This window comes from Micromonospora sp. KC721 (genome assembly GCF_004348355.1).
GTDB lineage: Bacteria > Actinomycetota > Actinomycetes > Mycobacteriales > Micromonosporaceae > Micromonospora.
Genome location: NZ_SMJY01000005.1, coordinates 1 through 56,637, shown reverse-complemented (window position 1 = coordinate 56,637; position 56,637 = coordinate 1). Strand labels below are relative to the sequence as shown.

The following is a 56,637-nucleotide window of genomic DNA, read 5'->3' as shown; positions in this document are numbered from 1 at the left end:
CCGGCGCGGAGACCAGCGCCGCCGGGGTCGGTCGGATCGAGTACGCCGAGGCCATCGTGTGGTCGCGGGCCATCTGGTTGTAGTCGACGAAGACCGGCCGGTCACGCTGCTCCCGCGACCACGTGGTGGTCACCAGGTCGGGACGACGGCGCTGCACCCGGCGGCCCAGCGCCAGCACCGCCCGCCGGCACTCGGTGAAGCTCCAGCGCGGTTCGATCGACAGGTAGACGTGCAGCCCACGCCCGCCGGTGGTCTTCGGATAGCCGACCAGCCCCACCTCGTCGAGCACCGCGCGGACCTCGTGCGCCACCGGCAGCACCTGGTCGAAGCCGACGCCCGGCAGCGGATCCAGGTCGATGCGGAGCTGGTCGGGGCGCGCCACGTCTGCAGCGGTGACCGGCCACGGGTGGAACCGCAGGGTGCCGAGGTTCACCGCCCAGATCACCACGGCCAACTCGCTCGGCGCGACCTCGTCCGCCGTCCGGCCGCTGGGAAAGGTGAGGTGCGCGGTGCGTACCCAGTCGGGCGCGCCGGCCGGCAGCCGCTTCTGGTAGAACGCGTCGCCCCGGTTGTCCTGCCGGGTGGCGATCTTCGCGCCCTCGAACACCCCGCGCGGCCAGCGTTCCAGCATGGTCGGCCGGTCCCGCAGGGCACGCAGGATGCCGTCGCCGACGGCGAGGAAGTAGTGGACCACGTCCAGCTTGGTCAGCCCGCGCCGCGGGAAGTAGGGCTTGTCCGGGCTGGAGACCCGGACCAGCCGCTCTCCGACCTGGATCTCCTCCGCCGCCGTCGCCACGTCCACACCGTAACCCCGCGGGCGACGGTTGGTGGCCGCTGACGGGGCAGGTGGTCGCCACTCGTAGGCTGCCGTCATGGCGACGTACTTCGACGTACACCCGGTGGACCCGCAACCGCGGACGATCAACCGGGTGGCCGATCTGGTCCGTCGGGACGGGCTGATCGCCTACCCGACGGACTCGTGCTTCGCCCTCGGCTGCCGGCTGGGCAACCAGGACGGCATCGACCGGATCCGCGCCATCCGCCACCTCGACGACCGGCACCACTTCACCCTGGTGTGCCGGGACTTCGCGCAGCTCGGCCAGTTCGTGAAGATCGACAACGCGGTGTTCCGGTCGTTGAAGGCGGCGACCCCGGGTAGTTACACCTTCATCCTGCCGGCGACGAAGGAGGTGCCCCGGCGGCTGCTGCACCCCAGGAAGAAGACCGTCGGGGTGCGCATTCCCGACCATGCGGTGGCCCAGGCGCTCCTGGCCGAGTTGGGTGAGCCGCTGGTGTCGAGCACCCTGCTGCTACCCGACGAGGCCGAGCCGATGACGCAGGGCTGGGAGATCAAGGAGCGGCTGGACCACGCGGTCGACGCGGTGCTGGACTCCGGTGAGTGCGGCACCCAGCCCACCACGGTGATCGACTTCTCGCAGGGCGAGCCGGAGATCGTCCGGCGTGGCGCGGGCGACCCGTCCCGCTTCGAGTAAGCCACCTCAGGGCGTCTCGGCGTCCGCCGTGGGCAGGGGCAGCGGCAGCGCGGCGCCGCCGGCCGGCGCCGCGGAGTGCGGGGGTGGCGGCCGGTGACCGCCCGGAGCCCGGTGGTGCAGCCGGCCTGCCCCGGCCGGCCCCGGCCGGCGGTCCACCTGACAGGTGACCAGATGGATGGGCGGCGGCGGGGCACCGAACCGGCCCGGCCCCCAGCGCACCCAGATCGCGATCCGCCCGGCCCCGGCCTCCGCCGCCAGCTTGTCCCAGGTACGGCGCCGGTCGGTGTGGTCGACCTCGATGACGACGGGCGGCCCGTCCGCCCGGGCACAGCCGACATCGAGCACGGACCGCCGATCCGACAGCGGCGGCGGCAACGGCAGCACGCTCGGTGCCCGGCGGTAGACGCGCCAGCCCTGCTCGTGCCCCCAGGCGACCACGGCGTCGATGATCCGGGCCGTCACCGCGTCGGTGGTCAGGTCGGCGAAGGTGAGCCGGGCCAGGCTGCGCCCGAGGGACGCGGCGAGCCGTTCGCCGTCCTGCCCGCCGTCCATGCCCGCAGGGTAACGCCCGGCGCCGGCACCGGGCGCGACCGGGCGGACCCTCCGGTCCGCCCGGTCGCCACGACGACGCTCAACCGTTCTCCCGCAGCCGCTCCGCGAGCATCCGCTTGCCCTGCTCACCGGCCTTGCGGTTGTTCTCCTGGAGCTTGCGGAACCAGGTGGCGAGCTCGTTGTCACCCCGGGCGTCCGCGTCGGCAATGTACGTCTCCAGCTGCCAGATGTGCTGCAAGGACATCTGCAGGGCGTGGATCAGGTCGTAGTTCTTGTCCTTCACCGGGCTGGCCGGTTCCCTGACCATGGTCGCCACGGCGTACCTCCCCTGTGTCGGTTCCGGTGGAGCCAGCGGTTACCCGCCCCCGGTGGGTTCACGCGCCCCCACCGCGAGCGGATCGACGCGGCCGGCGGCGGGCAGTCCGCACGGTTACCCGGCGCGGCCCCCGGGTAGGCATGCCGCCATGGCGGAACTGCGAGCCCTCTGGATCGTGCGGCACGGGGAGAGCACGGCGAACGTCGCCGCCGTCGCGGCTGAGGCGTCCGGCGCGGAACTGATCGACCTCACCCACCGCGACGCCGACGTGCCGCTCTCGACCACCGGCGAGGAGCAGGCCCGGGCGACGGCCCGCTGGCTCGCCGGCCTGCCCGGGCAGCGGCGGCCGGACGTGGCGGTGATGTCGCCGTACCTGCGGGCGGTGCGGACCGCCGAGCTGGCCCTGGCCGGCACCGGGATCCCGGTGAGCCGGGACGAACGGCTACGCGACCGGGAACTGGGCGTCCTCGACGGGCTGACCGGGTACGGGGTAACCCGGCGGTTCCCCGAGGAGGCCGCCCGCCGGCGGCGGCTCGGCAAGTTCTACTACCGGCCGCCCGGGGGCGAGTCCTGGGCGGACGTGGCCCTGCGGCTGCGCGCGCTGCTGGGCGACCTGCGCCGCGACCACGGGGGCCGGCGGGTGCTGCTCTTCGGCCACGACGCCCTGGTCTTCCTGCTCCGTTACCTGGTGGAGGGCCTGACCGAGGCGGAGCTGATGGACCTGACCAGACAACACGTGATCGCCAACTGTTCGGTGACCGGCTGGTTCGCCGACACCGGGGGCCGGCTCGTCCCGGACACCTTCAACGACGTACGACACCTGCGCCAGCACGGTGCCCGGCCCACCGAGGAGGACGAGGTCCATGCCGAACCGGTCTGACGTGCGAACCATCACCCCGGCGCTGCTGCGGGACTGGGCGCTGCCCGTGCCCACCGGCGGCAAGGAGCAACGGGGCACGGTGCTGGTGGTCGGCGGCTCCCGCTCCACCCCCGGGGCGGTGCTGCTGGCCGGGGTCGCGGCGCTGCGCGCGGGGGCCGGGGTCCTTCAGCTCGCCGCCGCCGAGTCCACCGCCACGGCGCTCAGTATCCAGGTGCCGGAGGCCCTGGTCGTCGGGTTGCCGGAGACCAGGGACGGTTCGGTGGCCGGCGACCCCGGGGACCGGCTCGCCGAGTTGGTCGGGCAGGCCGACGTGGTCGCCGTCGGCCCGGGTCTGCACGACATCGACGAGACCCGGGCGGTGCTGCACCTGGTCCTCGATGCGGCCGGGCGGGAGACCGCGCTGGTGCTCGACGCGTACGCCCTCGGCGCGCTCAGCCACGAACCGGACCTGTTGGTCGGCTCCGGCCGGCCGGTGGTGCTCACCCCCAACCTGACCGAGGCGCGGCACCTGCTCGGCCGGGAGCCCGGTGACGACCTGGTCGCCGAGGCCCGCGAGCTGGCCCGCCGGTACGACGGGGTGGTCTCCCTGTACGGACACATCGCCACCCCGGACGCGACGGCGTGGCGGGAGGAGAGCGGCGACGCCGGGCTGGGCACCTCCGGCAGCGGCGACGTCCGGGCCGGCCTGCTGGCGGGGCTGCTCTCCCGGGGAGCCGAGCCGGCCCAGGCCGCCTGCTGGGCGGCCTGGGCACACGCGGTGAGTGGCCAGCGGCTGGTCCCCCGGTTCGGGCGGATCGGCTTCCTCGCCCGCGAGCTGCTCGACGAGATTCCGCACACCCTCGCCACGGTGTGACACGCCCCGGGCGCGTCGCACCGACGTGCGTAACGCCACACCGGGCTGCGGCGCTGATGGTCCGGAAGTGGGCGTCCCGCCCTCTTCCCGCCGGCCGCTCCCCACCCGGGGGCGTGCCCGGCTGGAGACAGCCCCTGGGAGTCTGTGTGAAGAACCTGCGCAGCAAGACACTGGCTGCCGCGTCCGCCGTGTCCCTCGGTGTCGGCCTCGCCGTCACCGGCGGGCTGGCCCCGGCGGCGTCGGCCGCCGGTCCGGACACCACGTTCCTGGTCCTGGCCCCGCAGGGTGCCACGACCGGCAAGGCGGCGGCCCGGGTGACCGCGGCCGAGGGCACCGTGGTGGCCACGTACGAGCAGATCGGCGTGCTCGTCGTCCGCTCGGCCAACCCCGACTTCGCCACGGACGTGGCGGGCGCGGGCGTCGAGTCGGTGGCGTCCACCGCCGGCCTGGGCACCGCCCTGCAGGAGGGCGAGACCCTGGAGGTCTCCGCGGCGCAGGTGGCGAACGCCGCCGCCGACCCGACCGCCGAGCCCCTCTTCGGCCAGCAGTGGGACATGTCAATGATCGACGTGCCCCGGGCGCACGCCGTCAACGCCGGCCGCGCCGACGTGGTGGTGGGCGTGCTGGACAGCGGCATCTCCAGCAGCCACCCGGACCTGGCCAGCCAGATCGCCAAGGACAAGAGCGCCTCCTGCCTCGGTGGCGTCACCGACACCGCCGAGGCCGCCTGGAACCCCACCACCTCCGACCACGGCACGCACGTGGCCGGCACCATCGCCGCCGCCGTCAACGGCGTCGGGGTGACCGGTGTCGCGCCGGGCGTCAAGGTCGCGGCGGTGAAGGTGGTCAACGACGACGGCTACATCTTCCCGGAGGCCGCGGTCTGCGGGTTCCTGTGGGCCGCCGAGCACGGGATGCAGCTGACCAACAACAGCTACTACATCGACCCGTGGGAGCTCAACTGCCGCAACGACGCGCGCCAGCGTCCGGTGTGGCAGGCCGTCCAGCGGGCCATCCGCTACTCGCAGAGCAAGGGCGTGCTCCACGTGGCGTCCGCGGGCAACTCCAACTACGACCTGGCCCACAAGATCACCGACGACGGCAGCCCGAACAACGGGACACCCGAGACCCGTGAGAACCTCACCAACGCCTGCCTCGACCTGCCGGCCGAGGTGCCGGGCGTGGTGACCGTCGCGGCGGTCGGCCCGACCGGGGCGAAGAGCTACTACTCCTCGTACGGCCAGGGCGTCATCGACGTGACGGCACCGGGTGGCGACACCCGCTTCCGTACCCAGGGCGTCCGCTCCACCCTCACCGACGGCATCCTGTCGACCACCTTCAACCCGGCGACGAAGACCAACGGCTGGGGTTACAAGCAGGGCACCTCGATGTCCGGCCCGCACGCCACCGGCGTGGCGGCGCTGGCGTTGTCGGCGCACCCCGGCATGAAGCCGGGCCAGCTGGCGTCCTTCCTGGAGCGCACGTCGGTGGCGCAGTCCTGCCCGGAGGGCGTGTACAACCCGGTGCCGCTGATCCCGACCGGCCCGCACGCCTACGACGCGACCTGCTCCGGCGGCGCGCGCAACGGCTTCTACGGCGCCGGCCTGGTCAACGCGTACCACGCGGTGCGGTAGCCGCACCGCAACCCGGGGCCCGGCGGATCTCCGCCGGGCCCCGTCCGTTTTCGCAGCTCACCACCGGGGTACCGGGAAACCGTCAGCCGAATCAAGGAGGTCCGCCGGTGTCCACCGATGCCATCGTCCTACTCAAAGAGGACCACAAGGAGATACGTCGCCTGTTCCGCCAGTTCGCCCAGGCCGAGGACGGGCCGGCCGCCGAGCGCGGGAAGCTGGTCCGGCAGATCCTGGAGGCCCTGACGGTGCACACGTACCTCGAGAACGAGGTCATGTACCCGGAGATCCGCAAGCTCCTGCCCGACCTGGAGGACGACATCCTCGAGTCGTACGAGGAGCACCACGTGGCCGACCTGCTCTGCGCCGAGCTGGCCACCATGGACCCCTCCGACGAGCGATTCGTGGCCAAGACGACGGTGCTGATCGAGAACGTCGAGCACCACGTCGAGGAGGAGGAGCAGGAGTGGTTCCCGAAGGTGCGGGAGGCGCTCGGCCGCAACCAGCTCCAGGAGATCGGCCAGCGCATGCTCGACATGCGGGCGACCGCACCGCGTTCCCCCGCCGAGCCGAAGGCGATCAAGAAGGCCCTCGACGCGCTCACCGCCTGACCGTGCGCACCCCGGGGAGGCCGGCAGTTGGCCGGCCCTCCCGAGATGTCACCAGGCTGTCGGTGGCACCCCGTCGGGTGCCGGCAGGATGCGGCGCGGCTGCCCCGGCGGCATCTTACGGTTGCGCCACTCCCGCGGGTAGCCGAGCGACACCTCCTCGAAGCGCACCCCGTCGTACCAGGTGGTGCGGGGGATGTGCAGGTGCCCGTAGACGACGGCGACGGCGGCGAAACGCCGGTGCCAGTCGGCGCTGGCCTCGGTGCCGCACCACTGAGCGAAGATCGGGTAGCGCAGCACCCGCGTCGGATCGCGCACCAGCGGCCAGTGATTGACCAGCACGGTCGGCATGCCTGGCTCGCGGGCGTCGAGCCGCCGGGCCGTCTCGACCACCCGGGCCTCGGACCACGCCTGTCGGCTCGGGTACGGGTCGGGGTGCAGCAGCATCTCGTCGGTGCAGACGATGCCCGTCCGGTACGCCTCGGCGAGGGCTGCCGCCCGGTCCAGCCCCTCCGGCCGCCAACTGTAGTCATAGAGCAGGAACAGCGGGGCCACCAGCGCCGGGCCGCCGGGCCCCCGCCACACCGGGTACTCGTCCTCCGGGGTGAGCACCCCCAGTGCCCGGCAGCGTCGCACCAGATGCGCGTAGCGGGCCTCGCCCCGCAGCGTGACCGGGTCGCCGCGTGGAGTCCACAGCTCGTGGTTGCCGGGTGCCCACAGCACCTTCGCGAACCGCCCCGCCAACAACCCGAGCGCCCACTCGACGTCGGCGACGCTGTCGGCCACGTCGCCGGCGACGATCAGCCAGTCCTGCGGTGAGGACGGGCGCAGCGCCTCCACCAGGGCACGGTTCTGCGCGTACCCGACGTGCAGGTCGCTGATGGCGAGCAGGCTGCCGCCGCTCTCCTCCCCCACCATCCACCGATGGTACGCAGACCGAGACGGGTCGTGGGGCCTCGCCCCGTGCGGGGTGGGTCGGCCGGGACGCACCCAGGTGGCGCACAGGAAATCGATCATGGGCACGCCGTACGGCGAGGTGGACCCCGGGGGTCGACGGCGACCCGGTAGGATCGGCTGCGGGCCGTGACTGGCGCGTGGGGATGGAGCACCATCGGGAAGCGGCCCCGTCATGAGGACGCACGCCGAGCGCCTGGGCCTTCCGCACGTCAGTAGGAGGTCGCATGTCGCCGAACGCCGAATCCACCGCCTTCCGCAGCGCGCTCGAGGTGATCCGCGCCGTCGAGCCCCGGGTGGCCGACGCCATCGGCGCCGAGCTGACCGACCAGCGTGAGTCGCTCAAGCTCATCGCCAGCGAGAACTACGCCTCCCCGGCCACCCTGCTGGCCATGGGCAACTGGTTCAGTGACAAGTACGCCGAGGGCACCGTGGGCCGCCGCTTCTACGCCGGCTGCCAGAACGTCGACACGGTCGAGGCGCTCGCCGCCGAACACGCCCGGGAGCTGTTCGGCGCTTCGCACGCGTACGTGCAGCCGCACTCCGGCATCGACGCCAACCTGGTGGCGTTCTGGGCGATCCTCGCCGACCGGGTGGAGTCCCCCGCGCTGCGCAGGGCCCAGGTACGCCAGGTCAACGAGCTCACCGAGGCGGACTGGTTCGCGCTGCGCCGGGAACTGGGCGACCAGCGGATGCTCGGCATGTCGCTGGACGCCGGCGGCCACCTCACCCACGGCTTCCGGCCGAACATCTCCGGCAAGATGTTCGACCAGCGCAGCTACGGCACCGACCCGACCACCGGGTTGATCGACTACGACCGGGTCGCCGAGGCGGCCCGGGAGTTCCGGCCGCTGATCCTGGTCGCCGGTTACTCGGCGTACCCCCGGAAGGTGAACTTCCGGATCATGCGGGAGATCGCCGACTCCGTCGGCGCCACCTTCATGGTCGACATGGCGCACTTCGCGGGCCTGGTCGCCGGCAAGGTCTTCACCGGCGATTTCGACCCGGTGCCGCACGCGCACATCGTCACCACCACCACCCACAAGTCGCTGCGCGGTCCGCGCGGCGGCATGGTGCTCTGCGGGCCGGAGCTGGCCGACCAGGTGGACCGGGGTTGCCCGATGGTGCTCGGCGGCCCGCTGCCGCACGTGATGGCCGCCAAGGCCGTCGCCCTGGCCGAGGCCCGTCGCCCCGACTTCGCCGACTACGCGTCCCGGATCGTGGCCAACGCGCAGGCGCTGGCCGACGGGCTGCTGCGCCGGGGCGCGAAGCTGGTCACCGGCGGCACCGACAACCACCTGGTGCTGATCGACGTCTCCGGGTACGGCCTGACCGGCCGCCAGGCGGAGCAGGCGCTGCTCGACTCGGGGATCGTCACCAACCGCAACGCCGTCCCGCAGGACCCGAACGGCGCCTGGTACACCTCCGGCATCCGCATCGGCACCCCGGCGCTGACCACCCGGGGCCTGGGCACCGCGGAGATGGACGCCACCGCCGAGCTGATCCACACCGTGCTCAGCCAGACCACGCCGGGCGCCAACGCCGACGGCAGCGCCTCGAAGGCGAAGTACGTCCTCGACCCGGCACTGGCGGACAAGGTGAGCCGGCAGGCCGGCGAGCTGCTGGCCGGTTTCCCGCTCTACCCCGCCGTCGACCTGGGCTGACTGGACGCCTTCCGGGGTGGCGCCGCCGCGCCGCCCCGGGCGGTCAGCCGATCGGGCGCTTGAGGTGGTAGCGGTGCACCTCGGTGCTGCCCTGCACGTTGTTGACGTCCTCGGCGGCGGAGACCAGCTCCCAGCCCTCCCGGCCGACCCGGTTGAGGTGCGCGATGGCGGTGTCGCCGTACGCCGTGACGTCGGTGCGCGACCCCTCGGGCCCATACCAGACGAACGAGACGTGGAAATTGCGTCCCTGCCCCTGGTAGCGGCGGACCAGCAGGGCGTACTCCCAAGCGACCATGCGGCCCATTATGACCGTCCGATTGGGACACGTGGAAGCACGAGCGGCGGCGGGTCGGCCTCGGTGCGTCGTCACCGGGTCCGGCGGTCGTCGGGCGCTGCGGTGCGCCGGGACTCGTCGGCGACGAGCGCGGCGAGCCGGTCCAGGCCGAGGTCGATCTGTTCCGGGGTGACCGCGCTGACCGACAGGCGCAGTGCGCGCACCGGCGTACCGTCGTCGTAGAAGTGCGCCATCGGCGTCCACAGCACCCCGTGACGCTCGGCGGAACGGCGCAGCAGCGCGTCGTCCACCGGGAACGGCACGCTCACCACGACGAAGAAACCACCCGCGGGGACGGTCCAGGTCACCGGCGAGGGTGCCGGGAACCGACGGGCCAGGCCGGCGAGCAGGTGCCGCAGGTTGCGGGTGTACGCGGCGCGCTGCCGGACGGTGGCGGTCACCAGCGAACAGTCGTGTTCCAGCAGCGCCCCGCCGATCACCGCCTGGGCCAGCGGCGCGGTGTTCACCGTGACCATGCTCTTGATCCGGGCGAGCTGGTCGGCGAGGAGCCCGACGCTGCCGTCGGTCTCGGCGACCCGCTGGTCGGCCACCACGTACCCGACCCGGGCCCCGGGCAGCACCGTCTTGGCGAACGAACCGAGGTAGACCACCCGACGTCGGGTGTCCAGCGCCTTGAGCGTCGGAAGCCGGCCCTGCTCACCGGCGGGAAACAGCCCGTACGGGTTGTCCTCGACCAGCAGCAGCTCCTCCTCGGCGGCCAGGTCGAGCAGCCGGCGGCGGTCGGCCAGGCTGATGCTGACGCCGGACGGGTTGGCGAAGTCCGGCATCACGTAGCAGGCCCGTGGGCGCAACCCCGCCGCCCGGGCGTGGCGGGTCTGGGCGCGCAGGTCGGCCAGGTCCACCCCGGCCGGGCCACCGGCCACCGGCCGGACCGGCAGGTCGACCAGGCGGGCCGCGCCGGTCAGCCCGACGTACGTGGGGGCGACCGCGAGCAGCACGTCACGTGGCCCGGCGCGCAACGCCCGCAGCACCAGGAACATCGCCTCCTGGCAGCCGACGGTCACCACGACGGCCTCCGGGTCGACGTGCGTCTCCTCGTCAACGGCGAGGTTACGGGCGATCAGGTGGTGCACGATGCCCTTGGTCCGGCCGTACTGGAACAGGGTGCGGTTCGCCTGCGCCGGGTGCTGACCGAGGTCCTCGACGAGGTGTCGACGGAACCGCTGCAGCCAGCGGCGCGGCGCGTCGTCGTCGAAGAACTCCTCGTACGGGCGGCCGGCGGCGAGCGACACCGCGTCCGGCCAACGCCCGGCGACCTCGTTGAGGAAGTTCATCGAGTTCAGTACGGGGTCGTCGACGGCCGGGTGCAGGTCGGCGACGGTCAGCTCCACCGGGGCGTTCACGCTCACCCGCCGATCAGGGTGCGCAGCTGCCGGGCCTGCGCGGGGTCGGCGCAGCCGCACAGGGTCAGGGCGTCGCGCAGTTCGGCGCCGAGCAGCGCCAGAGCCGCCTCGGCGGCCGGCTGGCCGCCGGCGGCGAGGGCCCAGAACGCGGGCCGGCCGAGCAGCACCCCGGCGGCGCCGAGGGCGAGGGCGCGCAGCACGTCCGTGCCGCCACGCACGCCGCTGTCCAGCAGCACCTCGACCCGACCGTCGACCGCGGCGACCACCTCCGGCAGCACGGTGGCAGTGGCCGGGGCGGCGTCGAACTGGCGGCCACCATGGTTGGACACCACCACCGCATCCACGCCGCTGTCTGCCGCCCGCACCGCGTCACCGGGGTCGAGGATGCCCTTGACCAGCAGGGGCAGTCGGGTACGGGCACGCAGCCAGGACAGGTCCGCCCAGCGCAGGGCCGGGGCGAAGACCGCGTCGGTATGCCGGGCGATCGCGGACACGCCGGGGGTGCCGGCGTGCGCCAGGTCATCCCGCCCCCGGGGCAGGTTGGCCGCGGTGACCTGCGGGGGCAGCGCGAAGGCGTTGCGGACGTCGCGCAGCCGACGGCCGAGCACCGGCACGTCCACGGTCACCATGAGCGCCGCGCAGCCGGCGGCGTGCGCGCGGTCGAGCAGGTCGGTGACCAGGCCCCGGTCGCGCAGCCAGTAGAGCTGGAACCAAACCGGCCCGCCGGCCGCGGCGGTCACCTCCTCGATCGGGCTGCTGCTCAGCGTGCTGAGCACGTACGGCACGCCGGCCGTCCCGGCCGCCGCGGCGAGCGCCCGCTCGCCGTCGGGGTGCAGCAGCCGCTGGTACGCCATCGGCGCGACCGCCACCGGCATCGCCTGCTCCCGGCCCAGCAGCGTCGCGTCGGTCCGCGGGTTCTCCACCCCGGTGAGCATCCGGGGCAGCACGGCGACCCGGTCCAGCGCGGCCCGGTTGGCCGCCAGGGTGGTCTCGGCGCCGCTGCCGCCGTCGACGAAGTCCCAGACGTGGGTGGGCAGCACCGCCCGGGCGAGCGCGGCGAACTCGGCCACGCTGGCCGGCGGCACGAATCTGGACGAGGTCGTCACCGGCCCTCCTGTCGCCGTCGGCGGCACGTCGAAGCCCGGCGCCGACCCGGAGCGGGGCACGTGCAGCACCGTGTCGGTCATCGAGGGCCGCCCGGCGTCGAGGTGACGGTCGGGCCGGTTCCGGCGAAGCGGTCGCGCAGGAAGGCCGCCGCCTCGTCCTGCGCCCGCCGGCCGGCGTCGAAGACCCCCGGCATGGCGAAGAAGCCGTGGATCATCCCGGCGTAGCGGGTGAGCCGTACCGGCACGCCGGCCGCGCGTAGGCGCTCGGCGTACCGCTCCCCCTGCTCGCGCAGCGGGTCGTGTTCGGCGGTGACGACCAGGGCCGGCGGCAGGCCCGACAGGTCGTCGGCGAGCAGCGGCGAGGCCAGCGGGTGCGTCGCGTCCGCCGGGTCGGCCAGGTAGTGGTTCCGGTACCAGTCGACGGAGTGCCGGTTGAACAGCAGCGGATCCTCGTCACCGGCCGGGGCACCGTCGGCCCGTTGGTCGGTGTTCGGGTAGACCAGCAGCTGGCCGGCGAGGCGGGGGCCGTGGGACCGGGCCAGCAGGGTCACCGCGGCGGCCAGGTTGCCGCCGGCGCTGTCCCCGCCGACGGCCAGCCGGTCCGGGTCGACGCGGAACTCGGCGGCGTGCACGGCGAGCCACGCGGTGGCGGCGTGGCAGTCCTGCACCGCCGCCGGGAAGGGATGCTCGGGGGCGAGCCGGTAGCCGACGGTCACCACCTGACAGGGCGTGGCGTTGGCCAGCCGTCGGCAGATCCCGTCGGCGGTGTCGACGCTGCCGAGGGTCCACCCGCCGCCGAAGAAGTAGACCAGGGTGGGCAGCGGACCGTCCCCGGCCGGCCGGTGGATGCGCGCCGGCAGGTCGCCGGCGGGGCCGGGAAGGTGCGTGTCGCGTACCTCGTGCACCGGTTCGACGTCGCCGCCGCCGGCGCGGATCGCGGCGAGGTCGGCGGCGCGGGCCTCGGCGAGGGTCCGGGTGTACAGCGGCGGGGTGCCGGCCGCCGCCCGCGCGGCCCGGTACGCCACCACCTGGGGGTCGAGAGACATGTCGGCTCCTATCCGCCGGTCGAGACGACGAGCTTGTCGATCCCGCGCAGGAAGAGACTCCCGCTGTACGTCGGGGTACGGGTGAGCGTCAGGTTCGGAAAACGGGCGAAGAGCCGGGGCAGGGCGAGCCGTCCCTCCAGCCGGGACACGGCCGCGCCGAGGCAGAAGTGCGGGCCGACGCCGAAGGCGAGCGACGGTGGGCCGTCCCGACGCGGGTCGAAGCGGTCCGGATCGCAGAACCGGGCCGGGTCCCGGTTGGCCGCCGCGATGATCAGCAGCACGTTCTCGCCCCCGCGCACCGCCACGCCACCCAGGTCGGTGTCGGCCGGTGCGACGCGGGCCAGGAAGTGCACCGGGCACTGCATTCGCAGCACCTCCTCGACGCAGCCACGGGCCAGCGCGTCGTCGCCGGGCAGCGCCGCGACGGTGTCCGGGTGGGCCAGCAACAGCGGTAGCCCGTTGCTGAGCAGGTAGACGGTGGTCACGAAGCTGGCGTTGAACAGCACGATCAGGTTACTGATCAGCTCGTCCTCGGTCAGCTCCACCTCGTGCGCGTCGAGCGCCCCGACCAGTGCGCTGATCAGGTCCTCGCCGGGCCGGCGGCGGCGGTGCGCGATCAGGTCCCGGTAGTACGCCCGCAGCTGCGCCGCCGCCTGGTTGGCCCGGGCCAGCCGCTGCGGCGTCTTGCCGGCCACGTCCAGGAACTCGTCGATCCAGTCGACCCGCTGCCGGTACCAGGGCAGGTCCGCCTCGGGCAGGCCGACGAACTCCGCCATCACCAACGCCGGTACGGGGTACGCGAAGTCGGCCACGAAGTCGATCTCCGCGCCGCCGGCACCGGTCTCGGCCATCCGGTCGAGCAGCCGGTCCACCACCCGGACGATCACCGGTTCCAGCGCGCCCAGCCGACGCGGAGTGAACGCCTTCGTGAACACCGCCCGCATCCGGGTGTGGTCGGGTGGATCGGTGAACATCATCGAGGACATGAAGGTGCGCAGCACCTCCTGCTCCGACCAGCCCGGCGGGGTGCCCTTGCGCCACGCGGCGTCGCGCAGCACCCGGTCGACCAGGTCGTACCCGACCGCGACCGCGCTGACCGTGCGGTGCTCGGGCCGGGCCGGGGCCGCGCTGACCGGTCCGAGCGCGTGCAGGGCCGCGTACCACGGGTAGGGGTCCTGCCGGCCCGCCTCCTGGTAGAGGCCGGACAGGATCTCGTCGACGTCCACGTTTCCTCCCCGGGAACGGAGGGTGGGGCGGCGGGCCACCCGCCGCCCCACCCGGAGGTCACAGGCCGAGCAGGCGCAGTGGGACGGCGTCGGCCATCGCCTTGTTGCCGGCGTCGTTCGGGTGGATGTGGTCGCCCGAGTCGTACGCCGGCAGCAGCCGGCTCGGCTGTGCCGGGTCACGCAGGACGGCGTCGAAGTCGAGCAGGCCGTCGAACTCCCGCGCGCCCGCTCCCCGCAGCCACGCGTTGACCGCCTGCCGGGTGGCGTCCTTCTCTGGCGTCCACACCCCCGGGTTGCCGTGCCCTTCGTAGGGGGTGAGGGTGGCGGCGAGGCTGCGCAGGCCGCGCGCCCGGGCCTGTTGGTTGATCTGCCGCAGGGTGGCGATGATCCGCTCGGCGGAGTCGCCCGACATCCAGATGTCGTTGATGCCGAGGTGGGTGACCAGCGTCTTCACCCCGGTCTGCGGGAAGACGTCCTCGTTGAGCCGGGCGAGGGCGTTCGGTCCCAACTCGGGGTAGCCGGGGAAGCCACCGGCGCCGGGCTCGGGGCCCTCGTGGTTGAGCCGGTTGCCGGCCAGGCTGAGGTTGAGCACCCCGGGGGTACGCGCCTCGGGCCGGGCGGCGCTCAGCCGGTCGGCGAGCAGGTCCGGCCAGCGCTTGTGGGCGTTGACGGTGCTGCCGTTGCCGTCGCCGATCGAGTCGCCGAGCACGACGATGGCGCCGGGGGTGTGCCGGCGCTGCACGTCCAGCCCGGACAGGAACATCCAGCAGCAGTTCGGCCGGATGGTGAAGCCGGCGCCGCCGGTGGCGGTGGTCAGGTCGGTGGCACCGATGAAGGTGGTGACCTTGGACTGGCCGTGGAAGGTGACCGGCCCGGTGAGTACCGGGAAGTGCAGCGTGACGACCAGTTCCTCGCGCTCGGCGACCACGAGGTCGAGCGGGTCGCTGAGCAGCTCGGCGCCCCGGTTCATGGTCGCCGAGGTGGCCCCGCCGAAGGTCAGCTCGCGCAGGCTGGCCGGGTCGATGTCGGCGCGGTCGTCGACGGTGGTGTGGTTGGGCCGGGCGACGGTGGCGTGGCCGACCTCGACGGCCTGCTCGCCGTAGAGGTTGCTCAACCGGACCCGCAGCCGGTCGCCGCCGACGCTGGTGCGCACGGTCATCCTGATGCTCTGGTTGTTCAGGCCGGTGTTGGTCAGGCCGACGGTGTTGCCGCGGGTGACGGCGGCGGCCCAGGTGCCCGCCCACTCGCCCCGGGTGTGCCGGGCGGTGTCGGCGTCCGACGGACCGGCGCTGGCGACCATGGCCGGGGCGGCCACCACCAGCAGGGTGGCCGCGGAAACTATGACCTGCCATCGTTTCGGGGTCAGCAAGGGAACCTCCATCTGTGGCAGCCCAGGCCGGCTTCATGATCGCCAGGGCCGGGCGTTGGACGGAAACTATCCGCCGGTTCTGACGAGCGTCAATCAACCCGATCGACATGATCAAATGTCCACTGTGTGGACTCGGCCGCCGTTCGGCCCTGTTCGGTGCCGGCCCCACCCGCCTAGGCTCGGGTGGCGGCGGTGACCCGGTCTCCCGCCGGCTCCACCCGCCGTGACCTGCCCGGACACCGCTGCCGGCCAATCGCCCCGACGTGAGCCGCGGGCCGCCACGGTGACCGCCACGCATCGACTGGGGGCTGCGCGATGACCGATCGACCGACCAGCTACGTCCACCAGGCGCTGGACCTCCTCGCCACCTTCGGCACCCGGGAGGCGCTGGTTGGCGACGGACGCCGGCTGACCTACCCCGAGGTCGCCGACGAGGTACGCGGCCTCGCCGGCGCGCTGACCGCCCACGGCGTACGGCCCGGCTCGGCGGTGCTGGTGCTGCTCGGCAACACGGTGCAGGGGCCGCTGCTGCAACTCGCGTTGCACCTGCTGGGCTGCCGGACGATGTGGGTCGCCCCGGTCACCTCGCCCCGGGAGGTCGACGAGTTCGTCCGGTTGGCCCGCCCTGACGTCCTGGTGCACCACGCCGACGCCACCGACGGGCTCGGCGCCCGGATCGCCGCCGCGCTGCCGGGCGTGCCGGTGCTGCGTCTGGGCGCGGAACTGACCCCGGTCACCGGTGTCGCGCTGCCCGACCGGGTGCCGGAACCGGAGTCGTTTTTGCAGACCAGCGGCACCACCGGCACCCCCAAGCTGGTGCACCACCGGGAGAGCTTCTACCGGCAGGTCCTCGCCCTGGCCGCCGGCTTCCGGGCCGCCGGGTTCCCGCTGCTGCGCCACCTGTCCCACTCGCCCATGTGGCTGGCCAGCGGCCAGATCACCTCGCTGTTCAACCTCTTCACCGGCGGGGTGCTCTTCCTGCGCCAGCAGTGGGATCCGGAGGCGTTCATCCGCACCGTGCACGCCGAACGGATCACCTCCACCTTCGTCACCCCGCCGATGCTCTACGAGGTGCTCGACCATCCGGCCCTGCCCGGCGCGGATTTCTCCGCCATGTTCATGTTCAACGTGGGTGCCGGGCCGGCCGCGCCCGCCCGGCTGCGCCAGGCCATCGCCCGCTTCGGCCCCTGCCTGCGGATCGTCTACGGACTCAGCGAGGCCGTGGTGATCAGCGCGCTGCCCGGCCTCACCGACGACCCGGCGCACCCGCAGCGGCTGCGCTCCTGCGGCAAACCGTACGGGGACGTGACCGTCGAGATCCGCGACGACGCCGGCCGCGCACTGCCGCCGGGCGTCGACGGCGAGGTCTGGGTCCGCACCAACCTCAGCTTCCACGGCTACCACGGCCAACCGGAGCTGACCGCCGAGACACTGGTCGACGGCTGGGTACGCACCCGCGACATCGGCTACCTCGACGCCGACGGCTACCTCTACCTGGTCGACCGGTCCCAGGACCGGATCCTCACCCGCCAGCGCAGCTGGCCGATCTACTCCCGCCCCATCGAGGACGTCCTCGCCGGGCACCCCGGGGTCCGCGCCGCCGCGGTGATCGGCGTACCCGACCCGGTGGCCGGCGAACTGCCGTACGCGTACGTGGTCCGCACTCCCGGCGCCACGGTGACCGGTGGCGAGCTGATCGACCTGGTCACCACCGAGCTGAGCGAGACCTGGGCCCCGGGCGGGGTGGAGTTCGTCGACGCACTGCCGCTGAACCGGTCGGCCAAGGTGGACAAGCGGGCACTGCGCGACCGGTACGCCTCGGGTCACCGCACCGACCCGGTCGGCGAGCCGGCGTGACGGCCGACGCCGGGCCGGAGCCCCGGGCCCGCCCGGAGGCCGGCACCCGTCCCGACCGGTCCGCCGCGCGCCGGGAGCTGGTCACCCTGGTCGCCGCGGACCTCATCTCCAACCTGGGCAGCCGCGTCTCCGTCGTGGCGATCCCGTGGCTGGTGCTCACCACCACCGGCAGCCCGGCGAAGATGGGCCTGGTCGCGGCGGCGGAGTTCCTGCCGTACATGCTCTCCAGCTCGCTGGCCACCCCGTGGGCCGACCGGTTCGGGGTGCGGCGCACCTCGGTGGTGGTGGACGCGGCCAGCGCGGTGGCCATGGCGGTGGTCGCCCTGACCCCGTGGCTCGGCTTCGGGGCGCTGCTCGCCCTGGTCGCCGTGGCGGGTGCGCTGCGCGGCATCGGCGACCGGGTCAAGCATGTGCTGTTCCGGCCGGCGGCGCAGCGCGCCGGCGTGCAGCTGATCCGGCTGACCTCCGCCTACGACGGGTTGTCCCGGGGGGTCGCGTTGTTCGGCGCGGTGCTCGGTGGCCTGCTCATCGACTGGGTCGGCGTGACCCGGGCGATCTGGATCGACGCGGGCAGCTTCGCGCTCTGCGCGCTGCTGGTCGGGGTGCTGGTGCGCCCACCCGCCGCCGACGCGCCGGCCGCGCCGAGCCAGCCCTATCTGCGGGCGCTGCGCGCCGGGTTCGGCTACCTGCGTACCGACCGGGTGTTGCTGACCATGCTGGTGGTGATCTCGGCGCTGAACATGTTCGCCGCCGCGCACACCGCCGTCTGGGTGCCGCTGTGGGTCCGCGACGTGCTCGGTGACCCGGCCGGCTTCGGTCTCGTGCTCGGGGTGTTCGCCGCCGGCGCGCTGCTGGGCAACGTCGTGTTCACCGTGGTCGGTCCCCGACTGCCGCGCACGCTCGTCTTCGCCGTCGGCGCGGCGGTCAGCGGCGCGCCCCGGCTGCTCGCCCTGGCCCTCACCGACCATCTGGTGACGGTGCTGGTGGTGACGTTCCTGTCCGGGATCGGGATCGCCACGGTCAACCCGCTGCTCGGAGCGGCGCTGTACGAGCGGGTACCGGCCGAGTTGCAAACCCGGGTGCTGGGAATGGCCGGATCGCTGGCGTTCGTGGGGCTGCCGGTGGGGGCGCTGCTGGGTGGCTGGTCGGTGGCCGCGCTCACGCTCCGGCCGGCGCTGCTGGTGATGGCGGTGCTGTGCGCGGTGCTGACCGTGCTGCCGCTGCTGGTCGGGCCGCTGCGGGCCGGGCGCTCGGCCGGCCCGACGTGATGCACCCGATCGCTCGCAACGCGGTGACGAGCTGGCGTCCGGCCGATCGCGTGATCGTGCCGAAAGTAGTATCGGATCTTGCGAGGTATCAAGCACCTCCTGGCCGTGTACGCGGCCTCCGGAACACACCCAAGGCTCGCCGCTTGGGCGAGATGAGTCCCTCCAGGCGCCGCGCCCGATACGCCCGGAGGGACACCGGCGCGGTCGCTGCCCTGCGATGCTCTTGTGTCGTGCACTCTTTCCGACACTTGGTGACCTCGGGCTCACCGCTGGAACCGGAGATCGGCTTCTCACGCGCCGTGCGTATCGGGCCGTACGTATCCGTGGCCGGCACCGCGCCGATCGCGGACGACGGTGCCACGGCTGGGCTGGGAGATGTGTACGCGCAGTCCGTGCGTTTCCTGGACATCGCCGAGCAGGCGCTGCGCGAGGCCGGTGCGACGCTGGCTGACGTCATCAGGACCAGGGTCATGCTGGTTGACATCACCCGTTGGCGGGAGGCGGCGCGTGCCCATGGCGAACGGTTCTATCAGGTACGACCGGCGTGCACGTTCGTGGAAGTATCACGTTTCCTCGATCCGGAGTGGCTGGTCGAGTTCGAGGTTGACGCCGTCGTCGCGACGGTCGACCGTGCGCCGTCGGCATCCCAAACTGCCGCACATAGAGCACTACCGGGGTGATGAGCTCCGTCGGGTGTCGGAGACCGTCGCGGTCTCCGGGGTACAGCTGACGAGCGGAGCCTCCGTCCTGTCGCGCACGCCGAGGACCTCGTTGACGAAGTCGTCCTTGCGGGGCCTGTGTCGCCCTGGTAGGAGGCCGCCATCCGTCCACTCGTCCCACGGCAACATTCCGACCTTGTTCAGCGCGGCGAGATCCCTGATCGCGTTTCCCCGGATCTCGGCCGGCCCCCAGTTCTCGGTGCCGTCTCGGGTTCACTGCCCTACCGGCGATGATCCTGACGACGGTGCCCCCGGTGCTGCTCGGCAGCGTGCTGGCGTTCGCGTACGCCAGCATCTATCTGACCATGCTTTCCGCGGCGGACCTGCTGCGCCTCGGCGCGAGGGCCGGTAGCCACCGGTGTTACTTCTCGACCGCCAGCGGGTCGACGAAGCGCTGGGCAAGTGCACCGACATCCGGGACCCGAGGTGGTACGTCCAATTATCCCAGCCCTGGCATTGCAGGGGTCGGATCGGCAGGTCAGCCCAGTGTGGAAACTGCGTGGCGATCAGTCGCCGGACGAGGCTGGCGTCAATGCGCCGACGGTCCGTCACGGGCCCACCGTCACCGCCGTAAACTCTGCCGGCAAGCGACAATCGCTACCCGACGGCGTCCGCCGCGCCGCCCGAGCGCGGTCGCGCAATTGGCTCCTGGCGGCGCGCGCCGGTCAATGCCGGGCCTTGGGCGTACCGCCTGGCAGCCTCCGGCTGATGCGGCGGCAGGGCATCGGCGCACCCGCGAAAGGCAGCGCCGGACGGCCGGCGACGTGCCCGCGCCGCCGGTCGCTTCTGGGCCGGACCAGGTGAGGTCGCTCACAACCGGCCGGCGGGAGGCGGCGGGGCCGCCGCCGGCGCTCGACCAGAATCGATTGATGGGCGGGCCGCGCTCCGCTCGCCGTCTTTATCGGTACGGGAATGACCGAATTGCGTACCGGCGCCGGCGACGCCTCCCCGAGGAGGCGGGGACCTCGGCATGGTTCCGGTGACTGAGATGTGGTGGAGTGTGCTCCTATGCTGGGCTGGGAGACGAGTGTTCCAGTTGATCCGCGGACCACGCTGCGGTTGCAAACTCGGAAAGACCCTGGAAAGGGTGAGGGGGAAAGCACGCCGATGACCGGTTTAGCCACACGACTCTGGGATGGCATGATCATTCCAGCAGCCGGGACATATCTCCTCGATCCGGCACACAAGCGGATCGGTTTCCTCGCCCGGCACATGATGGTGAGTCCGGTGCGCGGTGAGTTCGGCGAGGCCACCGCCCAAATCGCCGTGGCGGAGGACCCGTTGGCCTCGTCGGTCGTCGCAACGATCCAGACGGCGAGCATCAGCACCGGAAATACCGACCGGGACACACACCTGAGCAGCGCCGACTTTCTCGACGTGGAAAATTACCCCACGTTGGAGTATCGCAGCACGGGAATTAAATGGCAGCCGGTCGACGACCCCATCTTCTATTGGGCGCGGTTACGCAATAACGGGCTCAGCCGGAGATCGGTGCCGGGCAACATTCCCAACCCACAGAATCGCACGAGCGGCAGATTCGTGCTCACCGGCGATTTGACCGTCAAGGGGATCACCCGACCGGTCGACCTTCAGGTGGAATTCGGTGGCGCTCGGCGGGATCCGTACGGGCAGGACATCTTCGGCTTCAGTGCGACGGCGGAGATCGATCGTGAGGACTACGGCCTGCTCTGGAACGTCGTTCTGGAGAGCGGTGGTGTCCTGGTCGGAAAGAAGGTCCAGATTGAAATCGCCGGCGAGGCCGTTCGTCAGCCCTGAGCAGCAGGAGGTGCCGGAAGACCGCCCCCGCGCAGTCAACGAGCGGATCGCCGCCGACCTGACCGAGGGCGTGCCGCCCGTGGTGCCGGCCCCACCGCCGTCGATCAGGTGGTGTTCGGTCGTGGTCACGTCAGTCAGCTGTCGCCCGCAACGCCTGCTCGTACTGGCTGCGGTCGAAGGCAATGTCACGCAGCTCGCGGTAGTCCCAGTCGCGATACCCGGTGCGGTACCCGGACCAGGCGACCCTGTCCGCGGTCACCGTGACGATCGCGGTGAACGGCCAGCAGCCCCATTCACCGCACACGCACCCGAGCAGGACGGTGTCGCCGGTGCCGAAATGGCTGAGGACCGGGTCGCCGAGGTAGTGGCGGCTCGGCCAGCACACCTCGTCCTTCAGCAGACCTGCGTATCCGCCCGCGAGGTCCGGGTTTCCCTCCCGGCGCGCAGAGGGCAACTCGACCCGACGCACCAGATCAGGCAAAGCCACGCCGTTGAGGTAGGGGACGAGCGTCGGAAGCAGCCCTCCGACGCCAAGCTCCCGCTCGATGGTACGGAACTCGATACGCTCCATGGCCCCACGCTAACCGCCGCCCAGCGCGGGACCCGGTGACCTCCGACGCCCCGGTGACGACCAGGCGAGAAGCCGGCCGAGGGGTGCCGGTGGCGATTGTGCTGCTTGCGCCCCTTCTCTTCTTCGCCGTATCGATGCCCTGGCTCGACTCGCCGACGTTGCCGGGGGTCTTCCACGCTCTGCGAGTCCAGGGCCACCGCTGACCGGCTCACGTGGCGTCCCCGGCCCGGCGGGCCTGCTCCCGCAGCACGTCGCGGATCCGCTGCGTGATCCCATCGGTTTCTCACTCGGCGTAGTAGTCACACCGTTAAGAGGTTTCTCACCGGCGGCTTATCAATGACTCACGCCCGACCGGCACCGTCGACGGCATGACCGTTACCGACGAGCCACCCGCCGCGGTGGACACCGACCTCGACCTGCTGACCGGGCCGGACGCGGCCGGCCCGCTCGCCGCCGCCCTCGCACCGGCCGGCGGTCGGATGCTGTCGTGGCGCGCCACACAGGTGGATCACCAGCCGGGCCGCGGCTGCACCGTCGGGTACCACGTCCGGGTGGCCTGGCGGGACGGGCGGATCAGCTTTGAGCGGCTCGCGGCCACCACCGCCCCCACGCCGGGCGGCACCCTGCTGCTCGACGACGGCGTCGATCGCGTCGCGGTCTGGCGGTTCCCACACGACCCGCACCTGCCGGCCCTGCCCGCGGCCACCGACCCGGTCGCGGTCGGGCGGTTGCTCACCGAGTTGGGGTACAGCGCTGAGCGGCCCCGGCTGCGGGTGCGCGCCTACCGGCCCGGTCGGCGCGCGGTCGTCGAGGCCGTCGCCGGCCGGGACCGCCTGTTCCTCAAGGTGGTCCGCCCGCGCCGGATAACCGCGCTGCACGAACGACACCGGCTGCTCACCGGTGCCGGCGTACCCGCCCCGTGCAGCCTCGGCTACACGTCGGACGGGCTACTGGCTCTCCAGTCCCTGCCCGGCCGTACGCTGCGTCACGCTCTGGCACGCGGTGCCCCGACGCCGTCCGCGCGGCAGGTGCTGTCGCTGCTGGAACGGCTGCCGGACACCCTCGCGGTCGGCCCGTCCCGGGCCTCGTGGCCGGACAAGGCCGCCCACTATGCGTCCGTCGTCGCCGCCGCCCTTCCCGACCGGGCCGCCCAGGCCGGTGATCTCGCCGCCGAGATCGTGGCCGGCGTGGCGCCGGAGCCGGTCACGGCGGTGCACGGGGATCTCTACGAGAGCCAGTTGCTGGTCAGTGGCCGGCACATCACCGGACTGCTTGACATCGACACCGCCGGCGCCGGGAACCGCGCCGACGACCTGGCCTGCCTGCTCGGCCACCTGAGCGTACTGGCCCAGATAGATCCGGGCCGCGCACCCACGATCAACCGGCTCGGTGCCGAGTGGCTGGCCGCCTTCGACACCCACGTCGACCCGGCCAGCCTGCGCCGTCGCGTTGCCGCGGTGGTGCTGTCCCTGGCCACGGGCCCGCATCGGGTGCAGGAGCCCGGTTGGCCCGCCGCAACCCGGGCCCGCCTCGACCTTGCCGCCGCCTGGCTCGCCAGCGCCGGATGAGGCAGCTCTCACCGGCAGCTCAGAACCATCTCATGCCCGTCCAGGACCGTCGTACATAACCGCACATCCAAGGGAGGACCCCATCATGCGAATCACCCGACCGTGGCGGATCGCCGCAGCAGGTACCGGCGCCGCCGCGATCCTCGCCGGGCTGGGCGGCGCGGCCGTCGCCAGCGACCGGATCGACCTTCAGGACCAGGACAAGGTCAAGCCCATCGCCGTCCAGTACGACGATGTGGCCGGCTCGGACGACTCCGCGGGCTCGGTAGAGTCCGCCGACAGCCCGCACGCGTCCCCGTTCGATTCCGCCGACTCGCCCGCGGGCGCCGTGGACACGTCACCGGAGTCGGCGGACAGCCCGACCGCCTCCACCGCCGACTCGCCGAACCCGCCGGCCAAGCGGGCGGTCAGCGACAACTCGGCGGACTCGCCGAATCCGCGGCCGAAGAAGGCGCCGGCTGGTGCCGACTCGGCTGGTTCGCCAGCTTCGGCCGGTTCGCCAGCTTCGGCGGACTCCGCTGACTGACCATTCCGCATCTCTATCCCGCGGCCCGACCTCCCCGAGGTCGGGCCGCGCCCTGTGCGGGCGTTCGCCAGCGTTCGATGAGAGTGTTCTCATCCGCCGCTCATGCTTGCCTTATCCGGAACGGGCAGCGTCACGGTCATGAGCGCGCAGCGGGTGGCCACCGGGCTCGGGCTTGCAGGCCTCATTGGGCTGCTGGTCTGGGTGGGCTTGCCGGCGCTGGCTCCGCCACCAGCGGTTCCGGTGATCAACATTGTCGAACCGACCGGGGCACGGCCCGAGGACGCGGACGACAATGAGCAGGACCCGACCGGGCCAGCCACCGATGGAGGCGATGATGACGACGCCGGAGACGCCGACGACGGCGACGACGACGCCGACGGCAGCGGTTCCGACGACGACGATGGCAGCGGTTCCGACGACGACGATGGCGGCTCCGACGACGACGGAGACGACGACTGAGCCGCCGGCCAGCGCGCCATGGCGGGTCCGGCTGCGTCCCATGGTGGGGCTGCGGCTGCGTCTGCTCGGGTGGGCATTGGCCTTGCTGGCCGTCGCCTCGATGTCGACGGTGGTGGTGATCCGGCAGGTGCTGCTCAACCAATTGGAGAACCGGATCACCACGGACATGCAGCAGGAGGTGACCGAGTTCCGCCGCCTCGTCGGCGGGCAGGACCCGGCCACCGGCCAGCCGTTCGGCACCAACCTGCGCGCGATCGCCGACACCTACCTGCTGCGCAACGAGCCGCAGGACGGGGAGGCCGTGCTGATCTTCGTGGATGGCCGGTTCTACCAGGGCACTGCGGACGCGCCGCATGATCTGGTCACCGACCCGACGCTGGTGGCCCGGTGGACCGCTCTCACCGACAGCCTCTACGGGCAGGTCGCGGATACGCCGGCCGGCTCCGCGCGATGGCTCGCGGTGCCGGTGACGATCGACGGCGCGGTTCGTGGCCACGTCGTCGTGGCCGAGTTCGGCGCCGAGCGGCGGGCCGAGATTGATCGGGCGGTCCACCTGATCGTCCTGGTGTGCCTGCTCGTCCTGGTCATGGTGGCTGCGGGCGGCTACCTGGCCATGGGCCGGGCGATACGGCCGCTACGCACAGTCACCGAAACCGCCCGGCAGATCGAGGAGACGGACCTGTCCCGGCGCATCCCGGTGTCGGGCAGCGACGAGGTCGCCGACCTGGCCCGCACGTTCAACGCGATGGTAGGCCGGTTGGACCGGGCGTTCGCCGCGCAGCGGGCGTTCCTGTCCGACGCCGGACACGAGCTGCGAACGCCGATCACGATCGTGCGCGGCCACCTGGAACTGATGGGTGAGGATCCGGCCGAGCGGGCGGACACGGTCGCGCTGGTCACCGACGAGCTGGACCGGATGAATCGGCTCGTCGACGACCTGCTGATGCTCGCCAAGGCAGAGCAGCCGGATTTCCTGCATCCGGGCCGGGTGGACATCGCCGAACTCGTCCACGACGTATACGTCAAGGCCGTCGCCCTCGGCGACCGGCAGTGGCGTCTCGGTCGCGTTGAGGAGGTCGTGGTCTGGGGCGATCGGCAGCGGCTCACCCAGGCGCTGACGCAGCTGTGCCAGAACGCGGTTCAGTTCACCGGGCCGGGCGACCTGATCGAGTTGTCCAGCAACGCTGCCCACGGACGAGTCGTGATCTCGGTGCGGGACACCGGTGCCGGGATCGCCCCGGAAGACCGGCAGCGCATCTTCGAGCGCTTCGTGCGTACCGAACAGGGGCGGCAGCGGGCCGAGGGTGCCGGCCTCGGCCTGGCGATCGTGGCCGCGATCGCGCACGCCCATCACGGCGCGGTGGCCGTCGAGAGCATCCCCGGTGCCGGCTCCACCTTCACCCTGGTCCTACCCGACGAAGGAGGGTCGCGCCCGTGAATCGCGTCTTGATTGCCGAGGACGAACCACGCATCGCTTCGTTTCTCACCAAAGGGCTGCGGTCAGCCGGCTACATGACCACCGTGGTAGACAACGGTGTCGATGCCGCCGCCTGCGCCCGCAGCGGCGACTTCGACCTGCTCATCCTCGACCTCGGCCTGCCGGGCCAGGACGGGCTCGCGACCCTGGCGCAGCTTCGCGCCCGCGGCGAACGCCTCGCGGTGATCGTGCTGACCGCCCGCGACGCCGTACCCGATCGGGTCACGGGCCTCGACCTGGGCGCCGATGACTACCTGACCAAGCCGTTCTCCTTCGAGGAACTCCTCGCCCGGATCCGGGCCAGGCTACGCGAGCCCGGTCGCGACACCCCGACCACCCTGCGCGCCGGAAAGGTCACCCTGGACCTCGTACGGCGCACTGCCACCGTCGACGGACGGCAGGTCGAGCTGACCGCCCGCGAGTTCCTGCTCGCCGAGACCCTCATGCGCCACCCCGGGCAGGTCCTCAGCCGGGAGCAGTTGCTGGACCGCGTATGGGGGCTCGCCCATGACCCGGGCTCCAACGTCGTCGACGTCTACATCGGCTACCTGCGCCGCAAGCTCACTCCCGACCTGATCAACACGGTCCGCGGCATCGGCTACCGGCTCGCCACCTGACCCCCGAGGAAAGACCGGGGTGTCAATCACCAGGCAGCACTGCGACCTGGTGCCGCAGCACGAACACCTCGACCGCGTCGGCGCGCCGACCGCAACGGTCAGGATCATGTGAACGGTCTTGCCCAAATGCAATGAGAACCATTATCGTTTCGCGGTCCATCCGCTATCGGAAGTACAGGCCGTGACACGTCATCGCAACGCCCTCACCGCTCTCCTCGTCGCCGCAGCCGTCCTGACCGGCTGTGGCAGCGCCGACCCCGCTCCCGCCACCACGCCGGACGTCCCTTCCGCGCCGCCCGTCGAGACGGTCGCGCACCGGCTCAGCATCACCGACGTCCGGGGCACCACCGTCACGCTCAAGGCGAAGCCGGAGCGGATCGTGTGCCTCACGGGGTTGTGCGACGACGCCCTGGTCGAACTCGGCCTCACTCCGGCGGCGACGACCACGCCCAAGCTCATCGGCCGCCCCGACTACCTCGGTGCCGCCGGCGCGGCGGTGCCGACGCTGCCCGGCACCTTCGGCAACGAGGACGTCGCGTCGATCGCCACCACGCGTGCCGATCTGGTCATCGGCCTCGCCGGCGTACACGACCAGCTGCGGCCCGCGATCGAGAAGTTCGCGCCGCTGTGGCTGGTCAGCGTCAAGACCTACGAGGACTCGGTGCGCTACCTGCGCGACATCGCCACGCTCGCCGACCGGGGCGCGCAGCAGGCGAGTGCCGAGCAGAAGTTCCGGGACCGGCTCGCCGCGGCCCGGGCCGCCGCCGACCAGCGCGGCCTGCGGAAGACGACCGCGCTGGCGATGTACGGCGGCACGTCGATCGGCGTGAACACCTCCGACGACCTGCTCGGCCACCTGCTCGCCCAAGTCTTCGACTACCCGTGGCCGAGTAAAGGGGGCGGCTTCGACACCGCCCAGGCGTACAGCGTGGAGGAGATTCTGACGCGCGACCCGGACATCGTGTTCATCCAGTCGTTCACCTTCGGACCGGACGCCAAGACGGTCACCGCCCAGTACGCCGAGAACCCGGTGTGGAAGCGGATCACCGCCGTCCGTGAGGGCCGCGCCCACGAGGTGCCGTCGGAGCTGTGGGCCTCCGGCCGGGGCACCCGGGCGTTGGGGCTGATCCTCGATGAGGCGGTTGCCAAGGCCACGGCGTGACGGCACCGACATCGGCCGCCGACGGCAGCGTCGGCGCGGCGCCCACGCCGCCCCGGACGGCTCGTCGGTGGCCGGCAGCGGTCGCGTTGCCGATCGCCCTGACGGCGGCGATCGCGTTGACCCTCGCTCTTGCCCTACCCGCCGATGTCGAGGTCGCCCAGGTGGTCCTCTGGGAACTCCGGACGCCCCGACTGCTGCTGGCGTTGCTCGGCGGGGCGGCCGTCGGCGTGGCTGGGCTGCTGATGCAGGCCGCGCTGCGCAACCCGCTGGCCGTACCCGAGTTGCTCGGGGTCTCCACCGGCGGCGCGCTCGCCGCCGCCGTGGTGGTGGTCTGGGCACTCCCTGTTCCGGCGGCGGCGCAGCCCGTGGTAGCCCTGGCAGGGGCCCTGGGCGGCGGCGCGCTCTGCCTGGCCGCGGCGGGGACCGGCCGTGGTCCCGGTGCGGTCCTGCTCATCGGCGCGGCGATGTCCACGGCGTTGCAGGCGGTGCTGCTGGCGGTGATGGCCGCCGCCGACCGCCTGCAGTACGACACGCTCTTCCGCTACCTGGTGGGCAGCCTCACCGGCATCACCTGGGACCACGCGCGGCTCACCCTGCCGTGGCTACTGCTGTGCGGGCCGCTGGTCTTGGCGGTCCTGCCCGCGCTCGGCGTGCTGCGCCTCGGCGACGAGGCCGCCACCGCGCTCGGGTTGCACGTCGGGCGGGCGCGCGTCGCGGTGCTCGGGCTCGCCGCCGTCCTGGTCGCCGTCGTCGTCGGCCCGTGTGGTCCGATCGCCTGGATCGGGTTCGTCGCCCCGCACGTGGCCCGGCGGGTACGCCCGGACGCCGACGCCCGGGCCCTGCTGCCCTGGGCGGCGGCGTTCGGCGCGCTGTTCACCACCGTCGCCGACCTGGCCGCCCGACACGCGTTCGCGCCGGCCGAGACTCCGCTGGGTGCGTGGACGGCCGCCATCGGCATCCTCTCCGGCCTGGTGCTGCTCCGCCGCCGGGGTACGTCGTGAGGTGGTGGTGGGCGGTCGCTGCGCTGGTCGTCGCTGTCGCCGCCGAACTCGCCGTCGGGCGGGGCGTCGACTGGCCGCAGCTGGATCCGTTGGAGCAGCGGATCCTCGTCGAACTGCGGCTGCCCCGGCTGGCCACCGCGCTGCTCGCGGGCGGCGGGCTCGGCGCGGCCGGGCTGCTGCTGCAGGCGGTGCTGCGTAACCCGCTCGCCGCGCCGGAGTTGGCCGGGGTCAACCCCGGTGCGGTGCTGGGCGTGCTCGGCGGTATCCAGCTCGGCCTGGTTCCGGCGGACTCGGCGGCCGGGGCGCTGGTGGCGGCGCTGCTCGGCGGAGCCGCCGGCGGCTCGCTGATGTGGGTGCTGGCCCGCGATGGCTCCCCGGCCCAGATCGCGACGTACGGGCTGCTCGGCTCGGCCGCGCTGGCCGGGATCACCACGCTGCTGCTCGCGTACCAGCCGGGCCGGTTCGGCAACGCGCTGCGCTGGCTCGTCGGCTCGGTGGACGGGCGGGTCTGGGCGCACGTGTCCGTCGCCTGGCCGTGGCTGGCCACGGCGCTGCTGCTGGCCTGGCTCTGCTCCGCCGTGCTGGGCATGCTCGCGGCCGGTGACGGGCACGCCGCCGCGCTCGGGCTCTCGCCCCGGCCGGTGCGTGCCCTGGGTCTGGCCCTGTCGGTGGCGCTGGCCGCCGGCGCGGTGGCCCTGGCCGGCGCGCTGGCCTTCGTCGGGCTCGTCGTCCCGCACGTCGCCCGCGCCCTGTGCGGGGCCGACCTGCGCCGTGCGCTGCCGGCCGCCGCCCTGCTCGGCGCCACCATGGTCACCGGCGCGGACGCGGTGGCCCAGGTGCTGACCCTGCTGGTGCAGTCCGGGTCGGCCGGGCAGCGGCTCGCGGTGCCCGCCGGTGCGGTCACCGCCCTGCTCGGGGCGGTGGCGCTGGTCGTCGTCGCCCGCCGCTCCCCACACGTGGAGGTGTCGTGACCGAACCGGTCTTCACCGTCGAGCAGGCCCGCTACCGTTACCGCGACCGGGTGGTGCTCGACGGGGTGTCGCTGACCGTCCGGGCCGGTGAGTCCGTCGCGCTCGTCGGGCGCAACGGCTGCGGCAAGTCCACCCTGCTGCGGCTGCTCACCGGCGCCGACCGGCCCGAGAGCGGCCGGGTGCTGCTGCACGGCCGCCCCGCGTACGCGCAGCGGCGGCGGGACGTCGCCCGGCAGGTGGCGGTCCTGCACCAGCAGTTGCCGCCGGTGCCCGGGCTGACCGTCCGACAGCTCGTCGCGCAGGGCCGCTACCCGCACCGGGGCCCGCTGGGCATGCTGTGGCGGCCCGAGGACGCCGAGGCGTCCACGGCGCTCGCCGCGACCGGCGTCACCGGGCTGGCCGACCGGCAGGTCGACACGCTCAGCGGCGGAGAGCGGCAGCGGGTCCGGCTCGCGCTCGCGCTGGCCCAACGAACCCCGGTGCTGCTGCTCGACGAGCCGACCACCTTCCTCGACGTCCGCCACCAGTTGGAGGTGCTGTCGCTGGTGCGCCGGCTGCACACCGAGCGGGGCCTGACCGTGGTGACGGTGCTCCACGAGCTGGACCACGCCGCCCGCTTCACGGACCGCGTGGTGGCGCTGGCCGGCGGCCGGGTACGCGCCGACGGGCCGCCGGGCGACGTGGTGACGCCGGCGCTGCTCGCCGACGTGTTCGGCGTACGCGGGCGGGTGTTCGCCGACGCGCACACCGCGACGGTGCGCGCGTTGGCCGACGAGCCGCTGGAGGAGGAGTGATCGTCCACCGGGAACTGATCCGGCTGGCCGGTGCCGTCACCGGACCGGTCGTCGGATGCGCGGCGCTCGGCATGGCCGTGTCGGGCGCGTACGTCGGTCAGGCGCTGCTGGTCGCCGGCGCGCTGGCGGCGACGGCCCGGCGTGACCTCGCCGCCGCTACCGGTCTACTGGTCGGGGCGCTCGGGGTGATCCTGGTGCGGGCGGCGCTGCTCTGGTGCCGGGAGGTCGCCGGCGCGGCCGCCGGCGCCCGGATCCGCGCGCGGTTGCGTGACCGGCTGGTTGCCCGGCTCGCCGAACTGGGACCGGCCTGGCTCGCCGGATCCCGCACCGGCCGCACCCAGGCCACCCTCGTCGACGGCGTGGAGGGGCTGGACGCCTACTACCGCCGCTACCTACCCCAGGTGGTGGTCACGGTCACCGTACCGACCGCACTGGTGGCCTGGCTCGCCACCGTGCAGCCGGTCGCCGCCGGGCTGCTCGGCACGGCCGTGGTGCTGGTACTGACCGTCCCCCGCATCTGGGACGCCACCCTGCTACGCCGTGGACGCGGCCGGTGGGCGGCGTTCACCGCGCTCGCCGCCGACGTCCTCGACACCCTCCAGGGCGCGGCGACGCTGCGCGCCTTCGGCGCGGTCGGCCGGATGCGGGACGGAATCCAGGCACGTACGCACGACCTGCACACCACCACGATGGCGCAGCTGCGCCTGTCCCTGATCGAGAGCGGGATCAGCGCCCTGCTGATCCAGGCCGGTCTCGCCGCCGCGGCCGTGGCGGCGGCGGTCGCCGCGTACGCCGGGCGGGCCGACGCGGCTGCCGTGTTCCTGGTGCTGCTCGTCTCGGTGGAGTGCTTCCGGCCGGTACGCGACCTGGGCGCGCACTGGCACGCCGGCTACCTCGGCGTCACCGCGGTCGACGGCCTGACCGAACTGCTCCGCACGCCGCCCACCGTCCTGCACCGCGGACACGTCGACCGCCGGTTCGACCACGGTCCGGCCGTGGTCTTCGACGCGGTCAGCCACCGCTACCCCGGCCGGACCGAGCCGGCGCTGCGGGAGGTGAACCTCCGCCTCGCCCCCGGCGAGACCGTCGCGGTGGTCGGCCGCTCCGGCGCCGGCAAGTCGACCCTGGCCAACCTGCTGCTGCGGCACCTGGACCCGGCCACCGGTCGGATCACCGTGGACGGGGTGGACCTGCGCGACCTCACCCCGCAGACGCTGCGCCGCACGGTGACCGTGGTGGCGCAGGAGACGTACCTGTTCCACGGCTCCGTGGCGGACAACCTGCGGTTGGCCCGCCCGGACGCCACCGACGCCGACCTGGTGGCCGCCGCGCGGGCCGCCGGCGCGCACGGGTTCATCGAGGCGCTGCCGCTCGGGTACGCCAGCCCGGTCGGCGAACGCGGCACGTCCCTCTCCGGCGGGCAGCGGCAACGCCTGGCCATCGCCCGGGCCCTGCTCGCCGACACACCGGTGCTCATCCTCGACGAGGCCACCTCGAGCGTGGACGGCCGGCAGGAGGCCGCGATCCTGGAGGCGCTCGCCACGGCCGCTCGGGGCAGGACCTGCCTGGTGATCGCCCACCGGCTCAGCGCCGTGCGGCACGCCGACCGGATCGTGCTGCTGGGCCGCGGCCGGGTCGTCGCCGAGGGCCGCCACGAGGACCTGCTGGCCTCGTGCCCCGAGTACGCCGACCTGGTCGCCGCTCAGGAGGTGTCCGGATGACCGCACCGGACCGGCCGACGGCGACGAGACGACCCGGTGCGCTGCGCCGGCTGCTGCCGGCGATCGCCGGGCATCCCCGCGCGTTCCGGGGCACCCTGACGGCGAACCTCCTCGGGCAGCTCGGCGGGCTGACCACGGCGGTACTCGGCGCCGCCCTGGTGGGGCGGGCCGTGGCGGGTGTCCCCACGCCGGTCGGTGTGGTCACGGCACTCCTCGGCGCGCTGGTCGCGATCGTCACCGTGGCGACCTGGTGGGAGATGTACGTCTCCCACGACCTCGCCTACCGCATCCTCGCCGACCTGCGCACCCGGGTGTACGACGCGATCACCCGGATCGCCCCGGGCGGTCTCGGCGGACGTCGCTCCGGCGACCTGGCTACCGTCGCGCTGTCCGACATCGAGACGCTGGAGTGGCTGTTCGCGCACACCATCGCGCAACTGCTCACCGCCACCGTGGTCCTCGGCGTCGGCACAGCCCTGGCGGCCTGGATCGACCCCTGGTTGCCCGCTGTGGTGCTGCCCGCCGCGGCTCTGATCACGGTGACCCCCTGGCTGCTGCGCCGGCACGCCGACCGGCAAGGCGCCCAGGTCCGCGCCGCCACCGCCGAGCTGACCGCCGACATCGTCGACACGGTGCACGGCCTACGCGAGCTGACCGTCTTCGGGGCGCTGGAGCGGCGCCGCGCACACCTCGCCGCCCGTACCCGACAGCTCGGGCGGACCCAACGGCGCAACGCCGCCCGCGCGGGCCTGGAAACCGCGCTGATCGACGCGCTGGTCGCCGCCGCCGGGGTCAGCGCGGTGCTGGTGGTCCTCGACGGCATCCGCGCCGGACGGCTCGACGTCGCCGCCGGCCCGGTGGCGCTGGTCCTCGCCGGCGCGATCCTCGGCCCGGCCAGCCAGGTGGCCCTGCTGCTCAAGGAGGCCGGCACCCTGCGTGCCGCGGCCGACCGGGTCGACGCCCTGCTTCAGGCGCCCTCCCCCGTCCCGGCACCGGCCCGGCCGGTACCCGCACCCGCTGACGGCGAGGTGATCTTCGACGACGTGCACTTCGGGTACCTGCCGGACCGGCCGGTGCTGCGCGGCGTCTCGTTCACCCTCCGGCCCGGTGAGACGGTCGCCCTGGTGGGCGCCTCCGGGGTGGGCAAGTCCACCTGCGCGCACCTGCTGCTTCGCTACCACGACCCGGGCGCCGGGCGGATCACCGTCGGCGGGGTGGACCTGCGGGACCTCGACGACGCCGATCTGCGGCGCACGGTCACCGTGGTGCCGCAGGACGTCCACCTGTTCCCCGGCTCGGTCGCCGACAACATCCGGCTGGGCCGGCCGGACGCCACCGACGCCGAGGTTCGCGCCGCCGCCGAAGCCGCCCAACTCACACCGTTCCTCGACGCGCTACCGGCCGGTCTCGACACGCCGACCGGCGAGCGGGGAGCAGCACTGTCCGGCGGTCAGCGGGCGCGGGTCGCCGTCGCCCGGGCCCTGCTCACCCGGGCACCGGTGCTCGTCCTCGACGAGGCCGCCGCCAACCTCGACGCCGCCACCGAGGCCGACTTGGCAGTCGCCTTGGAGTCCACCGGAGACCGCCGGACCACCCTGGTGATCGCCCACCGCCTCTCCACCATCATGCGCGCCGACCGGGTCATCATCCTCGACGGCGGGCGGGTCGTCGCCGACGACGCACCTGAGCAGTTGCGCGGGCGGGGAGCACTCGCCGCTGCGGTCCGAGGTGACGCGGCCACGGCCGCCGGACGACCCGCGTGACCCACCTGGCGACGTCGTACGCCTCGGGGCGGTGGTAGTGCGCGACGTGCCGCAGGTTCCCGCCGTACCGTCCTGCCCGGAAAGGGCACCGGCGGTGACGGTGTGGGCCCGTCAGCCGCGCAGGTAGGCCAGCACCGCCCGGACTCGGCGGTGGTCGTCCTCGTCGGGGTGCAGGTCCAGCTTGATGAGCACGCTGCCGATGTGCTTGGCCACCGCCGTCTCGGTGATGAACAGGGCCCGCGCGATTGCTGCGTTCGACCGGCCCTCTGCCACCAGGCTGAGGACCTCACGCTCCCGGGGGGTAAGCCGGGTCAGCGGGTCCCGGCGCCGGCGGAGCATCTGGCGTACGACCTCGGTGTCAACCACTGTGTGACCCTCGGCGACACGGTCGATCGCCTCGATGAACTCGACTGCCTCCCCGATGCGATCCTTGAGCAGGTAGCCGATGCCCGCGGTGCCGGGACGGGCGGATTCCAGCAGTTCGGCCGCGTACGTCTGCTCGACGTACTGACTGACCACGAGAATCGGCAGCATGGGGTCGTCCTGACGCAGCCGCAACGCGGCCTGCAACCCCTCGTCGGTGAAGGTCGGCGGCATCCGTACGTCGGTGACCACCACGTCCGGCCGGTGCTCGCGCACCGCCGCGACGAGAGCGTCGGCGTCGCCGACGGCGGTCGCAACCCGGTGCCCGAACCGGGCGATCAGGCTCATGATTCCCTCCCGGGTGAGCACGTCGTCCTCCGCGACGATCACCCGCCGCTCACGCGGCATCGGACACCGCCGGGGCGAACTCCGCCTGCACCACGGTCGGCCCGCCTGGCGGACTCGACAGCGACACCTTCCCTCCGACGGCCGCCACCCGGTCGGCCAGTCCGGCGAGCCCGGTTCCGGCCTGCGGGTCTGCACCGCCTACCCCGTCGTCGCTGATTCGCAGTATCAGCCGGTCATCGTCTAGGCCCGCCGTGACACCGGCCCGACCCGCCCGGCTGTGCCGGGCGACGTTGGTCAACGCTTCGCCGACCACGAAGTACGCGGTGACCTCGATGGCCGGCGGAAGTCGGCCGGGCAGTCGGACGTCGACGTCGACCGGCACCGGCGAGCGCCCGGCGAGGTCGTGCAGTGCTGCGCCAAGCCCGCGGTCGGTGAGTACCTGGGGGTGCACACCGCGGATCAGCTCACGCAGTTCGCTCAGTGCCCGCCGGGCCAATTCGTGTGCCTTGACCAGCGGGTCATGCCCGGGTGACCCGGCCGGTACCTCCAGGCGGGCGAGCCCGAGATACACGTTCAAGGCCACGAGCCGCTGCTGTGCCCCGTCGTGCAGGTCGCGCTCGATGCGGCGGCGCTCCACCTCGAACGCATCCACCAGTCGCGCCCTCGACCGGGTCACCTCGATGAGCCGGTCACCGAGCCGGTCCGACTCGCGAGGCCCGAGCAGCGCCCGCGCCATCGCAGCCCGGGCACCGGCCCAGGCCGTCACCACGTACGGGGCCGCGGCCAGTAGGCCCACGGCCATCCCCACCGATACCAGAGTCGCCAAGGGTCGGTTGTCCTGCTCGTGCAACGGGCTCAGTACGGCGGCTACCGGATAGCCCACCGCGCATGCCAGCACCACCGCGTCCAGCCAACACAAGACGCCGATCGAGATGCCGACGAAGCCGATCTCGCGCCAGGTGGCCTGCTCGCGAAGCCGTGCCCGCAACGCGTGCCGCCAGCCTCGCGGCGGTAGCGGCCGATGGGCGTCTGGCACCGGCACGCTGTCGACGAGACGCAACCGCCACCGCTCCAGCCTGCCGAAGACGATCCCGCCCGCCGCGAGCGTCGACACCGTCGCGAGCAGCACCGGAACCGGGTCCTCGATGCCGTACCGCATCAGCAGAACAATCGCCGGCGCGCCGGGCAGCGCGCCACCGGCCAGGTAGAGCGCCGATCGCCAGGGCCACGAGCTGCGCACCAGCCGTGTCGGCGGCAGCGACAGCGCATCCAGCGCGGTGCGGATCGGCATGTCGGCCCACGCTACCGCAGCGCGGCCGGCGGCACGGTATAGCTGGGTACACCTTCTGACCCCCCGCTGGAGACAGTGTGGGCGGCGCGTACGGCCGCTTGGCTATGGGCGTGACCACAACCAACGAACCGGCCGTGCGGGCCGACAATGTGTGGAAGGTGTACGGCAGCGGCGCCGCCGAGGTGACCGCGCTACGTGACGTGAGCGTGGCACTCGCGGGCGGCCGGTTCACCGCCGTGATGGGCCCCTCCGGGTCCGGCAAGTCCACGCTGATGCACTGTCTGGCCGGCCTCGACACGGTGACCCGTGGCGAGACCCGCATCGGCGCCACCCGGGTCACCGGGCTACACGACGCCGCGCTGACCCGTCTGCGACGCGAGCAGATCGGGTTCATCTTCCAGCAGTTCAACCTGCTGCCCACGCTCACCGCCCGGGAGAACATCCTGCTCCCGCTCGCGATCGCCGGCCGCAGACCCGAGCCGGGGTGGTTCGACACGGTGGTCGACAGGGTCGGCCTCCGCGACCGTCTCGGTCACCGGCCCGACCAGCTCTCCGGCGGCCAGCAACAGCGGGTCGCCTGCGCCCGTGCCCTGATCACCCGACCCCAGGTGGTGTTCGCAGACGAGCCCACCGGCAACCTCGACTCCCGATCCGGCGCCGATGTGCTCGGCTTCCTCAGCCGGTCGGTCCGCGAGTTCGGCCAAACGATCGTGATGGTCACCCACGACCCCAGCGCCGCCGCATATGCCGACCGGGTGATCTTTCTCGCCGACGGCACGGTCGTCGAGGACCTCGCAGCCCCGACCGCTGACGCCGTACTCGAGACGACGAAGCGTCTGGACACCCAGGGTGCGGCCCGGTGATCCGGGCGACCCTCGCCGGCCTGCGCTCGCGCCGGCTCCGGATGCTGTTGTCTGCGCTGGCCATCGTGCTCGGCGTGGCCTTCATGTCGGCGGCGCTCGTGGTCACCGACACCCTCAGCCGGTCGCTCCGCGACCTGTACACCGGCCTGCACGAGGACACCCAGGTTCAGGTGACGGCGAGGCAGGTGCTGCCCGGAATCGGCGAGGACTCGGCCACCACACCGGTACCGGCCGCCCTGGTCCGGCGGGTCGCCGCCGTGACCGGCGTGGCCACCGCGACCGGCGTGGTCAGCGAGGACGGCGCCCGGCTCGTCGGGGCCGACGGCAAGGTGATCGGAACCAGCTTCAACCGGCCGCGACTGGGCACGAACTGGACCGGCGAGCGCGGGTCGATCCGGTTGCGGGCGGGCCGCGCACCCGCGGCGCCGAACGAGATCGCCATCAACGCGGCACTTGCCCGGGCCGCCCGTATGCAGGTCGGCGACCGGGCGGCCGTACTCACCCGACGACCGAAGCAGATGTTCACCGTGGTCGGCATCGTCGGTTACCGCGGAGACCGGGACAGTGTGGGCGGCGCCCACCAGATCGCCTTCCACGAGTCGGTAGCAGCCGAACTCATGCTGGGCCGGCCCGGCGTGTACTCCGCGGTGGACGTCCGCGCCGCCCCCGGCGTCACCCCCGCCGTCCTGCGGGATCGACTCCGCGGCGCCCTGGGTGACGACGTCGTCGTGCGCACCGGCGACGAGCTGCGCGCGACCCAGTCCGAGTCGGCGCGGGAGGACCTCGCCACCATCACCCTGATCCTGCTGGCTGTCGGCGGGATCGCCCTGTTCGTCGGCGTCTTCCTGATCCTCAACACCTTCTCGATGGTCATCGCGCAGCGCACCCGGGAACTCGCGCTGCTGCGCGCTCTGGGCGCCCGCCGCCGACAGGTGGTCGGCTCAGTGGTGGTAGAGGCGGTACTGGTCGGACTCGTCGCATCGGCGGCCGGTGCCGCGCTCGGCGTGGGCATCGCCGTGCTGCTGCCCCGGCTGGCCGGCAACACCGCTGTCGGCGACCTGGGCCTGAGCGTGGCGACCGTCCCGCCGGCGGCGGTACTCACCTCCGTTGCGCTCGGCCTGGCGGTCACCGTGGTTGCCGCATTCGGACCGGCGCTGCGCGCGTCCCGCGTACCACCGGTGGCCGCGCTGCGCGCCATCTCAGCCCCTGACCGTCCACTCACGAGGCTGACCGTGACCGGCGCGGTGATCGGTGCCGTCGGCGTCGCCCTGCTCGTCATCGCGTTCGCCGACGGCACCGACGACATCCCGCTGGGCACCGTCCTCGGCGGCGTCCTGGCGAGCTTCGTCGGCGCGGCGCTGCTGACCCCGCTCATCGCGCGGCCCGCGGTGAACCTGATCGGCCGACTGTTCGCCTGGTCGCCGCCCGGACGGCTGGGACGGCTCAACGCCGGCCGCAACCCGCGTCGTACCGCGAGCACCGCGGCGGCGCTGATGGTCGGCATCGCGCTGGTCACCGCGGTGAACGTCGTGCTCACCTCGGCCACCGCGAGCTTCCACGGCACGGCGGCCGACTACTACCGAGCCGACCTCATCCTCACCGAGCCCACGAGCACCCGTCGCCCGCAGACTTTCGACCCGGCCATCCTCGACCGGATCCGGGCACTGCCTGGCGTCGCCGCCGCCACCGGCGTCTACGACGACCTGGCACTGACCGCCCGTGGTCGCACCAGCATCATCGCGGTCGACGACATCCCCGCGTGGTGGTCGACGGTCAAGGTCGAACACGTGGCCGGCTCCCTCGGCCCACTCGCACCCGACGAGGTCGTCGCGGACGCCGACACCGCTGCCGACCTCGACCTGCAAATCGGCTCCCCGGTGACAATCACCTTCGCCAGTGGCCGCAGCCGCACCTTCACCCTGGCCGGCACCTACCGCAGCGACTGGTCGGGCGGCTGGCTCATGCCCGCCTCGGTGGTGCCGGACCTGTCACGGCAGCAGCCTTCCACCGGGCTGGTGCGGTTAGCCGCTGGCGCGTCCGACGCCGACGTACGCGCTCAGGTGACATCGCTGCTGGCGGACAGTCCCGAAACCGTGGTCACCGATCCGGCCGGCTTCGTTGACATCGCCACCGGCGTCTTCCGCACCGTCCTGGCGCTGCTGCAGGTGCTGCTCGGCGTCGCCATGCTGATCGCAGCGCTCGGCGTGGTCAACACACTGGCCCTGTCGGTGCTCGAACGCACCCGGGAACTCGGCCTGCTGCGCGCGGTGGGTCTCAGCCGCGGACAGACGGTGCAGATGGTCACCGCGGAGGCGGTGGCAATCTCCATCTTCGGCGCGCTGCTCGGGGTCGTCGTCGGCACGGGACTCGGCGCTGCGGTGGCGCGGGCGCTGCGTGCCGACGGCATCACCGAGCTGGCGCTGCCGTGGACCTTCCTCGCCGCCTACCTCGCATCTGGCGTGGTGATCGGCGTGCTGGCCGCGACGCTACCGGCCGTCCGGGCTGCCCGCACGGACGTCCTGCGGGCCATCGCGCAGGAATGACCGGCGCGGCCGGGACAATCCGGCTGCATTCGCGGCTGGAGCCGACCCGAGTTCAGGTACGAAAACGCGGAGTAGCGTGGGTCGTCGTCGGCCGGCTGCCCGGCCGCCAGCTCCACGGGTGGGCGCGCCCGGCACTGGTGCGCGACGGAACGCTGCGGCAACCGTCACAAACTCCGGGCTCCTCTGCGCCCGGTACGCCCGGCGGGGCGGCCGGCGTCAGGAAGGGGCCCCTGCTTCGCCGAGAGCATCGCCAGGGGCCCCTCCTTCTCACTCCGTGCCCAGGGACTCCACGATCGGGCGGGCGAGGGCACGGCGGGCCGGCAGAACGGACGCGGCCAGCGCGGCCAGCGCCGCGACCGCCAGGACCAGCCCGAGCCGTCCCCACGGCAGCACCAGCGTGAACTCGCCGCTGAGGCGGGCGACCACCGCCATCGCAGCCGCGCTGACGCCGATGCCGAGGCCCACCCCGAGCACTGCGCCGACCAGCGTCACCAGCACCGCCTCGACGGCGAGCATCGCCCGCATCCGGCCCCGGGTCAGCCCGACCGCGCGCAGCACGGCGTTCTCCCGGGTGCGCTCCACCACCGACAGGCTGAGCGTGTTGGCGACCCCGACCAGAGCGATGACCACGGCCAGGCCGAGCAGGGCGACGACGAACGCCAGCAACAGGTCGACCGTGCCGGTGAGGGAGTTCTTGTACGCCGCCTGGTCCATCAGGTTCACCGTCGGGTACCGGGCCACCACCGACTCGACGGCCTCCCGGGCCCGCTGCACGGGCACCCCGGCGGCCGGGTCGACCTCGGCGAGGAAGCCGCGTTCGGTCGGGAAGAGACGGGCGAAATCGGCGTCGGCCACGTCGACCACGTGCCCGGCCGGGACCGTGCTGCCGACCAGCGCGGGCCCGTCGTCGGCGACGACGGCGGCCACCGTGAACGGCCGCCCGGCCAGGGTGATGGTGTCGCCGACCGCCCACCCCCGCGCCCGGGCCAGTTCGCGGTGCACCAGCACCCGGCCCGGCCCCAACCGGCCGGCGTCGCCGGCGTCCACGGCGGTCAGGATGCGCCCGACCAGCGCCGGGTGGGCGGCCCGCAGCTCGATCCCGTCGCTGATCCGGCTGCGCTGCTCGTGCACGACGCCCAGCTCGCCGCGGGCGGCCAACTCGTCGACGAGCGGCCGGGGCAGGTTGCCGCCCACGCCGACGACCAGGAAGTCGACGCCGATGCGCTGGTCCACGGCCCGCTCGATGCCGGCCTTGACGCTGCCCGCTCCGACCACGAACGCGGACACCAGGCCGATGCCGATGACCAGGGCGGTGGCGGTCGCGGCGATCCGGCGCGGGTTGCGTACGGCGTTGGCCACGGCCAAGCCGGCGGTCGCCCCGAACAGCCGGCGCGCCGGTGCGCCGAGCATCCGCACCAGCGCCGGCACCAGCAGCGGACCGAACAGCACGATGCCGAAGAACGCCAGCACCCCGCCGGCCGCGACCAGTGGCACCTGACCGACAGCCCCGGCCGACGCCAGCGCCGCCACCCCGGTGGCGAGGACCAGCCCACCCACGGCCAGCCGTACCCGGCCGGCCCGGCGGGTGGGCTGCACCGCCGCGTCGGCGAGCGCGGCCACCGGCGCGACCCCGGTGCCCCGCCAGGCGGGCACGGCCGCGGAGCCCACGGTGAGCGCGGTGCCCAGCAGCAGGCAGGACAGCACGGTCGGCGCGGTGACCGCGATCCCGCCGCCGGACATCGGCACGTCGAACGCGGACAGCAGGGCGTCCAGGCCGACGGCGAGGCCGGCGCCGGCCGCCACGCCGAACGCCGAGGCGGCCAGCCCGGTCACCGCCGCCTCCAGCAGGGTCGCCCGCAACACCTGTCCCCGGGTCGCGCCGACCAGCCGCAGCAGCGCCGTACGCCGGGTGCGCTGGGCGAGCACGATGGCGAAGGTGTTGGCGATGACGAACCCGGCCACCACCACAGCCACCGCCGCGAAGGTGAGCAGGAGCAGGTTGAACTGTCTCAGGTCGCGGACCGCCGCGTCGACGGCGGCGTCGAGGATCGCCTGCCGCTCCTTCACCGTCACGCCGCCGCCGGCCACGGCCGCCACCCGCCTGGCCAGCTCCGCCGCCGGCACGCCCGGTGCGGCGGCCACCATGATCCGCCCGTAGCCCTCCTGCTGCGCCACGGCCAGGGCGTCCGGCCCGACCAGGCCGATGAAGGCCCCGCCGACGTCCCGGGAGGTGCCGGCCACGTCGACCGTGCCGACCAGGGTGTACGCGCGGGCCTTCGCGCCGCTGCCGCCCACGTTCACCGGCCCGCCGAGGGCGAACCCCTCCTCGGCGACGGTCGGCGCGTCGAGGACCACCTCGCCGGGGCGCTGCGGCAGCCGCCCGGCCACCACGTCGTACGACTGTAGGGCGGCCTCGGTGGGGATAGCGGCGAGGACGGCGTACCCGAGGACGGGCCGGCCGTCGGAGCCGACGACCCCGGCGGTGCCGGTCAGCTCCCCGGCCGCCGCGCTCACCCCGTCCACCGCGCGCACCCGCTCCACAAGGGCAGGCGGAATCGGATCTCGCCCGGCGTACACGGCGAGGTCGGTGTGCCGGTCGAAGACGCCGGCCCGGTCGTACGCGCCGCGCTTCATCCCGTCGGTGAGGGTCAGGGTGCCGGCGACGAACGCGACGCCGAGCACCACGGCCAACGCGGACAGCAGCAGCCGCAGCGCGTCGGCGCGCATGGTACGCAGGGTCAGGCGGATCATCGCCGGACCACCGTTCCCGCCCCGGCCGGGGCCGGGTCGAGGTGGGCGAGCGCGTCGAGGACGGCCTCGGCGGTCGGCGCGGCCAACTCGCGGACCAGCCGGCCGTCGGCGAGGAAGACCACCCGGTCGGCGTGGCTCGCGGCGACCGGGTCGTGGGTCACCATCACCACGGTCTGTCCGAGGGTGTCGACGGCCTCGCGCAGCAGTCGCAGCACCTCCGCGCCCGAGCGGGAGTCGAGATTGCCGGTGGGTTCGTCGGCGAAGATCACCCACGGCTTGGTGATCAGGGCGCGGGCGACGGCGACCCGCTGCTGCTGGCCGCCGGACAGCTCGGCGGGCCGGTGCCGCAGCCGGTCGGACAGCCCGACGGCGGCGACCACCTGGCGTAACCAGCCCGGGTCGGGCCGGCGCCCGGCGATGGCCAGGGGCAACACGATGTTCTCCTCGGCCGTCAGCGCGGGCAGCAGGTTGAACTTCTGGAAGACGAAGCCGACCCGGTCGCGGCGCAGCAGGGTGAGCCGCCGGTCGTCGAGCCGGCCGACGTCGGCGTCGCCGATGCGCACCGCGCCGGCGGTGGGCCGGTCCAGGCCGGCGAGGCAGTGCATGAGGGTGGACTTGCCGGAGCCGGACGGGCCCATGATGGCGGTGAACCGGCCAGCGACGAAGTCGAGGTCGACGCCGTCGAGGGCGACGACCCGGGCCTGGCCGGCGCCGTACTCCTTGCGCAGGGTGCGGGCGGTGACCGCGATGCCGGCGGAGGGGAACGCGGGAGGTGGTACGGACACGTTGGTGCTCCCCGTGAGAGCGGTGGCTGGGACGCCCTCGACGCTATGGGCGGCGTCGACGCGCCGCGTCCGCCCGCGCGCTCGGTCCCCGTGCCCCCGAAGGTGTCCCGGCGGCGCCTGGCCGTACGACCCGGGTCGTACCCGCCGTCAACCCCCGGGGGTGACCAGGCCGCTCTCGTACGCCAGAACCACGGCCTGCACCCGGTCGCGCAGTCGCAGCTTGGCCAGGATCCGCCCGACGTGGGTCTTCACGGTCGCCTCGGCGACGTGCACCCGGGCGGCGATCTCCGCGTTGGACAGGCCCTGCGCCACCAGCAGGAGGATCTCGCGCTCCCGCTCGGTGAGCTGTGCCAGCCGGGGGTCGGCGGCAGGGCCGGGGCCGAGCTGGCCGGCGAACCGGTCGAGCAGCCGGCGGGTGATCGACGGGGCCACCACGGAGTCACCCTCGGCGACCACCCGGATCGCGGCGAGCAGCTCCTCCGGTGGCACGTTCTTCAGCAGGAAGCCGCTCGCGCCGGCCTGGAGGGCGGCGAAGGCGTCGACCTCGGTGTCGAACGTGGTGAGCACCAGCACCCGGGGCCGCTCGCCGGGCCGGTCGGCACAGATCCGCCGGGTGGCCTCCACCCCGTCCATGGTCGGCATCCGGATGTCCATCACCACCACGTCGGCCTCGACGCGGTCGAGCACCCGCAGCGCGTCGGCGCCGTCGATGGCCTCGCCGACCACGGTCAGGTCGGGCTGGGAGCCCAGCACCATCCGGAACCCCGCGCGCACCAGCGCCTGGTCGTCCACGATCACCACGCGGACCGTCATGCCGCCACCTCCGTCGCCGTGCTCGACGGTAGCGGCAGCCGCGCCTCGACCTGCCACCCCCCGGCCGTCCTCGGGCCGAAGGTGAGGCTGCCGTCGTACACCGTCACCCGCTCGCGCATGCCGATCAGGCCGTGGCCGCTGGACGGCGCGGGGCGCAGCACCGGCCGGCCGCGCCCGTCGTCGACGGCTCGGACCACGACGGCGTCGGCGGTGTGGGCGAGACTCAGCGCGACGGTCGCGCCGACCCCGGCGTGCTTGAGGGCGTTGGTCAGTGCCTCCTGCATCACCCGGTACACGGTCAGCTCCAGCCCCGGCGGCAGGACCGGCGGCTCGCCGGTGACCGTCGCGTCGATGCGCAGCCCGGCGGTACGGAACCGGTCCAGCAGCTCGGGCAGCTCCACCAGCGCGGGCCGCCGGTGCGCCGGCTCAGCTGACAGCCCCGCGGGCCCCGCCCCGTCCGGCCCGGCCGCCGGTTCGGGGCCGCTCGTCTCCCGCAACACTCCCACCAGGCGGCGCATCTCCTCCAGCGCCTGCCGGCCGGTGTCGGCGACCACCCGCACCGCCTCCCGAGCGGTCTGCGGATCCCGGTCGAACAGGTAGCGGGCCCCGTCGGCCTGCACGATCATCACAGCCATGCTGTGCGCCACCACGTCGTGCAGCTCGCGGGCGATGCGGGTGCGTTCCTGGGCCACCGCCGCGCGGGACTCGGCCTCCCGCTCCCGTTCCAGCGTCGCGGCGCGTTCCTCCAGGCTGAACACGTAGAGCCGGCGGGTGCGAACGTTCAGCCCCATCAGCCAGACCGCGCCGGTGACCAGCGCGAACCAGATCGCCGAGGCCCACCAGGCCACGGCGTTCTCGACCTGGAGCGCGGCCAGCACCACGCCGACGGCGGCGACGGCACCGGCGACGATGCCGTCGCGCAGCCGGTCGGCGTACTTCACCACGCTGTACAGGGCGATCAGCACGGCCACGTCGAAAGCCAACGGTCCCCAGCCGGCAGCCACCTGGACTCCGGCGAGCACGGCGACCACCGCCGTCACCGCCGAGGGGTGGGTACGCCGGAACAGCAGGGTCGTGGCCATCGCCGCCCCGACCCCGGTGGCCCACCAGCCGCCGGGCGGTTTGAGCGCCCCGGACAGGCCGACCAGCACCACGAAGCCGGAGACCGCCACGTCGAAGGCCACGCTGCGCAGCGGCCGGCCGAACAGGGTCTGCCTCACGGCCACCCAGCGTACGGGCTGGCGGCGATCGCGCGGGCGGGGCGGCGGTTGGGTGTACAGGAGGCGGGTCAACCGTCTTTGATACCTCTCGGCGCCAAATTCTCATATTCACGTTCCGCTGCATCCGGGAATTGCTACCTCCCCGGCAAATGCGGACGCCTTTTGAGCAATCGACAGTCTCGACTGTTTCATTTACGGTGGCCTCTGCATACAGTTGTCAAACCGGGTCACCGGAACAATTATCTGCCACTCGACCCACCACCTGTCGAAAGGAATCGGCATGAAAATCGCGCTGGCACGTTCACGCCCGCGGCGCACGGTCCGCCTGCTGTTCGGCGTCCTGATGACCGCCGCGCTGGCGTTCTCCGTGGGCGGCACCGCCACGGCGGCGATCGACAAGGGCGGCATGGCCGTGAACAACCGCACCGACGTCTACATCAAGGACATATCGTCGGACACGGGATTCGAACCGCACGGCGCCATCTACTCCTCGTTCTTCAACAGCCCGGACATCAAGATCTGCCCCACCGCGATCGAGTGCGCCGCGCACACGAACCCGGTCATCGGGTCGACGAGCCACATTTTCGTGAACCTGCGGAACAATGGCCCGTACGGTTCCGGAATCAGCAACGGGACGTTGAAGGCGTACTACACCACCTCCGGTGGCGGCGCGAACTGGCCGATCCACTGGACGCCGATCGGCTCGAAGAGCCTGCCGGTCGCGCCCGGGGTCACCACGACGTCGATCGCGTGGCCGAACGTGCCCTCCCTCGGGCACTTCTGCCTGCTGCTGCGCTGGGAGTCGGCGACCGACCCGATGCTGTTCGAGGGCACCGCGACCTCCATCAACACGCAGTACAACAACAACATCGCCTGGAAGAACGCCAACACCGTTTCGGCGGTCGGCGGCGTGGTCAGCGACCGGCCGTTCGCTCTGGCGAACGCCCTGGCCGAGCCGGCCCCGTTCGACCTCGCGTTCCGGCCGCTCGGCGAGCCGGTCCCGGGGGCCAAGATCGTCGCCGACCTCGGGCCGGAGCTGTTCGAGCGCTGGCGGGCCGCCGGTGGGCAGGGTGAGGGCGTCCAGGTGGTCGGCAGGACCTCCGTGCAGGTCGTCGACCCGTACAAGGCGCAGATCAAGGGCCTGCTGATCAAGCCGGAGGAGCGGCCCGTGGTGAAGCTGAGCTTCTCCACCGGTGAGACGCTGCAGAAGGCGTACACCCTCCGGGTCGTCCAGGTCGGCCCGGCGCGCAGGCTCGGCGAGAGCTTCGACGTCGGCGGGGTGGACTACACCTTCGAGCCGGGCCGGCGCTGACCGAGGGGCACGGTGGGCCGGATGCCGGGATCGCCCCGGTCGCCGGCCCACCGGCACGACCGCTGACCGGCAGGCGGTACCGGCGGCTCCGCGCCTGTGGCGCTGCGCAGGTGGATCTCGCCCGGGCGCAGACCGTAGGTCACCGACCAGCGGTTGTGGCCCTGCCGGACGCCGACAAGGCCGGCACGCGCACTCGCCGGCTCCTCACCCGCCCTGGCCGCGTCGCGCACCTGGCCGCTGCCGCCGTGGGCAGCGCCTGGAGGGTGCCCGGTCCTGGCCGACTCGAGCAGCCGCGTCAGGACTGCGTCGGTGAGGTGGCGTTGGTGAGGAGATCGGTGAGGGCGTCCCTGGCGTTGTGGAGGGTGGAAATTCTGCCGTCCAGGCGACGAAGCTGTTGCTGCAGTGTCGGCGCCGCACAGTGCTCCAGTTCCGGGCCGGGGCCTTGGACGCAGGGCAGTACGTCACGGATGACGTTGGTCGGTAATCCTGCGGCGAGTAGGGCTCGGATGTGACCGACCACGACGGGGGCATCGGCGTCATAGCGACGGTGACCGCCGTTGACCCGGTGGGAGGTGAGCAGTCCCTGCTCCTCGTAGTAGCGCAGCAGTCGGGGGCTCACGCCGGTCAGTCGCGCCAGGTCTCCGACCCGCATCGTCATGTGATCTCCGTCATCTGTGCTTGAATCTCACATTGGTGTCAGGTTCTACGTTACTGGCATGTCTTCGTTTGTTGTGCACCGTAATGGTCGGGCGGCGACCGCCGAGGAGCTTGCGCCGCTTGCCTTCGCGGGCTACGCCCACTTCACCGCCATGCAGGTACGTGGGGGCGGGGTCCGCGGTATCGACCTGCATGTGGAGCGGTTGCGGCGGGCGTCGGTCGAGTTGTTCGGTCAGGCGTTGCCGGACGACCGGGTGCGGACCCATCTGCGAGCGGCGTTGGACGCCGGTCCCGCCGACATGTCGTTGCTGGCGACGGTGTACTCGCCGGCGGGCGAATTCACCGTGGCTGGGCCCGGTGTCGAGCCGCAGGTACTGGTCCGCACAGGACCGGCCGCGTCCGGCCCGCAGGGCCCGCTGGCTCTCGCGGCCGTCGAGCACGAACGGTTCTTTCCGGCCGTGAAGCACGTCGGTGAGCCGGCCAAGACGTACCTCCTTCGCCAGGCCGCGGGAGAAGGGTTCGACGACGTCGCCTTCGTCGACCGCCAGGGTCGGCTCAGCGAGGGATCGATCTGGAACCTGGCGTTCTGGGACGGCACCACCGTGGTGTGGCCCGAAGCCGGCATGCTGAGCGGGACCACAATGGGCATCGTCCGCCGGCAGCTGGAACAGCTCGGTGTTGCCCAACGCGTCCAGAAAGTCACCCTTGCCGACCTGCCGGCACTCGCCGGAGCGGTGGTCATGAACTCATGGACGCCCGGCGTGGCAGTACACCGGATCGGCGCAGTAACCCTGCCTGATGCGCCGTCCTTCGTCGAGTTGCTTCATCGCGCCTACCAGGCCGAGCCGCTCATCACCCCATGAGAGCCATACCCCGCGTATCCGCAGGCCACCCCGGCAACCGCTGCGACTCTCTCTCACCCAGCCGGAAGGTGATCACACGCGCCGGGACAGCTACGTCAGACAGAAAACGGTGTTCAGCTTCCGCGGGCCGTCGCGGCGGAGGTGACGTTCGCTCAGCAGCTGGTGGCGCGGATCAAGGCCGACGGCGTGTCGTTGGTCGGGCCGGTTGGGCTGCTGGCGGGGATCACACCCGCACCGTTCTCGAGCCGGCGTCTTCGATGACTTCGATGACAGACGCCCGGTGGCATCATGACCGACGTGACATTGTTGTTGTCTCGGTCCGATCTGGAAAAACTGCTGGACGTCGACGCCTGCACAGAGGCACTGGAGCAGGGCTTCCGCTCCGGCTCGTCCCCGTTCGCACCGCAGCGGGTTCGCACGGATCTACCTGGTCCGGGCACCGCCACCGCGCTCATCCCGGGTCTTGTCGAGGGTGTTCCTGCCTACACCGTCAAAATCAACGCGAAGTTCCCGGGGTCGCAGCCGGCGTTGCGTGGCGTCGTCTGCCTCCATGACCTCGGTACTGGTGAGCTGCTCGCGGTGATGGATTCGACGACCGTGACCGCGTGGCGGACCGGTCTGTCGGCGGCCTTGGGAACTCACGTCCTGGCCCGTCCGGGCGCCTCCAGGATCACCGTCGTCGGCGCCGGCGCCCAGGCAGACCTCGTGATGCGAGGCCTGGCCGCACTGCGGTCGTGGAACGACCTGGTCGTCTGCGATCTTCACCGTGAACGGGCCGAGGACTTCGCCAAGCGCCATGGCGGCATCGCGACCACCGAGGACCGGGATCCCCGAACAGCCGCGCGGGATGCCGACATCGTTGTGCTGGCCACGTGGTCACGGGCGCCGCTGCTGGATGACGGAGACCTGATGCCGGGGGCGCACGTCACCTCGCTGGGTGCCGACGAGCCCGGCAAGGCCGAACTCTCGGCCGAGCTGCTGACCGCCGGACGAGTCATTGTGGACGACGTATCCCTCGCGGTCGCCATGGGTGCCCTGGGCACCGCCGAGCTCACCACCACCGACACCGCAGGCACCCTGAGCCAGGTCCTGCGGGGAACCGTCCCCGGCCGCCGCAGCGACACCGATGTGACCATCTACACGCCGGTCGGGCTGCCGTGGCAGGATCTCGTGCTCGCCTGGATGGCCTACCAGCGAGCCCTGGCTACCAACATCGGCTCCCGGTTCGACTTCGTCAGCTGAGTCGATCTCGAAGTGGCATCCGAGTGTGACCATGCATGAGACTTTCCGGTGCCGCTTTCCGACGTAGGCTCCCGCAGAGCCGTCCACCAGCGATGAGGATCGTTCCCATGTACACACCCACCCACTTCACTCCCGATGAGGACGCTGTCCACGAGCTGCTGACCCATCACGGAGCCGCCGATCTGGTCACCGCCACCCCCGACGGCCTGGTTGCCACGATGCTGCCGTTCGTCTATGACCGGGAGCAGAACACCCTGCTGGGGCACCTCGCCCGGAACAACGAGCACTGGCGCCAACCGGTGCTCGGCGAGGCGTTGGTCATCGTCCGCGGGCCCGACTCCTACATCACACCATCCTGGTACGCCTCGAAGGCCGAGCACGGCCGGGTCGTACCCACCTGGAACTACATGACCGCACACGTGTACGGCACCCTGACCGTGCACGATGATTCCGATTGGGTCGCCGACGTGGTGCGCCGCCTCACCGATCACCACGAAGCCGCTCGGCCCTCTCCCTGGACGGTCGACGACGCACCGGAGAAGTTCTTCCATGGGAAGTTGCGGGCCATTGTGGGCCTTGAGGTGACCATCACTCGCATCGAGGCCAAGTTCAAGCTCAGTCAGAACCGCCCGGCCGCCGACATAGACGGCGTGATCACCGGACTCCGACGCGCCGGCGACGAAGCCGGTGCAAGCGCGGTCACGACCTACCGTCCCTGAAGGGACGAGCAGAGGTTTGCGGTGCGTGCCGACATTGTCTGGTGGACCTGTCCGCGTCCGGCCAGACCGTCAAGTCCAGGTGCGACTACCTGCGGGACGAACCGGTCGCCGCGCTCCCCGAGCATGGTCGTCGTCGCTGCAGCCCCGGGTTCGACCCTTGTAGGTAAGCAGTTGAACGGGCTATCGGGTGCTGACACGATCGGCTGATGGATCTTCTCGCATTGCTACCCGCGTTCGTGATCGCTGTGCTGCTCATCTCGGCGTCGCCGGGGCCGGCAATGATCTTGATCTTTCGGCAGGCGGCGTTTCGCGGGTGGCGGGCGGCTGTGCCCACGGTCCTGGGACTCGAAGCGGGCCTGTACGTGTGGGCGCTGGCTGCCGGTGCCGGCTTGGCCGCTCTCGTGGCAGCTTCCGAGGTGGCGTTCGTCGTGCTTCGCGTTGTCGGTGCGGTGTTCCTGGTCTACCTCGGCATCAAGACCTGGCGCACGGTGTGGCGCAGCCGCACCCACCGGGGGGTGGCACAGTCAGACGCAGAAGCCCTGATCACGCCGTCGGTGAGCCGACGGGGGTGGTGGCGGGCCTTCGGCGAAGGAACGGTGGTAATGCTCGCCAACCCCAAGGCCGCTTTTTTCATGATCGCGTTCTATCCGCAGTTCATTCCGGCACATCGTCCGCTGTTTGCCACCACCGCGCTGCTGGCCGTGGTGCAGGTGCTCGTCGAGACGGCGTTCTACCTCACCTTGGCCGCTGTTGCGGGCCGCACCGGAGCCTGGTTCCGCCGACCACGGATCCGGCGTCGCGTCGACGCGATCAGCGGAGCCGTGCTGGTCGCGTTGGGGCTACGCCTGGCCACGACCACGCGCTGAACTCGTTCTGCACGGCCAGACCGACGGTCACCGGCAGCGCCGACAAACTCTGACAGTCACGTGGAGAGTCCTTCCTCGTGTTCTTCGGCGAGGTGGCGGCGGACGGTCGTCCAGGTGTCGTCCGCCGCGGCGGACAGCTCTACCGGCGGCCGGCGTTCGCCCGCACGCCCGTGGCGCGGGACACGGCAACTGCTGGACGAGCGGACGGTGTGCCGGCTCAGCGCTGAACCCCTCAAGGAACTCGCGACGCTGACCCCGGCTGTCGTGAAACCAGACCGCTGCCTCGTAGAAAGGGCACCTCATGCAGCCTCCTGTCGCAGCAGTGATCGAAGCCCACGGCGCGTTGGAAAAGCTCGTCGCGGGACTAACCGACCGCCAGGTCGCCGAAGCGTCCGCCCTTCCGGGCTGGTCGCGCGGCCACGTACTCGCGCACCTCACCGACAACGCGAGGATGTTCGCCCGTCTCGCGGAGCACGCCCTGCGCGGTGACCTCGTCGCGAGCTACGACGGTGGAACGGACGAGCGCAATGCGATCATCGATGCCACCGCGAGCCGCAGCGCCGCCGAGCACCGCGCCGAACTCGCCCGACGCACGGCCCAGCTGGAGGCAGCATGGGCACGCGCCGGCGATGAGGACTGGAGAAGGCCGGTCACGTTCCGCAATGCGGACCTCGCCGCGACGGTCTGGGCACGCTGGCGCGAGGTGTGGATCCACATGCTCGACCTGGATCTCGGCGTGCGGCCGGACGACTGGCCCGAGGAACTGGCGTGCCATGCCATCGACTTCCTTCTCTGCCGACTTCCGGCAGGGACGTGCGTGCGCGCGGAGGATGTGCGCCATCGGTGGTCCGTCGACAATGCGCCGGGCACGGTGGTCACCGGGCGGGTGCGCGACCTGGCGGCCTGGCTGGCCGGACGGACGCCCGCCATCTCACCGGCGGCAGCGGAGGGACTGCCTGCTCTCGGGCCCTGGCCTCCCCATCCACCGCAGCGGCTGAGCCCAGATTCTCGCCCCGCCCCCGGCTCCTGATGGGAAGGTCCGTTATGCGTGCCGACATCGTCTGGTAGCCGCCCTGCCTGGTGTCCTTGGGCAGAGAAGTACGGACACCCGTGGAGCCGAACTCAGACATACACACATGATCATGGAGCTCCGCGTCGCCGTGTCACAATCGGCCCACTGGTTGACCAGCTCATGCCTACACGTCTCGCGCCATCACACGAATCCTTGGGCCATGAAGAACGCACTTGTCATCATCGACGTACAGGAGTCTTTCCAGCACCTTGCGGACTGGCACCTCGTCTCCGAGCCGAACATCGTCGGCAAGGTCAACCATCTCGCGGACTGGGCGCGGTCACGGGGCGACTACATCGTCTGGATCCTCGGCTCGCGACCGGGCACGGGCACGGTGTTCGATCCCGAGCAGGGATTCGTGCGCCTGATGGACGGTCTCGACCGGCGTGACAACGAACCGCTGCTCGTCAAGAACTCACACAACGCTTTCACCACGACGAGCCTGCACCAGCACCTCACCCGGCGCGGTATCCGCGGGTTGACCATCTGTGGCATCAAGACCGAGCAGTGCTGCGAGACCACCGCCCGCATTGGTTCCGACCTGGGATTCGACGTGACGTTCGCCATTGACGCCACCGCGACCTGCCCGATTCCCCACCCGGAAGGCAACGGCTCACTCAGCGTTCGGCAGATTCGGCAGCGCACCGAGTATGTGCTCAGTGGGCGCTTTGCCGCCGTCCGTACGGTGGCGGACCTGACCGGCACCAGCGGAGGCTGACGACACGATGCCCAAGGTCGTGTTCCTCCTGGTCCCGGACGTGCATCTGCTCGAGATCGCCGCCCCCGCGCAGGTGTTCTCCGTGGCTGCGGACATCGGACTTGCGTACACCCTGTCCTATGTCTCAGAGCAGCCCACAGTGGCGACGGTTCAGGGAGTGGCGCTCACCGCGGACACGCAGTGGCCGGACCTCGACCGCGAAGACCTGCTGATCGTGCCAGGATGGCGTGGTCCTACCCGGATGATCGACACCGCCACCACAGAGCGCCTGCGGGCGCACCATGCGGCCGGCGGCACGGTCGCCAGCGTGTGCGCAGGAGCGGATACGCTTGGCCGAGCGGGTCTGCTCGATGGCCGTCGTTGTACAACGCATCACACGATCCAGGAGGAACTGGCCCGGAGATACCCAGCTGCGACGGTCGTGCGGGACGTCTTGTACGTCTCCGACGACCGAGTGGTCACATGCGCTGGCGCGGCCAGCGCCACCGACCTCGCACTGCACCTGCTGAGCACGCGTCATGGCCCCAGCGCCGCCTCCACCGTGGCCCGCACTCTGGTCGCTCATTCGTGGCGGGACGGAACCGACGACCAGGAAAGCCCGGTGCTGCGCTACCGGTCGCACCTCGACGAAGCCGTCCACCGCGTGCAGAACCTGATTGACAGCCGGTTCGCCGAGCGGCTTCCGCTTCGCGTGTTGGCCGCCGAGGCCGGATGCAGCCCACGGACGGTCACACGCCAGTTCCAGCAGGCCACCGGCATCACACCGCTGGCCTACCAGCAGAGCCTGCGCGTGCAACGAGCCGAACACCTGATGCAACGCGGTGCCACCGCCGAAGCCGCCGCCCGCCACGTCGGCTTCGTCGACGGAAGAATGCTGCGGCGTCTTCGCAGCCGGGCGACACAGGAGGACGACAACAGATGACACCGCGTTAACGCCGGCCTGCCGCTTCGGCTCGGATACCGGCGACGAGTAGCCGGAGCCCGTATGTGAACTGGTCGGCGGACCCGGTGACAGGCAGGGCGTCGTCGGGTGGCGCGCCGGGCAGTTCGGAGATCGCGGTGCGTAGTTGGTGCCAGCGGGCGTCGGGTTGACCAGCTTGTGCGGTCATCGCGAGGGCCGCTGCCAGATAGGCGATGAGCGCCTGGGTTGCCCGGATGACGTCCGCTGGCGGTAGCCCGGACTCGGTGAGCGCGCCGATGATCGATACGGCGAGTCGGCGACCGTTGTGCTGCAGGGGCGGGCGCCCGGCAATGTGTGCGGCGATCCCTGGATGGCGCAGTGCCGCGGCCCGGATGGCAGTGAGGACGGCGACAAGGCGCGCTTCCCATGGCTGTTCGGGGTCGGGGTCGGGAGCGTCGGTAAGGGCCAGGTCGGCCACGGCGTCAAGCAGCGCCTGCCGATCCGGAAAATGCCGATAGAGGGCCATGGGGTCGCAGCCGAGTTCGGCGGCGATGCGGCGCATGGTCATCGCCTTGGCGCCCTCGCGGTCCCCAACCGCGAGGGCCGCGGCGGCGATGCGATCGGTGGTCAGGGTTGCGGGTCGAGGCATGGCCGCATTCTTTCAGTACGTCTACGACGTAGACGTGGCCGCCAGCGTTTGTCTACGCTGTAGGCATGATGACGCTCACCATAGGGCGGATCGCCGCCGTCCTGCTCAGCCTCGGCACGTTCGGTTTCTTGTTCCCCACGGACTCGTGGCGGGCCGACAACCTCTTCCTCGTCCCGGACCTGATCCTCTGCGCGGCGCTGCTCGTCGCCGCCGCGCTGCCCGGACGGATCGCCGTCCCGGCGCTCCTGGCCGCCTACTGCTTCTCCGGCGGGGTGCTCGTCACCGCCGTCGCCTCGTACACGGTAGACGGCCGAATCGGCATCGGCAGCCTGCTCGGCGCGGCCGGCTCGCTCGTCATGGCGGCGTTGTTCCTGCGCGTTCGTCCCGGCAAACCGGCATGACCCAACGCCGCCGGGTCGTGGTCACCCGTACCGGCGGGCCCGAGGTGTTGCGCCTGGACACCGACTACGCTCCCGAGCCGACCCCAGGCCAGGTACGGATCCAGGTCACCGCTGCAGGTGTGGCCCGCGCCGACCTGCTGATGCGCGCGGGTCGTTACCCAGGCCCGGCACCCGCGCCGCCGTTCACCCCCGGATGGGACGTCACCGGTGTCGTCGATGCAACCGGCGCACACGTACCGGCATGGTGGCACGGCCGGCGGGTGGTGGCGCTGACGTCTGCCTGCCGGCCTCGGCCGCGGTCGAACTCCCCCACACCATCAAGGAAAACGACGCCGCTTGCCTCCCGCTCACCTACCTCACCGCCCACGAACTACTGCACCACGCGGCCCGCGTCCACCCCGGCGAACGGGTACTCGTCCACGGCGCGGCCGGTGGCGTGGGCACCGCCTTGCTCGACCTCGGCCGCCAACTCGGCGCCGACATGTACGGCGTCGCAGCGCCCCGCGACCACACCCTGGTCGAAGAGTACGGTGGCCAACCCGTCCAACGCGGCCGCCAGGCACTACCCCGGGCGGACGTCGTCCTCGACATGGTCGGCGGCCACGGGCTGCGTGCCTCCTGGCAAAGCCTGAAACCCGGTGGCCGGCTCGTCTCCTACGGCTTCCTGGCCCCCGACGCCTCACCCATCCGGGACCTGCTCCAGCTACGCGTGTGGAACGCCCTACCCAACGGCCGCCGCGTCACGTTCTACCGGCTCAGCACGAACGCACGCCAGCACCCCGCCCGAATCCGGACGACCCTCCATACGCTCCTCAGCAACCTCGCCGAGGGCGGCCTGCACCCGCGGATTGCCGCCTGCGTCCCGCTCGATAAGCCGGCACAAGCGCACCGCACCGTCGACGACTCGACCGCCCGCGGCAAAGTCCTGCTCATCCCCTGACCGACAACGGGCCTGTCAGAGGGGTGGAACGAGAAAGACAAGGTCGTCTTACTGCCGGTGAACTGGACGGTCACGAAGCAGTCCTCGAAGTCGGGCGCGAAACTCGCCACAGATGACCTGATCGTGATCACCTGCACCAAGCAGAGCTGACGGCCTCGCCGGGGGACGCCCCGCACCTGAGCGCAGCGCGGGGCGTCCAGGGCAGGGTTGCTGATCGTGCCGGTGACGCCGCCGATAATCGCCGCGGTGGTGCAGCAGGCGCGCTGGTAAAGGGTCGGTATTTGAAGTCTCGGGCGAGGTGTGGATGTGCCTGTCAGTCGGCGCCGTAGCTGGACAGGGCGGGTTCCAGCAGGTTGAAGGCTTCGGCGGCTTCGGCGGCGATGGTGTGGGCGATCTGGTCGTTGGGGTGTCCAGCGAGGGTGAGGGTTTGGATGCGGTGAAACAGCACGCGGTGGACGGCGCTCAGCAGGCCGGCTGCGGTCTGGACGGTGATGTCGTCGGGGTGGGCACCGGTCGCCTCGGCCAGGGCTCGGGCCAGGTGGTGTTCACGCTGGTCGTGCAGACCGCGTAGGCAGGCACTCAGGGTCGGACTGTCGGCGATCATTCGGGCGAATTGCTGGCCGGAGAACCCGGCGACGGGGTCCTGGGCGGCCACGGCGTCGGCGAACGCGCGGCGCAGTGCGGCCAGCGCCGACTCTCCTTGGCGCCGGGCGGTGACGGCGGCGGCCAGGGAGACGGCGAACTGCTCCTGGTGGTCCAGGGCCAGGTCTTCCTTGCGGGGAAAGTAGTTGGTGACGGTCTTCTTGGCCACGCGGGCGGCTGCGGCGATCTCGGCGATGGTCGTCTGCTCGAATCCCTGCGCGATGAACAGCCGGGTCGCGTGGTCGGAGATCAGCTGCCGAGTCTCCTGCTTCTTGGTCTCGCGTAGCCCGGTGGTCGCGGCGGGTGTGGGGATGGCCATGGGGGCAATCTTACCCTCGTAGCATCTTTATGTTGACACGCTCCCCGCCTGCGGGCTATAATTACGTCGGTAGCAAGTTTGCTACGGACCGATCCGCCGCCACGCTGCTGACCCGCTCAACCGCATCAAGGAGACTCGTGCAGTTCACCGCCTCCACCGTGTCGCTGACCGTTGACGACGTCACCGCCTCCCAGGAGTTCTTCGCCGCCCACCTGGGCTACACCGTCCAGCAGGCCGCCGACGGCTTCGCGTCGCTGACCCGCCCCGACGCGGTCGATATCGTCCTGCTCGCCCGAGGCATCCAGGTCCTGCCGCCCGAACAACGCGACCAGCGCGCCAGTGGCCTGATCCTGGCCTTCACCCTCGCCAGCGGCCTCCAAGAACAGGAGAAGCGGCTGCGCGACGCCGGTGTCGAGATCACCATGCCACTGCGCCAGGAACCCTGGGGTGAACGCCTGTTCCAGGTCACCGACCCCAACAAAGTGATCATCCAGTTCGTCGAGTGGGCCACCCCGCACACCGCCTGACCTTCCCCCGCGCTCACCCAGGCCGGCGCCCGGCCACGACCATCAGAAAGAGAGCCACCTGTTGCGCAAGCTGGTGTACTACATCGCCACCACCCTCGACGGCTTCATCGCCGGTCCGGACGGCGCCGACCCCACCGGCCCGGACGGCTTTTGGCCCCTGCCCGCCGACTACATCCGGCACATCGC

At 72.2% G+C, this 56,637-nt stretch carries 54 protein-coding genes, 1 pseudogene and 1 riboswitch (1 of these 56 only partly in view); of the genes and pseudogenes, 35 read left to right on the top strand and 20 right to left on the bottom strand.

All coding sequences use genetic code 11. From position 1 onward, the window contains the following. A protein-coding gene (locus E1182_RS01850) for a DNA polymerase domain-containing protein (RefSeq protein ID WP_132260852.1) crosses the window boundary here: on the bottom strand, positions 1-796 show its 5' portion. The gene continues 176 nt to the left of window position 1, outside the view; only the first 796 of its 972 coding nucleotides appear in the window; the start codon lies at positions 794-796; the stop codon falls past the left edge of the window. A 76-nt stretch (positions 797-872) separates the two neighbouring features. Here E1182_RS01850 and E1182_RS01845 point away from each other — a divergent pair, with 76 nt between their 5' ends. Beyond that, positions 873-1,493 (top strand): L-threonylcarbamoyladenylate synthase, encoded by a 621-nt coding sequence (locus tag E1182_RS01845; RefSeq protein WP_132260851.1) that lies wholly within the window; start codon positions 873-875, stop codon positions 1,491-1,493. Between the two features lie 6 nt (positions 1,494-1,499). Here the strand turns inward: E1182_RS01845 and E1182_RS01840 are convergent, their stop codons facing one another. Together E1182_RS01840 and E1182_RS01835 are read right to left on the bottom strand one after the other, a co-directional pair. Next, a complete protein-coding gene (locus E1182_RS01840; RefSeq protein WP_132260850.1) occupies positions 1,500-2,045 on the bottom strand; it encodes a hypothetical protein in 546 nt (181 codons plus the stop codon). Positions 2,046-2,124: 79 nt separating this feature from the next. After that, positions 2,125-2,352 (bottom strand): hypothetical protein, encoded by a 228-nt coding sequence (locus tag E1182_RS01835; RefSeq protein ID WP_132260887.1) that lies wholly within the window; start codon positions 2,350-2,352, stop codon positions 2,125-2,127. A gap of 157 nt (positions 2,353-2,509) precedes the next feature. Here E1182_RS01835 and E1182_RS01830 point away from each other — a divergent pair, with 157 nt between their 5' ends. The 4 genes from E1182_RS01830 to E1182_RS01815 all read left to right on the top strand — a co-directional run bounded on the left by E1182_RS01830 (position 2,510) and on the right by E1182_RS01815 (position 6,336). Continuing rightward, positions 2,510-3,241: a histidine phosphatase family protein gene (locus E1182_RS01830; RefSeq protein WP_132260849.1), complete on the top strand. Its 732-nt coding sequence runs from the start codon at positions 2,510-2,512 to the stop codon at positions 3,239-3,241. Next, positions 3,225-4,094, top strand: coding sequence for an NAD(P)H-hydrate dehydratase (locus tag E1182_RS01825; RefSeq protein WP_132260848.1), 870 nt, complete (start codon positions 3,225-3,227; stop codon positions 4,092-4,094). Before E1182_RS01830 ends, E1182_RS01825 begins: the two co-directional genes overlap by 17 nt. 146 nt (positions 4,095-4,240) lie before the next feature. Further along, positions 4,241-5,728: a S8 family serine peptidase gene (locus E1182_RS01820; protein ID WP_132260847.1), complete on the top strand. Its 1,488-nt coding sequence runs from the start codon at positions 4,241-4,243 to the stop codon at positions 5,726-5,728. A gap of 107 nt (positions 5,729-5,835) precedes the next feature. Further along, positions 5,836-6,336: a hemerythrin domain-containing protein gene (locus tag E1182_RS01815; protein WP_132260846.1), complete on the top strand. Its 501-nt coding sequence runs from the start codon at positions 5,836-5,838 to the stop codon at positions 6,334-6,336. Between the two features lie 48 nt (positions 6,337-6,384). Here the strand turns inward: E1182_RS01815 and E1182_RS01810 are convergent, their stop codons facing one another. Next, positions 6,385-7,251 (bottom strand): metallophosphoesterase, encoded by an 867-nt coding sequence (locus E1182_RS01810; protein WP_132260845.1) that lies wholly within the window; start codon positions 7,249-7,251, stop codon positions 6,385-6,387. Between the two features lie 155 nt (positions 7,252-7,406). Beyond that, a riboswitch (ZMP/ZTP riboswitch) is annotated at positions 7,407-7,496 on the top strand. A gap of 18 nt (positions 7,497-7,514) precedes the next feature. Between E1182_RS01810 and E1182_RS01805 the strand changes: the two genes are divergently transcribed. Further along, complete coding sequence (locus E1182_RS01805; protein ID WP_132260844.1) at positions 7,515-8,951, top strand: glycine hydroxymethyltransferase; 1,437 nt, start codon at positions 7,515-7,517, stop codon at positions 8,949-8,951. Between the two features lie 43 nt (positions 8,952-8,994). Here E1182_RS01805 and E1182_RS01800 read toward each other — a convergent pair whose 3' ends face one another. The 6 genes from E1182_RS01800 to E1182_RS01775 form a co-directional block, all read right to left on the bottom strand. Continuing rightward, the gene (locus E1182_RS01800) at positions 8,995-9,255 is read right to left on the bottom strand and encodes a hypothetical protein (protein WP_132260843.1); all 261 of its coding nucleotides are present in this window, start codon (positions 9,253-9,255) and stop codon (positions 8,995-8,997) included. Positions 9,256-9,317: 62 nt separating this feature from the next. After that, positions 9,318-10,703 (bottom strand): PLP-dependent aminotransferase family protein, encoded by a 1,386-nt coding sequence (locus E1182_RS01795; protein WP_371687502.1) that lies wholly within the window; start codon positions 10,701-10,703, stop codon positions 9,318-9,320. Next, a complete protein-coding gene (locus tag E1182_RS01790; RefSeq protein ID WP_132260842.1) occupies positions 10,652-11,836 on the bottom strand; it encodes an alpha-hydroxy acid oxidase in 1,185 nt (394 codons plus the stop codon). Before E1182_RS01790 ends, E1182_RS01795 begins: the two co-directional genes overlap by 52 nt. Further along, positions 11,833-12,801, bottom strand: coding sequence for an alpha/beta hydrolase (locus tag E1182_RS01785; protein ID WP_132260841.1), 969 nt, complete (start codon positions 12,799-12,801; stop codon positions 11,833-11,835). The genes E1182_RS01790 and E1182_RS01785 overlap by 4 nt, the downstream gene beginning before the upstream one ends. An 8-nt stretch (positions 12,802-12,809) precedes the next feature. Then, complete coding sequence (locus E1182_RS01780) at positions 12,810-14,027, bottom strand: cytochrome P450 (RefSeq protein WP_132260840.1); 1,218 nt, start codon at positions 14,025-14,027, stop codon at positions 12,810-12,812. 58 nt (positions 14,028-14,085) lie between these two features. Continuing rightward, positions 14,086-15,369, bottom strand: coding sequence for an SGNH/GDSL hydrolase family protein (locus E1182_RS01775; RefSeq protein ID WP_165942473.1), 1,284 nt, complete (start codon positions 15,367-15,369; stop codon positions 14,086-14,088). A gap of 342 nt (positions 15,370-15,711) precedes the next feature. Here E1182_RS01775 and E1182_RS01770 point away from each other — a divergent pair, with 342 nt between their 5' ends. The 4 genes from E1182_RS01770 to E1182_RS01750 all read left to right on the top strand — a co-directional run bounded on the left by E1182_RS01770 (position 15,712) and on the right by E1182_RS01750 (position 21,016). Further along, entirely contained in the window at positions 15,712-17,253 is a 1,542-nt protein-coding gene (locus tag E1182_RS01770; protein ID WP_132260839.1) for a class I adenylate-forming enzyme family protein, read from the top strand. Between the two features lie 77 nt (positions 17,254-17,330). Next, positions 17,331-18,521 carry an MFS transporter gene (locus tag E1182_RS01765; RefSeq protein WP_243705975.1) on the top strand — a complete coding sequence of 397 codons (1,191 nt, stop codon included), beginning with the start codon at positions 17,331-17,333 and terminating at the stop codon, positions 18,519-18,521. A gap of 251 nt (positions 18,522-18,772) precedes the next feature. Further along, positions 18,773-19,201 (top strand): RidA family protein, encoded by a 429-nt coding sequence (locus E1182_RS01760; RefSeq protein WP_243705974.1) that lies wholly within the window; start codon positions 18,773-18,775, stop codon positions 19,199-19,201. 1,146 nt (positions 19,202-20,347) lie between these two features. Then, positions 20,348-21,016, top strand: coding sequence for a YceI family protein (locus tag E1182_RS01750; protein ID WP_132260883.1), 669 nt, complete (start codon positions 20,348-20,350; stop codon positions 21,014-21,016). Between the two features lie 130 nt (positions 21,017-21,146). Here E1182_RS01750 and E1182_RS01745 read toward each other — a convergent pair whose 3' ends face one another. Continuing rightward, positions 21,147-21,587: a hypothetical protein gene (locus E1182_RS01745; protein WP_132260837.1), complete on the bottom strand. Its 441-nt coding sequence runs from the start codon at positions 21,585-21,587 to the stop codon at positions 21,147-21,149. A 368-nt stretch (positions 21,588-21,955) separates the two neighbouring features. On the opposite strand from E1182_RS01745, the gene E1182_RS01740 reads away from it, so the two are divergent. The 11 genes from E1182_RS01740 (at position 21,956) to cydC (ending at position 33,646) form a co-directional block, all read left to right on the top strand. Continuing rightward, positions 21,956-23,155 carry a phosphotransferase gene (locus E1182_RS01740; protein ID WP_207921222.1) on the top strand — a complete coding sequence of 400 codons (1,200 nt, stop codon included), beginning with the start codon at positions 21,956-21,958 and terminating at the stop codon, positions 23,153-23,155. Between the two features lie 85 nt (positions 23,156-23,240). Further along, positions 23,241-23,681: a hypothetical protein gene (locus E1182_RS01735; protein WP_132260836.1), complete on the top strand. Its 441-nt coding sequence runs from the start codon at positions 23,241-23,243 to the stop codon at positions 23,679-23,681. Positions 23,682-23,819: 138 nt separating this feature from the next. Continuing rightward, positions 23,820-24,140, top strand: a complete 321-nt coding sequence (locus tag E1182_RS01730) for a hypothetical protein (RefSeq protein WP_132260835.1) — start codon at positions 23,820-23,822, stop codon at positions 24,138-24,140. After that, positions 24,106-25,578, top strand: a complete 1,473-nt coding sequence (locus tag E1182_RS01725; RefSeq protein ID WP_207921221.1) for a HAMP domain-containing sensor histidine kinase — start codon at positions 24,106-24,108, stop codon at positions 25,576-25,578. The genes E1182_RS01730 and E1182_RS01725 overlap by 35 nt, the downstream gene beginning before the upstream one ends. Further along, positions 25,575-26,234, top strand: a complete 660-nt coding sequence (locus tag E1182_RS01720) for a response regulator transcription factor (RefSeq protein WP_132260833.1) — start codon at positions 25,575-25,577, stop codon at positions 26,232-26,234. The genes E1182_RS01725 and E1182_RS01720 overlap by 4 nt, the downstream gene beginning before the upstream one ends. A 181-nt stretch (positions 26,235-26,415) precedes the next feature. Further along, on the top strand, positions 26,416-27,396 hold the full coding sequence (locus E1182_RS01715; RefSeq protein ID WP_132260832.1) for an ABC transporter substrate-binding protein: 981 nt from the start codon (positions 26,416-26,418) through the stop codon (positions 27,394-27,396). Beyond that, positions 27,393-28,397 carry an iron ABC transporter permease gene (locus tag E1182_RS01710; RefSeq protein WP_132260831.1) on the top strand — a complete coding sequence of 335 codons (1,005 nt, stop codon included), beginning with the start codon at positions 27,393-27,395 and terminating at the stop codon, positions 28,395-28,397. The genes E1182_RS01715 and E1182_RS01710 overlap by 4 nt, the downstream gene beginning before the upstream one ends. Next, complete coding sequence (locus E1182_RS01705) at positions 28,394-29,368, top strand: iron chelate uptake ABC transporter family permease subunit (RefSeq protein WP_132260830.1); 975 nt, start codon at positions 28,394-28,396, stop codon at positions 29,366-29,368. The genes E1182_RS01710 and E1182_RS01705 overlap by 4 nt, the downstream gene beginning before the upstream one ends. After that, entirely contained in the window at positions 29,365-30,162 is a 798-nt protein-coding gene (locus E1182_RS01700) for an ABC transporter ATP-binding protein (protein WP_132260829.1), read from the top strand. The genes E1182_RS01705 and E1182_RS01700 overlap by 4 nt, the downstream gene beginning before the upstream one ends. Beyond that, entirely contained in the window at positions 30,159-31,883 is a 1,725-nt protein-coding gene (locus tag E1182_RS01695) for an ABC transporter ATP-binding protein/permease (RefSeq protein ID WP_132260828.1), read from the top strand. The genes E1182_RS01700 and E1182_RS01695 overlap by 4 nt, the downstream gene beginning before the upstream one ends. Further along, positions 31,880-33,646, top strand: coding sequence for a thiol reductant ABC exporter subunit CydC (gene cydC, locus E1182_RS01690; protein WP_132260827.1), 1,767 nt, complete (start codon positions 31,880-31,882; stop codon positions 33,644-33,646). The genes E1182_RS01695 and cydC overlap by 4 nt, the downstream gene beginning before the upstream one ends. Positions 33,647-33,757: 111 nt before the next feature. Here the strand turns inward: cydC and E1182_RS01685 are convergent, their stop codons facing one another. Further along, positions 33,758-34,417, bottom strand: a complete 660-nt coding sequence (locus E1182_RS01685; RefSeq protein WP_207921220.1) for a response regulator transcription factor — start codon at positions 34,415-34,417, stop codon at positions 33,758-33,760. Continuing rightward, the gene (locus E1182_RS01680; protein ID WP_132260826.1) at positions 34,407-35,648 is read right to left on the bottom strand and encodes a sensor histidine kinase; all 1,242 of its coding nucleotides are present in this window, start codon (positions 35,646-35,648) and stop codon (positions 34,407-34,409) included. The genes E1182_RS01685 and E1182_RS01680 overlap by 11 nt, the downstream gene beginning before the upstream one ends. Before the next feature lie 104 nt (positions 35,649-35,752). Here E1182_RS01680 and E1182_RS01675 point away from each other — a divergent pair, with 104 nt between their 5' ends. After that, positions 35,753-36,511, top strand: a complete 759-nt coding sequence (locus E1182_RS01675) for an ABC transporter ATP-binding protein (protein WP_132260825.1) — start codon at positions 35,753-35,755, stop codon at positions 36,509-36,511. Next, positions 36,508-39,054, top strand: coding sequence for an ABC transporter permease (locus E1182_RS01670; protein ID WP_132260824.1), 2,547 nt, complete (start codon positions 36,508-36,510; stop codon positions 39,052-39,054). Before E1182_RS01675 ends, E1182_RS01670 begins: the two co-directional genes overlap by 4 nt. Before the next feature lie 267 nt (positions 39,055-39,321). Here the strand turns inward: E1182_RS01670 and E1182_RS01665 are convergent, their stop codons facing one another. From E1182_RS01665 to E1182_RS01650, 4 genes are all read right to left on the bottom strand, one after another. Then, on the bottom strand, positions 39,322-41,805 hold the full coding sequence (locus E1182_RS01665; protein WP_132260823.1) for an ABC transporter permease: 2,484 nt from the start codon (positions 41,803-41,805) through the stop codon (positions 39,322-39,324). Then, positions 41,802-42,590 carry an ABC transporter ATP-binding protein gene (locus tag E1182_RS01660; protein ID WP_132260822.1) on the bottom strand — a complete coding sequence of 263 codons (789 nt, stop codon included), beginning with the start codon at positions 42,588-42,590 and terminating at the stop codon, positions 41,802-41,804. Before E1182_RS01660 ends, E1182_RS01665 begins: the two co-directional genes overlap by 4 nt. A 147-nt stretch (positions 42,591-42,737) precedes the next feature. After that, positions 42,738-43,403 carry a response regulator transcription factor gene (locus tag E1182_RS01655; protein ID WP_132260821.1) on the bottom strand — a complete coding sequence of 222 codons (666 nt, stop codon included), beginning with the start codon at positions 43,401-43,403 and terminating at the stop codon, positions 42,738-42,740. After that, positions 43,400-44,629 carry a sensor histidine kinase gene (locus E1182_RS01650; protein ID WP_132260820.1) on the bottom strand — a complete coding sequence of 410 codons (1,230 nt, stop codon included), beginning with the start codon at positions 44,627-44,629 and terminating at the stop codon, positions 43,400-43,402. The genes E1182_RS01655 and E1182_RS01650 overlap by 4 nt, the downstream gene beginning before the upstream one ends. Before the next feature lie 274 nt (positions 44,630-44,903). Here E1182_RS01650 and E1182_RS01645 point away from each other — a divergent pair, with 274 nt between their 5' ends. Continuing rightward, positions 44,904-45,935, top strand: a complete 1,032-nt coding sequence (locus E1182_RS01645) for a hypothetical protein (protein WP_132260819.1) — start codon at positions 44,904-44,906, stop codon at positions 45,933-45,935. Positions 45,936-46,230: 295 nt separating this feature from the next. Here the strand turns inward: E1182_RS01645 and E1182_RS01635 are convergent, their stop codons facing one another. Beyond that, positions 46,231-46,593 (bottom strand): MerR family transcriptional regulator, encoded by a 363-nt coding sequence (locus E1182_RS01635; RefSeq protein ID WP_243705971.1) that lies wholly within the window; start codon positions 46,591-46,593, stop codon positions 46,231-46,233. Between the two features lie 16 nt (positions 46,594-46,609). On the opposite strand from E1182_RS01635, the gene E1182_RS01630 reads away from it, so the two are divergent. The 7 genes from E1182_RS01630 to E1182_RS01600 all read left to right on the top strand — a co-directional run bounded on the left by E1182_RS01630 (position 46,610) and on the right by E1182_RS01600 (position 52,994). Continuing rightward, the gene (locus E1182_RS01630) at positions 46,610-47,455 is read left to right on the top strand and encodes an aminotransferase class IV family protein (RefSeq protein ID WP_243705970.1); all 846 of its coding nucleotides are present in this window, start codon (positions 46,610-46,612) and stop codon (positions 47,453-47,455) included. 288 nt (positions 47,456-47,743) lie between these two features. Next, a complete protein-coding gene (locus E1182_RS01625) occupies positions 47,744-48,697 on the top strand; it encodes an ornithine cyclodeaminase family protein (protein ID WP_207921219.1) in 954 nt (317 codons plus the stop codon). A gap of 107 nt (positions 48,698-48,804) precedes the next feature. After that, positions 48,805-49,416: an FMN-binding negative transcriptional regulator gene (locus E1182_RS01620; RefSeq protein ID WP_132260817.1), complete on the top strand. Its 612-nt coding sequence runs from the start codon at positions 48,805-48,807 to the stop codon at positions 49,414-49,416. 206 nt (positions 49,417-49,622) lie between these two features. Continuing rightward, positions 49,623-50,282, top strand: a complete 660-nt coding sequence (locus E1182_RS01615) for a LysE family translocator (RefSeq protein WP_132260816.1) — start codon at positions 49,623-49,625, stop codon at positions 50,280-50,282. A 322-nt stretch (positions 50,283-50,604) separates the two neighbouring features. Continuing rightward, positions 50,605-51,312 (top strand): maleylpyruvate isomerase family mycothiol-dependent enzyme, encoded by a 708-nt coding sequence (locus E1182_RS01610; protein WP_207921218.1) that lies wholly within the window; start codon positions 50,605-50,607, stop codon positions 51,310-51,312. 202 nt (positions 51,313-51,514) lie between these two features. Further along, entirely contained in the window at positions 51,515-52,072 is a 558-nt protein-coding gene (locus tag E1182_RS01605) for a cysteine hydrolase family protein (RefSeq protein ID WP_207921217.1), read from the top strand. 7 nt (positions 52,073-52,079) lie between these two features. After that, positions 52,080-52,994: a GlxA family transcriptional regulator gene (locus E1182_RS01600; RefSeq protein ID WP_132260814.1), complete on the top strand. Its 915-nt coding sequence runs from the start codon at positions 52,080-52,082 to the stop codon at positions 52,992-52,994. Positions 52,995-53,001: 7 nt separating this feature from the next. On the opposite strand, the gene E1182_RS01595 is transcribed toward E1182_RS01600, so the two are convergent. Beyond that, positions 53,002-53,622 (bottom strand): TetR/AcrR family transcriptional regulator, encoded by a 621-nt coding sequence (locus E1182_RS01595; RefSeq protein WP_132260813.1) that lies wholly within the window; start codon positions 53,620-53,622, stop codon positions 53,002-53,004. Positions 53,623-53,687: 65 nt separating this feature from the next. Here E1182_RS01595 and E1182_RS30830 point away from each other — a divergent pair, with 65 nt between their 5' ends. The 3 genes and pseudogenes from E1182_RS30830 (at position 53,688) to E1182_RS31885 (ending at position 54,963) form a co-directional block, all read left to right on the top strand. Further along, complete coding sequence (locus E1182_RS30830; RefSeq protein WP_165942472.1) at positions 53,688-54,023, top strand: hypothetical protein; 336 nt, start codon at positions 53,688-53,690, stop codon at positions 54,021-54,023. Further along, a pseudogene (locus tag E1182_RS32870) lies at positions 54,020-54,250 on the top strand (alcohol dehydrogenase catalytic domain-containing protein); the annotation flags it as partial. The gene E1182_RS30830 and the pseudogene E1182_RS32870, both read left to right, overlap by 4 nt. 14 nt (positions 54,251-54,264) lie before the next feature. Beyond that, positions 54,265-54,963, top strand: a complete 699-nt coding sequence (locus tag E1182_RS31885) for a zinc-binding dehydrogenase (RefSeq protein ID WP_132260812.1) — start codon at positions 54,265-54,267, stop codon at positions 54,961-54,963. A 313-nt stretch (positions 54,964-55,276) separates the two neighbouring features. Here E1182_RS31885 and E1182_RS01580 read toward each other — a convergent pair whose 3' ends face one another. Next, a complete protein-coding gene (locus tag E1182_RS01580; RefSeq protein WP_132260811.1) occupies positions 55,277-55,924 on the bottom strand; it encodes a TetR/AcrR family transcriptional regulator in 648 nt (215 codons plus the stop codon). Between the two features lie 137 nt (positions 55,925-56,061). Here E1182_RS01580 and E1182_RS01575 point away from each other — a divergent pair, with 137 nt between their 5' ends. Continuing rightward, positions 56,062-56,451: a VOC family protein gene (locus E1182_RS01575; protein ID WP_132260810.1), complete on the top strand. Its 390-nt coding sequence runs from the start codon at positions 56,062-56,064 to the stop codon at positions 56,449-56,451. Positions 56,452-56,637 lie beyond the last annotated feature (186 nt).

Bases quoted from the DNA above. Each gene is read 5' to 3' on its own strand.
- E1182_RS01750 (WP_132260883.1), top strand. From the start codon at position 20,348: ATGACCGGTTTAGCCACACGACTCTGGGATGGCATGATCATTCCAGCA.
- E1182_RS31885 (WP_132260812.1), top strand. From the start codon at position 54,265: ATGGTGGCACGGCCGGCGGGTGGTGGCGCTGACGTCTGCCTGCCGGCC.
- E1182_RS01645 (WP_132260819.1), top strand. From the start codon at position 44,904: ATGAAAATCGCGCTGGCACGTTCACGCCCGCGGCGCACGGTCCGCCTG.
- E1182_RS01620 (WP_132260817.1), top strand. From the start codon at position 48,805: ATGTACACACCCACCCACTTCACTCCCGATGAGGACGCTGTCCACGAG.
- E1182_RS01605 (WP_207921217.1), top strand. From the start codon at position 51,515: ATGAAGAACGCACTTGTCATCATCGACGTACAGGAGTCTTTCCAGCAC.
- E1182_RS01675 (WP_132260825.1), top strand. From the start codon at position 35,753: ATGGGCGTGACCACAACCAACGAACCGGCCGTGCGGGCCGACAATGTG.
- E1182_RS01830 (WP_132260849.1), top strand. From the start codon at position 2,510: ATGGCGGAACTGCGAGCCCTCTGGATCGTGCGGCACGGGGAGAGCACG.
- E1182_RS01840 (WP_132260850.1), bottom strand. From the start codon at position 2,045: ATGGACGGCGGGCAGGACGGCGAACGGCTCGCCGCGTCCCTCGGGCGC.
- E1182_RS01665 (WP_132260823.1), bottom strand. From the start codon at position 41,805: ATGATCCGCCTGACCCTGCGTACCATGCGCGCCGACGCGCTGCGGCTG.
- E1182_RS30830 (WP_165942472.1), top strand. From the start codon at position 53,688: ATGATGACGCTCACCATAGGGCGGATCGCCGCCGTCCTGCTCAGCCTC.
- E1182_RS01770 (WP_132260839.1), top strand. From the start codon at position 15,712: ATGACCGATCGACCGACCAGCTACGTCCACCAGGCGCTGGACCTCCTC.
- E1182_RS01655 (WP_132260821.1), bottom strand. From the start codon at position 43,403: ATGACGGTCCGCGTGGTGATCGTGGACGACCAGGCGCTGGTGCGCGCG.
- E1182_RS01800 (WP_132260843.1), bottom strand. From the start codon at position 9,255: ATGGGCCGCATGGTCGCTTGGGAGTACGCCCTGCTGGTCCGCCGCTAC.
- E1182_RS01745 (WP_132260837.1), bottom strand. From the start codon at position 21,587: ATGGAGCGTATCGAGTTCCGTACCATCGAGCGGGAGCTTGGCGTCGGA.
- E1182_RS01685 (WP_207921220.1), bottom strand. From the start codon at position 34,417: ATGCCGCGTGAGCGGCGGGTGATCGTCGCGGAGGACGACGTGCTCACC.
- E1182_RS01625 (WP_207921219.1), top strand. From the start codon at position 47,744: ATGACCGACGTGACATTGTTGTTGTCTCGGTCCGATCTGGAAAAACTG.
- E1182_RS01615 (WP_132260816.1), top strand. From the start codon at position 49,623: ATGGATCTTCTCGCATTGCTACCCGCGTTCGTGATCGCTGTGCTGCTC.
- E1182_RS01785 (WP_132260841.1), bottom strand. From the start codon at position 12,801: ATGTCTCTCGACCCCCAGGTGGTGGCGTACCGGGCCGCGCGGGCGGCG.
- E1182_RS01740 (WP_207921222.1), top strand. From the start codon at position 21,956: ATGACCGTTACCGACGAGCCACCCGCCGCGGTGGACACCGACCTCGAC.
- E1182_RS01600 (WP_132260814.1), top strand. From the start codon at position 52,080: ATGCCCAAGGTCGTGTTCCTCCTGGTCCCGGACGTGCATCTGCTCGAG.
- E1182_RS01735 (WP_132260836.1), top strand. From the start codon at position 23,241: ATGCGAATCACCCGACCGTGGCGGATCGCCGCAGCAGGTACCGGCGCC.
- E1182_RS01580 (WP_132260811.1), bottom strand. From the start codon at position 55,924: ATGGCCATCCCCACACCCGCCGCGACCACCGGGCTACGCGAGACCAAG.
- E1182_RS01810 (WP_132260845.1), bottom strand. From the start codon at position 7,251: ATGGTGGGGGAGGAGAGCGGCGGCAGCCTGCTCGCCATCAGCGACCTG.
- E1182_RS01730 (WP_132260835.1), top strand. From the start codon at position 23,820: ATGAGCGCGCAGCGGGTGGCCACCGGGCTCGGGCTTGCAGGCCTCATT.
- E1182_RS01835 (WP_132260887.1), bottom strand. From the start codon at position 2,352: ATGGTCAGGGAACCGGCCAGCCCGGTGAAGGACAAGAACTACGACCTG.
- E1182_RS01805 (WP_132260844.1), top strand. From the start codon at position 7,515: ATGTCGCCGAACGCCGAATCCACCGCCTTCCGCAGCGCGCTCGAGGTG.
- E1182_RS01680 (WP_132260826.1), bottom strand. From the start codon at position 35,648: ATGCCGATCCGCACCGCGCTGGATGCGCTGTCGCTGCCGCCGACACGG.
- E1182_RS01845 (WP_132260851.1), top strand. From the start codon at position 873: ATGGCGACGTACTTCGACGTACACCCGGTGGACCCGCAACCGCGGACG.
- cydC (WP_132260827.1), top strand. From the start codon at position 31,880: ATGACCGCACCGGACCGGCCGACGGCGACGAGACGACCCGGTGCGCTG.
- E1182_RS01635 (WP_243705971.1), bottom strand. From the start codon at position 46,593: ATGACGATGCGGGTCGGAGACCTGGCGCGACTGACCGGCGTGAGCCCC.
- E1182_RS01595 (WP_132260813.1), bottom strand. From the start codon at position 53,622: ATGCCTCGACCCGCAACCCTGACCACCGATCGCATCGCCGCCGCGGCC.
- E1182_RS01725 (WP_207921221.1), top strand. From the start codon at position 24,106: ATGGCGGCTCCGACGACGACGGAGACGACGACTGAGCCGCCGGCCAGC.
- E1182_RS01790 (WP_132260842.1), bottom strand. From the start codon at position 11,836: ATGACCGACACGGTGCTGCACGTGCCCCGCTCCGGGTCGGCGCCGGGC.
- E1182_RS01825 (WP_132260848.1), top strand. From the start codon at position 3,225: ATGCCGAACCGGTCTGACGTGCGAACCATCACCCCGGCGCTGCTGCGG.